At 52.9% G+C, this 54,132-nt stretch carries 67 protein-coding genes and 3 tRNA genes (1 of these 70 only partly in view); 25 read left to right on the top strand and 45 right to left on the bottom strand.

What is annotated here, in order from left to right:
• Positions 1–191 carry the final stretch of a tetrahydromethanopterin S-methyltransferase subunit H gene (mtrH, locus tag RJ53_RS07700; RefSeq protein WP_211531044.1) on the top strand. It extends 832 nt beyond the left edge of the window, so only the last 191 of its 1,023 coding nucleotides appear in the window; the start codon falls outside the window, past its left edge; it ends in the stop codon at positions 189–191.
• Positions 192–254: 63 nt separating this feature from the next.
• On the opposite strand, the gene RJ53_RS07695 is transcribed toward mtrH, so the two are convergent.
• Positions 255–1,556 carry a methyl-coenzyme M reductase glutamine C-methyltransferase gene (locus RJ53_RS07695; RefSeq protein ID WP_211531043.1) on the bottom strand — a complete coding sequence of 434 codons (1,302 nt, stop codon included), beginning with the start codon at positions 1,554–1,556 and terminating at the stop codon, positions 255–257.
• Positions 1,557–1,671: 115 nt separating this feature from the next.
• Here RJ53_RS07695 and RJ53_RS07690 point away from each other — a divergent pair, with 115 nt between their 5' ends.
• The 9 genes from RJ53_RS07690 (at position 1,672) to RJ53_RS07650 (ending at position 9,818) form a co-directional block, all read left to right on the top strand.
• Positions 1,672–1,860 carry a DUF5320 domain-containing protein gene (locus RJ53_RS07690; RefSeq protein ID WP_211531042.1) on the top strand — a complete coding sequence of 63 codons (189 nt, stop codon included), beginning with the start codon at positions 1,672–1,674 and terminating at the stop codon, positions 1,858–1,860.
• Positions 1,861–2,037: 177 nt separating this feature from the next.
• Positions 2,038–2,268: a DUF5320 domain-containing protein gene (locus tag RJ53_RS07685; protein ID WP_211531041.1), complete on the top strand. Its 231-nt coding sequence runs from the start codon at positions 2,038–2,040 to the stop codon at positions 2,266–2,268.
• Positions 2,265–2,966, top strand: coding sequence for a NifB/NifX family molybdenum-iron cluster-binding protein (locus RJ53_RS11695; protein ID WP_343221856.1), 702 nt, complete (start codon positions 2,265–2,267; stop codon positions 2,964–2,966). The genes RJ53_RS07685 and RJ53_RS11695 overlap by 4 nt, the downstream gene beginning before the upstream one ends.
• Positions 2,967–2,978: 12 nt before the next feature.
• Positions 2,979–3,830 carry a nucleotide-binding protein gene (locus RJ53_RS07675; RefSeq protein WP_211531040.1) on the top strand — a complete coding sequence of 284 codons (852 nt, stop codon included), beginning with the start codon at positions 2,979–2,981 and terminating at the stop codon, positions 3,828–3,830.
• Positions 3,827–4,687 carry an ATP-binding protein gene (locus RJ53_RS07670; protein WP_211531039.1) on the top strand — a complete coding sequence of 287 codons (861 nt, stop codon included), beginning with the start codon at positions 3,827–3,829 and terminating at the stop codon, positions 4,685–4,687. The genes RJ53_RS07675 and RJ53_RS07670 overlap by 4 nt, the downstream gene beginning before the upstream one ends.
• A 4-nt stretch (positions 4,688–4,691) precedes the next feature.
• On the top strand, positions 4,692–5,048 hold the full coding sequence (locus tag RJ53_RS07665; protein WP_211531038.1) for a DUF134 domain-containing protein: 357 nt from the start codon (positions 4,692–4,694) through the stop codon (positions 5,046–5,048).
• Between the two features lie 85 nt (positions 5,049–5,133).
• The gene (locus RJ53_RS07660; RefSeq protein ID WP_211531037.1) at positions 5,134–7,323 is read left to right on the top strand and encodes a tetratricopeptide repeat protein; all 2,190 of its coding nucleotides are present in this window, start codon (positions 5,134–5,136) and stop codon (positions 7,321–7,323) included.
• A gap of 40 nt (positions 7,324–7,363) precedes the next feature.
• The gene (locus RJ53_RS07655) at positions 7,364–9,412 is read left to right on the top strand and encodes an ABC transporter substrate-binding protein (RefSeq protein WP_211531036.1); all 2,049 of its coding nucleotides are present in this window, start codon (positions 7,364–7,366) and stop codon (positions 9,410–9,412) included.
• 61 nt (positions 9,413–9,473) lie between these two features.
• Positions 9,474–9,818, top strand: a complete 345-nt coding sequence (locus RJ53_RS07650) for a hypothetical protein (protein ID WP_211531035.1) — start codon at positions 9,474–9,476, stop codon at positions 9,816–9,818.
• Positions 9,819–9,822: 4 nt separating this feature from the next.
• Here RJ53_RS07650 and RJ53_RS07645 read toward each other — a convergent pair whose 3' ends face one another.
• The 29 genes from RJ53_RS07645 to RJ53_RS07505 form a co-directional block, all read right to left on the bottom strand.
• Complete coding sequence (locus tag RJ53_RS07645; protein WP_211531034.1) at positions 9,823–10,167, bottom strand: DUF2769 domain-containing protein; 345 nt, start codon at positions 10,165–10,167, stop codon at positions 9,823–9,825.
• Between the two features lie 65 nt (positions 10,168–10,232).
• On the bottom strand, positions 10,233–10,763 hold the full coding sequence (gene cmk / locus RJ53_RS07640; protein WP_211531033.1) for a (d)CMP kinase: 531 nt from the start codon (positions 10,761–10,763) through the stop codon (positions 10,233–10,235).
• Entirely contained in the window at positions 10,763–11,389 is a 627-nt protein-coding gene (locus tag RJ53_RS07635) for a DUF106 domain-containing protein (RefSeq protein WP_211531032.1), read from the bottom strand. Before RJ53_RS07635 ends, cmk begins: the two co-directional genes overlap by 1 nt.
• 14 nt (positions 11,390–11,403) lie before the next feature.
• Positions 11,404–11,976 carry an adenylate kinase gene (locus RJ53_RS07630; protein WP_211531031.1) on the bottom strand — a complete coding sequence of 191 codons (573 nt, stop codon included), beginning with the start codon at positions 11,974–11,976 and terminating at the stop codon, positions 11,404–11,406.
• Positions 11,977–11,984: 8 nt separating this feature from the next.
• Entirely contained in the window at positions 11,985–13,418 is a 1,434-nt protein-coding gene (secY, locus tag RJ53_RS07625; protein WP_211531030.1) for a preprotein translocase subunit SecY, read from the bottom strand.
• An 18-nt stretch (positions 13,419–13,436) separates the two neighbouring features.
• Positions 13,437–13,859 (bottom strand): uL15m family ribosomal protein, encoded by a 423-nt coding sequence (locus RJ53_RS07620; protein WP_211531029.1) that lies wholly within the window; start codon positions 13,857–13,859, stop codon positions 13,437–13,439.
• A 6-nt stretch (positions 13,860–13,865) separates the two neighbouring features.
• The gene (locus RJ53_RS07615; RefSeq protein ID WP_211531028.1) at positions 13,866–14,327 is read right to left on the bottom strand and encodes a 50S ribosomal protein L30; all 462 of its coding nucleotides are present in this window, start codon (positions 14,325–14,327) and stop codon (positions 13,866–13,868) included.
• The gene (locus tag RJ53_RS07610; RefSeq protein WP_211531027.1) at positions 14,327–14,947 is read right to left on the bottom strand and encodes a 30S ribosomal protein S5; all 621 of its coding nucleotides are present in this window, start codon (positions 14,945–14,947) and stop codon (positions 14,327–14,329) included. Before RJ53_RS07610 ends, RJ53_RS07615 begins: the two co-directional genes overlap by 1 nt.
• 1 nt (position 14,948) lies before the next feature.
• Positions 14,949–15,476, bottom strand: coding sequence for a 50S ribosomal protein L18 (locus RJ53_RS07605; RefSeq protein ID WP_211531026.1), 528 nt, complete (start codon positions 15,474–15,476; stop codon positions 14,949–14,951).
• Between the two features lies 1 nt (position 15,477).
• Positions 15,478–15,930 carry a 50S ribosomal protein L19e gene (locus tag RJ53_RS07600; RefSeq protein ID WP_211531025.1) on the bottom strand — a complete coding sequence of 151 codons (453 nt, stop codon included), beginning with the start codon at positions 15,928–15,930 and terminating at the stop codon, positions 15,478–15,480.
• Positions 15,923–16,342: a 50S ribosomal protein L32e gene (locus tag RJ53_RS07595; RefSeq protein WP_211531024.1), complete on the bottom strand. Its 420-nt coding sequence runs from the start codon at positions 16,340–16,342 to the stop codon at positions 15,923–15,925. Before RJ53_RS07595 ends, RJ53_RS07600 begins: the two co-directional genes overlap by 8 nt.
• A gap of 5 nt (positions 16,343–16,347) precedes the next feature.
• Complete coding sequence (rpl6p, locus tag RJ53_RS07590) at positions 16,348–16,875, bottom strand: 50S ribosomal protein L6 (RefSeq protein WP_211531023.1); 528 nt, start codon at positions 16,873–16,875, stop codon at positions 16,348–16,350.
• A gap of 12 nt (positions 16,876–16,887) precedes the next feature.
• Positions 16,888–17,280: a 30S ribosomal protein S8 gene (locus RJ53_RS07585; RefSeq protein WP_211531022.1), complete on the bottom strand. Its 393-nt coding sequence runs from the start codon at positions 17,278–17,280 to the stop codon at positions 16,888–16,890.
• Between the two features lie 11 nt (positions 17,281–17,291).
• On the bottom strand, positions 17,292–17,456 hold the full coding sequence (locus tag RJ53_RS07580; RefSeq protein ID WP_211531021.1) for a 30S ribosomal protein S14: 165 nt from the start codon (positions 17,454–17,456) through the stop codon (positions 17,292–17,294).
• On the bottom strand, positions 17,456–17,968 hold the full coding sequence (locus RJ53_RS07575) for a 50S ribosomal protein L5 (protein ID WP_211531020.1): 513 nt from the start codon (positions 17,966–17,968) through the stop codon (positions 17,456–17,458). The genes RJ53_RS07580 and RJ53_RS07575 overlap by 1 nt, the downstream gene beginning before the upstream one ends.
• A complete protein-coding gene (locus tag RJ53_RS07570; RefSeq protein ID WP_246496040.1) occupies positions 17,965–18,693 on the bottom strand; it encodes a 30S ribosomal protein S4e in 729 nt (242 codons plus the stop codon). Before RJ53_RS07570 ends, RJ53_RS07575 begins: the two co-directional genes overlap by 4 nt.
• Positions 18,693–19,058, bottom strand: coding sequence for a 50S ribosomal protein L24 (gene rplX, locus RJ53_RS07565; RefSeq protein ID WP_211531019.1), 366 nt, complete (start codon positions 19,056–19,058; stop codon positions 18,693–18,695). The genes RJ53_RS07570 and rplX overlap by 1 nt, the downstream gene beginning before the upstream one ends.
• An 8-nt stretch (positions 19,059–19,066) precedes the next feature.
• Positions 19,067–19,465, bottom strand: coding sequence for a 50S ribosomal protein L14 (locus RJ53_RS07560; RefSeq protein WP_211531018.1), 399 nt, complete (start codon positions 19,463–19,465; stop codon positions 19,067–19,069).
• A complete protein-coding gene (locus RJ53_RS07555; RefSeq protein WP_211531017.1) occupies positions 19,462–19,788 on the bottom strand; it encodes a 30S ribosomal protein S17 in 327 nt (108 codons plus the stop codon). Before RJ53_RS07555 ends, RJ53_RS07560 begins: the two co-directional genes overlap by 4 nt.
• Positions 19,789–19,798: 10 nt before the next feature.
• Positions 19,799–20,074 (bottom strand): ribonuclease P protein component 1, encoded by a 276-nt coding sequence (locus RJ53_RS07550; RefSeq protein WP_211531016.1) that lies wholly within the window; start codon positions 20,072–20,074, stop codon positions 19,799–19,801.
• Positions 20,071–20,274, bottom strand: coding sequence for a 50S ribosomal protein L29 (rpmC, locus tag RJ53_RS07545; protein WP_211531015.1), 204 nt, complete (start codon positions 20,272–20,274; stop codon positions 20,071–20,073). The genes RJ53_RS07550 and rpmC overlap by 4 nt, the downstream gene beginning before the upstream one ends.
• The gene (locus RJ53_RS07540) at positions 20,275–20,991 is read right to left on the bottom strand and encodes a 30S ribosomal protein S3 (protein WP_211531014.1); all 717 of its coding nucleotides are present in this window, start codon (positions 20,989–20,991) and stop codon (positions 20,275–20,277) included.
• Positions 20,991–21,458 (bottom strand): 50S ribosomal protein L22, encoded by a 468-nt coding sequence (locus RJ53_RS07535; protein ID WP_211531013.1) that lies wholly within the window; start codon positions 21,456–21,458, stop codon positions 20,991–20,993. Before RJ53_RS07535 ends, RJ53_RS07540 begins: the two co-directional genes overlap by 1 nt.
• A 5-nt stretch (positions 21,459–21,463) precedes the next feature.
• Positions 21,464–21,877, bottom strand: a complete 414-nt coding sequence (locus RJ53_RS07530) for a 30S ribosomal protein S19 (protein ID WP_211531012.1) — start codon at positions 21,875–21,877, stop codon at positions 21,464–21,466.
• An 8-nt stretch (positions 21,878–21,885) separates the two neighbouring features.
• On the bottom strand, positions 21,886–22,599 hold the full coding sequence (locus RJ53_RS07525) for a 50S ribosomal protein L2 (protein WP_211531011.1): 714 nt from the start codon (positions 22,597–22,599) through the stop codon (positions 21,886–21,888).
• 10 nt (positions 22,600–22,609) lie between these two features.
• Positions 22,610–22,858 carry a 50S ribosomal protein L23 gene (locus RJ53_RS07520; RefSeq protein WP_211531010.1) on the bottom strand — a complete coding sequence of 83 codons (249 nt, stop codon included), beginning with the start codon at positions 22,856–22,858 and terminating at the stop codon, positions 22,610–22,612.
• The gene (rpl4p, locus tag RJ53_RS07515) at positions 22,859–23,608 is read right to left on the bottom strand and encodes a 50S ribosomal protein L4 (RefSeq protein ID WP_211531009.1); all 750 of its coding nucleotides are present in this window, start codon (positions 23,606–23,608) and stop codon (positions 22,859–22,861) included.
• A gap of 7 nt (positions 23,609–23,615) precedes the next feature.
• Positions 23,616–24,629 (bottom strand): 50S ribosomal protein L3, encoded by a 1,014-nt coding sequence (locus tag RJ53_RS07510; protein WP_211531008.1) that lies wholly within the window; start codon positions 24,627–24,629, stop codon positions 23,616–23,618.
• Positions 24,630–25,157: 528 nt separating this feature from the next.
• A complete protein-coding gene (locus RJ53_RS07505) occupies positions 25,158–25,562 on the bottom strand; it encodes a Tfx family DNA-binding protein (RefSeq protein WP_211531007.1) in 405 nt (134 codons plus the stop codon).
• 144 nt (positions 25,563–25,706) lie between these two features.
• Between RJ53_RS07505 and RJ53_RS07500 the strand changes: the two genes are divergently transcribed.
• The 4 genes from RJ53_RS07500 (at position 25,707) to RJ53_RS07485 (ending at position 28,736) form a co-directional block, all read left to right on the top strand.
• Positions 25,707–26,549 carry a F420-dependent methylenetetrahydromethanopterin dehydrogenase gene (locus RJ53_RS07500; RefSeq protein ID WP_211531006.1) on the top strand — a complete coding sequence of 281 codons (843 nt, stop codon included), beginning with the start codon at positions 25,707–25,709 and terminating at the stop codon, positions 26,547–26,549.
• A gap of 75 nt (positions 26,550–26,624) precedes the next feature.
• Positions 26,625–26,996 (top strand): response regulator, encoded by a 372-nt coding sequence (locus RJ53_RS07495; protein ID WP_211531005.1) that lies wholly within the window; start codon positions 26,625–26,627, stop codon positions 26,994–26,996.
• Positions 26,993–27,604 carry a chemotaxis protein CheC gene (locus tag RJ53_RS07490; RefSeq protein WP_211531004.1) on the top strand — a complete coding sequence of 204 codons (612 nt, stop codon included), beginning with the start codon at positions 26,993–26,995 and terminating at the stop codon, positions 27,602–27,604. Before RJ53_RS07495 ends, RJ53_RS07490 begins: the two co-directional genes overlap by 4 nt.
• A gap of 13 nt (positions 27,605–27,617) precedes the next feature.
• Positions 27,618–28,736 carry an ATP-binding protein gene (locus RJ53_RS07485; protein WP_211531003.1) on the top strand — a complete coding sequence of 373 codons (1,119 nt, stop codon included), beginning with the start codon at positions 27,618–27,620 and terminating at the stop codon, positions 28,734–28,736.
• On the opposite strand, the gene RJ53_RS07480 is transcribed toward RJ53_RS07485, so the two are convergent.
• Together RJ53_RS07480 and RJ53_RS07475 are read right to left on the bottom strand one after the other, a co-directional pair.
• Positions 28,714–29,643, bottom strand: coding sequence for a galactose-1-phosphate uridylyltransferase (locus RJ53_RS07480; RefSeq protein ID WP_343221852.1), 930 nt, complete (start codon positions 29,641–29,643; stop codon positions 28,714–28,716). The genes RJ53_RS07485 and RJ53_RS07480 overlap by 23 nt on opposite strands.
• Positions 29,644–29,708: 65 nt before the next feature.
• Positions 29,709–30,695: a 5,10-methylenetetrahydromethanopterin reductase gene (locus tag RJ53_RS07475; protein WP_211531002.1), complete on the bottom strand. Its 987-nt coding sequence runs from the start codon at positions 30,693–30,695 to the stop codon at positions 29,709–29,711.
• A 233-nt stretch (positions 30,696–30,928) separates the two neighbouring features.
• On the opposite strand from RJ53_RS07475, the gene RJ53_RS07470 reads away from it, so the two are divergent.
• Positions 30,929–32,902, top strand: coding sequence for a tubulin/FtsZ family protein (locus tag RJ53_RS07470; protein ID WP_211531001.1), 1,974 nt, complete (start codon positions 30,929–30,931; stop codon positions 32,900–32,902).
• Positions 32,903–32,904: 2 nt separating this feature from the next.
• Here RJ53_RS07470 and RJ53_RS07465 read toward each other — a convergent pair whose 3' ends face one another.
• Positions 32,905–33,858 (bottom strand): DUF128 domain-containing protein, encoded by a 954-nt coding sequence (locus tag RJ53_RS07465; protein WP_211531000.1) that lies wholly within the window; start codon positions 33,856–33,858, stop codon positions 32,905–32,907.
• Positions 33,845–34,285 (bottom strand): dCTP deaminase, encoded by a 441-nt coding sequence (locus RJ53_RS07460; protein ID WP_211530999.1) that lies wholly within the window; start codon positions 34,283–34,285, stop codon positions 33,845–33,847. The genes RJ53_RS07465 and RJ53_RS07460 overlap by 14 nt, the downstream gene beginning before the upstream one ends.
• 94 nt (positions 34,286–34,379) lie before the next feature.
• Here RJ53_RS07460 and RJ53_RS07455 point away from each other — a divergent pair.
• Positions 34,380–34,451, top strand: a tRNA-Arg gene (locus tag RJ53_RS07455).
• A 2-nt stretch (positions 34,452–34,453) separates the two neighbouring features.
• Here the strand turns inward: RJ53_RS07455 and RJ53_RS07450 are convergent.
• The 5 genes from RJ53_RS07450 to RJ53_RS07430 all read right to left on the bottom strand — a co-directional run bounded on the left by RJ53_RS07450 (position 34,454) and on the right by RJ53_RS07430 (position 43,243).
• Positions 34,454–37,276 (bottom strand): VWA domain-containing protein, encoded by a 2,823-nt coding sequence (locus tag RJ53_RS07450; RefSeq protein ID WP_211530998.1) that lies wholly within the window; start codon positions 37,274–37,276, stop codon positions 34,454–34,456.
• A gap of 82 nt (positions 37,277–37,358) precedes the next feature.
• Positions 37,359–38,750, bottom strand: a complete 1,392-nt coding sequence (locus RJ53_RS07445; RefSeq protein WP_211530997.1) for a carboxypeptidase regulatory-like domain-containing protein — start codon at positions 38,748–38,750, stop codon at positions 37,359–37,361.
• A 27-nt stretch (positions 38,751–38,777) separates the two neighbouring features.
• A complete protein-coding gene (locus tag RJ53_RS07440; RefSeq protein ID WP_211530996.1) occupies positions 38,778–40,316 on the bottom strand; it encodes an AMP phosphorylase in 1,539 nt (512 codons plus the stop codon).
• 116 nt (positions 40,317–40,432) lie between these two features.
• Complete coding sequence (locus RJ53_RS07435; protein ID WP_211531065.1) at positions 40,433–40,603, bottom strand: hypothetical protein; 171 nt, start codon at positions 40,601–40,603, stop codon at positions 40,433–40,435.
• Between the two features lie 156 nt (positions 40,604–40,759).
• A complete protein-coding gene (locus RJ53_RS07430) occupies positions 40,760–43,243 on the bottom strand; it encodes an MEMAR_RS02690 family S-layer glycoprotein (RefSeq protein ID WP_246496039.1) in 2,484 nt (827 codons plus the stop codon).
• A 589-nt stretch (positions 43,244–43,832) separates the two neighbouring features.
• Here RJ53_RS07430 and RJ53_RS07425 point away from each other — a divergent pair.
• Together RJ53_RS07425 and RJ53_RS07420 are read left to right on the top strand one after the other, a co-directional pair.
• Entirely contained in the window at positions 43,833–44,558 is a 726-nt protein-coding gene (locus RJ53_RS07425; RefSeq protein WP_211530994.1) for a thymidylate synthase, read from the top strand.
• A gap of 223 nt (positions 44,559–44,781) precedes the next feature.
• Positions 44,782–44,854: transfer RNA gene (locus RJ53_RS07420), tRNA-Gln, on the top strand.
• 882 nt (positions 44,855–45,736) lie between these two features.
• Here the strand turns inward: RJ53_RS07420 and RJ53_RS07415 are convergent.
• On the bottom strand, positions 45,737–45,976 hold the full coding sequence (locus RJ53_RS07415) for a hypothetical protein (protein WP_211530993.1): 240 nt from the start codon (positions 45,974–45,976) through the stop codon (positions 45,737–45,739).
• A gap of 104 nt (positions 45,977–46,080) precedes the next feature.
• On the bottom strand, positions 46,081–46,797 hold the full coding sequence (locus RJ53_RS07410) for a DUF1614 domain-containing protein (RefSeq protein WP_211530992.1): 717 nt from the start codon (positions 46,795–46,797) through the stop codon (positions 46,081–46,083).
• Positions 46,798–47,090: 293 nt separating this feature from the next.
• Here RJ53_RS07410 and RJ53_RS07405 point away from each other — a divergent pair, with 293 nt between their 5' ends.
• Positions 47,091–47,429: a hypothetical protein gene (locus RJ53_RS07405; protein ID WP_211530991.1), complete on the top strand. Its 339-nt coding sequence runs from the start codon at positions 47,091–47,093 to the stop codon at positions 47,427–47,429.
• Positions 47,430–47,490: 61 nt separating this feature from the next.
• Here the strand turns inward: RJ53_RS07405 and RJ53_RS07400 are convergent, their stop codons facing one another.
• Entirely contained in the window at positions 47,491–47,736 is a 246-nt protein-coding gene (locus tag RJ53_RS07400) for a fibrillarin-like rRNA/tRNA 2'-O-methyltransferase (RefSeq protein WP_211530990.1), read from the bottom strand.
• Positions 47,737–47,771: 35 nt separating this feature from the next.
• Between RJ53_RS07400 and RJ53_RS07395 the strand changes: the two genes are divergently transcribed.
• The gene (locus tag RJ53_RS07395; RefSeq protein WP_211530989.1) at positions 47,772–47,942 is read left to right on the top strand and encodes a hypothetical protein; all 171 of its coding nucleotides are present in this window, start codon (positions 47,772–47,774) and stop codon (positions 47,940–47,942) included.
• A 10-nt stretch (positions 47,943–47,952) separates the two neighbouring features.
• On the opposite strand, the gene RJ53_RS07390 is transcribed toward RJ53_RS07395, so the two are convergent.
• Positions 47,953–48,570, bottom strand: coding sequence for a fibrillarin-like rRNA/tRNA 2'-O-methyltransferase (locus RJ53_RS07390; protein ID WP_211530988.1), 618 nt, complete (start codon positions 48,568–48,570; stop codon positions 47,953–47,955).
• Complete coding sequence (locus tag RJ53_RS07385; protein ID WP_211530987.1) at positions 48,567–49,427, bottom strand: NOP5/NOP56 family protein; 861 nt, start codon at positions 49,425–49,427, stop codon at positions 48,567–48,569. The genes RJ53_RS07390 and RJ53_RS07385 overlap by 4 nt, the downstream gene beginning before the upstream one ends.
• A gap of 56 nt (positions 49,428–49,483) precedes the next feature.
• Between RJ53_RS07385 and RJ53_RS07380 the strand changes: the two genes are divergently transcribed.
• Positions 49,484–50,407 (top strand): calcium/sodium antiporter, encoded by a 924-nt coding sequence (locus RJ53_RS07380; RefSeq protein ID WP_211530986.1) that lies wholly within the window; start codon positions 49,484–49,486, stop codon positions 50,405–50,407.
• Here RJ53_RS07380 and RJ53_RS07375 read toward each other — a convergent pair.
• Positions 50,404–51,621 (bottom strand): tripartite tricarboxylate transporter permease, encoded by a 1,218-nt coding sequence (locus RJ53_RS07375; RefSeq protein WP_211530985.1) that lies wholly within the window; start codon positions 51,619–51,621, stop codon positions 50,404–50,406. The genes RJ53_RS07380 and RJ53_RS07375 overlap by 4 nt on opposite strands.
• Before the next feature lie 62 nt (positions 51,622–51,683).
• Between RJ53_RS07375 and RJ53_RS07370 the strand changes: the two genes are divergently transcribed.
• The 4 genes from RJ53_RS07370 to RJ53_RS07355 all read left to right on the top strand — a co-directional run.
• Positions 51,684–52,370 carry a uroporphyrinogen-III synthase gene (locus RJ53_RS07370; protein WP_211530984.1) on the top strand — a complete coding sequence of 229 codons (687 nt, stop codon included), beginning with the start codon at positions 51,684–51,686 and terminating at the stop codon, positions 52,368–52,370.
• Complete coding sequence (locus RJ53_RS07365) at positions 52,367–53,260, top strand: RNA-guided pseudouridylation complex pseudouridine synthase subunit Cbf5 (RefSeq protein ID WP_211530983.1); 894 nt, start codon at positions 52,367–52,369, stop codon at positions 53,258–53,260. Before RJ53_RS07370 ends, RJ53_RS07365 begins: the two co-directional genes overlap by 4 nt.
• A 31-nt stretch (positions 53,261–53,291) precedes the next feature.
• Positions 53,292–53,375, top strand: a tRNA-Ser gene (locus RJ53_RS07360).
• Positions 53,376–53,691: 316 nt separating this feature from the next.
• The coding region (locus RJ53_RS07355) for a Fic/DOC family N-terminal domain-containing protein (RefSeq protein WP_281412434.1) at positions 53,692–54,132 on the top strand (441 nt) is incomplete at its 3' end.

The following is a 54,132-nucleotide window of genomic DNA, read 5'->3' as shown; positions in this document are numbered from 1 at the left end:
CCAGCCCTGACATCGGATGCAACATCCTTGCAATGGCGCTTGGTGCCGACCTGATTATGTTTGGTCCAATCGAGAACTGCGAAGGGATGGCAACCACAGCCGCATTCACCGACATCGTCCTCGCAGAGGCATGCCGTGAACTGGGCGGAGAAGTGCAGGATCCAAACCATCCTCTGCATAAACTCATCTAAAACCTTTTTTTTAATTCCATGCGTTTGTCTCAAAGCATGGAAAAAATGGTATACATAGTATTGCTAAGAATAGCGAAGGAGTACTTCGGTGCTCCTCAGGATATCCGATCCCTGTTTCCTGACCTCTTCAAGATACAGATTAAAGGTCCGATCGTCAGTCATGGTGAACCGTGGTTTATGGAGATCGGCATGGAGCATAAGATCAAATGCCCGTGCCTCTGCTTCAGAGAGACCAAGAGCCTGATATTCACCCGTATGAGGAACATACACAGGATTCTCTTCCTGAGGTATGGAGAGGACAAGATCTGCAAGTGGAGTGCCGGGAATCGGCTCTGCGACACTCACAAAGACATCATCAAGGGCAAGTTCCTCGATGAGATCCTTCGTCATCTGATAATCATCCGCGGTTTCTCCAGGATATCCAACAATAAAACTGCCTGCCACCTTCAACCCATGCATACGGCATCGTTTCACCGCCTCCCGCACCTGATCAACCGTTGCGCCTTTGCGCATCTTCTTCAGTATACCCTCACTCCCGGATTCTATTCCAAAGAAGACCCAGCCGATGGTATAATCCCGTATTGCATCCAGCACCTCGTCAGTGATACAGTCTACCCGTATATCAGGAGATGAGAGGTTTTTTGGTCCCATAACCCCTGCTATACCCTGGAGAAGCTGAATAAATGCAGGAACATTCATTCTGCCATACTGTGATGCAAAGAGCGATCCCGTTCCACCCGATATCGAGATACGATGTACACCTGCATCCTTAAATGCCCGAACCTCGGTGAGGATATCCTCAATACTCCTGCTGCGGACCTCCTGTCCAAAATATCTGGGCACCTGGCAGAACCCACACCCCCCAACACAGCCACGGTGCGTCTCGATATAGACATTTGCACCTCTGATATTCTGATCCCCAATATCAGGCGGTATGAGAGGAAGAGGGCGCGTCATGGGAGATGGAGGAGATGAGCCGGTAACGATCATCTCTCCCTCCTTCATATACGCAATTCCCGGAATATCCGGAGAGGGACCCTCCAAAACCAACCGGGAGATGGTAATTTCACCCTCACCGACGACAACAGCATCGGGAGACAGTTCACCAAGCACCATGGACGGGTCTGCTGATACCGGGCCTCCGACATAACATCTGCCGCCCCGTTCCTTCTGGAACCGGATCGCCTTTTTTATGCGAGTATCAAGAAGATGCTGGGTCGAATAGAGTGACAAAATCAGGATATCGGCATCTGTATCCTCGATTACACGCGATATGGAGGTATCATACCCCTCTTGCTCAAGTACTCCGCCGATCACCATAGCGCCATAGGTGACGATATCCGGAGAGATGACCTTGATCCTCATAGTATGGGATTGGTTGATTGGACAAAGACATAAACAATCGGGTTGTGCGTACGATCCAAACCTTTTTAGTATTTTGCGCATATGAGTACTTATTACCTGAACAGAGGTGATTGATATGCCAGGATTAGATGGAAGAGGCCCCCTTGGAATGGGACCGATGACCGGGCGGAGAATGGGGCGCTGCGTCTCCCCATCTTCAAATGCACAGAGTGAACAGATCGTCTATGGCCTTGGAAGAGGCGGAATCCCTCGCGGACGTGGTAGAGGATTAGGAAGAGGATGGGTGCAACGGCGCCTCCTGTAAACTGACCATACCAGGCAATGACAACCAGTTCGAGTTGTCATGCCTCCTCCTTTCCCCTCTTCATTCGAACACGTTTCAAAGGATAGCAAGATGAATATAAATACTTCTGGAACATTAACAAGATTTAAGTATTTATACACATATGAGTACTTATTACCAGAAGAACAGGTGATACAAATGCCAGGATTAAATGGAAGAGGTCCCCTTGGAATGGGACCCATGACCGGACGGAGAATGGGACGCTGCGTCTCCCCGTCTTCAGATGCACAGAGTGCAGCACAGAGTGAACAGATCATCTATGGCCTTGGAAGAGGCGGCCTGCCATGCGGATGTGGCAGAGGATTTGGCGGAGGAAGAATGCGGGGTCGGTTCGTTCAGATCAATACCCAAAATGAGGTGCAAGAGTGAAGATCGCAATAGCAATGGATGGTACACGGGTTTCAGCCCACTTTGGGCATTGTGAAAAGTATGCCATATTCAATGCCAACGATGGTACGATCAGCAGGGGTGAGGATCTTGACAGCCCTGGCCATGAACCAGGGAAACTTCCACGCTTCCTTGCTGAACAGAATGTAGAGCTGATTATTGCCGGAGGAATGGGTCCCCGCGCCATAGATCTCTTCTGCCAGAATGGGATCGAGGTCATACTCGGTGCCTCAGGGGACGTTGATGCCGTAGCAGAGGCATATATCCGTGGGGATCTCACTACGGGTGAGAGTACCTGCCATCACGGGCCTGAAGATGAATGCAGCCATGATGAGAAGGAGGGAACGGTCCTCTGCATCACAGCGCAGGCACCGGGTATCGATGCACCCTTTGAAGAGCGGTTCGGACGTGCTCCATACTTCATCTTCCTTGATCTGAAGACAGCGGATGTTGAATCGGTAGCGAATCCTTTTGCTGATGCATCAGGTGGTGTTGGTCCACGAGCAGTTTCCCTGGTTGTGGAAAAAGGAGCGCAATATCTTATCACCGGACAGATGGGGGGGAATGCAGCAGAGGCACTGGCGGCAAGCGGTGTGAAGGCATACTCCTACCGGGGTGGCGGTACCGTCACCGATGCAGTTAAGGCGTACCTTGCAGGAAACCTGCCTTCATTATCCTGATAACCGGGTCTTATGAAGATAGTGATTGCAAGCGGAAAAGGTGGAACAGGCAAGAGTACCGTCGTTGCAAACCTCGCGTATGCACTCATGGAGACGAGGGATGTTGTCCTGGTGGATTGCGATGTGGAGGAACCAAATCTTCATCTCTTTTATCCGGCCCCCTCACACGACCTTCCCGTCACCGTTGCTGTTCCCGACATTGATCTCACACGATGCACGTTCTGTGGAGAATGTGGAGCATTCTGCCGGTATGGTGCACTAACCATCCTGAAGGATCGCCATCTCTTCCTTCCGGAGCTCTGCCATTCATGCGGCGGCTGCAGACTGGTCTGTCCGATTGGTGCTATCCATGATCTGAGACGAAAGATAGGGATAATACAATGCAGAGCACCAGCTCCGACGCTTACCCTGATCACCGGAGTCCTGCAGGAAGGGGAGGTTATGGCCCCGCCAGTTATAAAAATGGCAAAACGTTTTGCAGAAGGCCATCCTCTCATCCTGTATGATGCCTCACCAGGAATTGCATGTCCCGTCATTGAGACTCTTGATGGAGCCGACTTCTGCCTCTTTGTAACCGAATCAACGCCATTTGGACTGCATGATCTTACGCTGGCAGTGAGTGTTGCTGAGGAACTCGGCATTCCTGCCGGTGTTGTGATCAACCGAAGTGATGGAGAAGACGAAGAGATCACCAGCTTCTGTGCGGATCATTCCATCCCGATACTGATGACAATCCCATTTGACCGTCAGATTGCGGCTGTCCAGAATGCTGGCAATCTTATAGCAAGAGATCTCCCTGAGTGGAAACAGCACTTTGCCGAACTCTTCCAGAAGATTGTATCATACATGGAGGAGAAACAATGATTCGGATCGCGGTTATCAGCGGTAAGGGGGGAACCGGCAAGACGATGGTTACCTCTGCCCTTGCAGATACGAATACCAGCCGACAGGTACTTGCAGACTGTGATGTGGATGCGGCAAACCTTGAGCTGATGCTATCACCGACACAACTCACAAAAGAGCCGTTTCATGGCCTTGATGTCGCACGAATAGATCCGGAAATCTGTGTTTCGTGCGGTATATGCAGCAACAATTGTGCATTTGATGCAATCAGTATCAAGGAGGGACTTTTCTCCGTCTCCCCCATCCATTGTGAGGGATGCGGCCTCTGTGCACATCTCTGCCCTGAGGGTGCTGTTGTGATGGAGCGTCGAATCTGCGGAGAGATCTATACCTCAACAACAGAGTGTGGACCTCTTGTGCATGCCCGTCTCTTTCCCGGTTCGGGTACATCAGGTCTCCTTGTCCATGAAGTGAAGAAACGTGCGCTGACGATAGATCCATCAGCAGAGATACTCCTTGTCGACGGACCACCCGGAACTGGCTGCCCACTCATCTCCACGATCAGCGGGATGCATGCGGTACTCATAGTGACAGAACCAAGTGTCTCTGCACTCCATGACCTGAAACGCGTGGTGACCGTCTGTCGCAGATTTGATCCTCGTATCCTCATCATGATCAACCGGTTTGATCTGCTTGAGGAGATCACAAATGAGATAGAAGTCTATGCTGCAGAAGAAGGGATCCCAATCGTTGGCAGGATTCCATTTGATCCAGCCGTTGTTCAGGCAGTAAGAAAAGGCATTCCCGTCACTCAAATGGATAGTCCTGCATCAAAAGCCTTATCTACAGCCTGGGAAAGGATCAGAACAGAACTGTGATGTAATGAACGAAGACGAGAGAGGGTACTGCCGGAAACGGAGGGGGAGGCCACGTGTATGCCGCACGTTCAGCGACAGCAATGTCTACAGGTGTTATGCACCTGTATGCAATCCGGAGAGTGAAGGAGGGGATCCGATAACCATTCTTCCAGAAGAGATTGAGGTATTGCGACTTGTTGATCTCCTTGATCATAACCAGGAAGAGGCAGCCGGGATCATAGGAGTGTCAAGAAAGACCCTCTGGCGAGACCTTCATGAGGCCAGACGAAAGGTGGCCGAGGCGCTTGTCTATGGCAGGACGATCCGTATATCCGGGTGTTTACGAAGAGATGATGACGACTGCCCCCGGAATAACCTCTGATCATTTGATCGACCCCCGGGGTTCATCCATCTCCACTTTTTCGATGAAGAGAGTATCTAATAACAGAGACAACCTATTCTGATCTATGAGTCCTGCGGGTCAGATACGAGAGATTCTACAGGATCGCTCCGAAATGCTTGAGACGATCCAATCCCTTTCATCTGAAGATACGAAAGAGTACTTCATCGACACAATTATCCAGGCATTCTTCCTCAGGAGAATCGAGACAGACCCGGCATTTCGTTGGAGTATCTGCCTGACAATCGCTTCTGACGAAGAGGGATCAGCACTGATCCGGAACGCAATCGGAGCCCTCGTTTCAATGACCCGCGAAGAAGGGCATTGGTGGACGGCGCACCCGATCACTGCATCAGACAACATCTGCACCCTCTTCTCTGAAGCCACGGGCAGCTCCCCACAACACTGGCAGGCGAAGAAGAGAGGGATACTCTATACAGAGATGGCATATCCGACTGCCTTCATGACCTCCCCCCCGGAGCGGCCGTCCCTGGTGCATCCGATGGACCGGACAATCTTTGGTCTGGTAGCGGATACATCAGATCTCCTGAATCAACTCGATGAGGGGGATGAAGGTATATCAAACCTCCTCAGACAGACGATCACGGAGATCGCCTGTGACTGGTTCTGCCATCATACACGGGAAGATGCCATCACTATTCTGAACCGCCGGTATCCGGAGGGGGGGTGGGAGTCACTTCTCAGCCGCTGGTTTGCATTCGAGGAATCTGCAGATACCTGTATCAGAGCAGGAAGATACGCTGTTGCAACCCACCTCATCGGAGCCGCCCGTGCAATCTATGCCCATGCCCTCATTCGGACTGAGGATCCCGCCATCAGACAGATCTGCTATCGTGAGATGGGTCTCATCTCCCGAAATCTCGGAGATGCTGAGAGGGCGGCAGCGGAGTTTCATTCAGCACTTGAAGCAGCTCATGCAGTACAGGGAGGCGGATCTCCTCCGATCCTCGATGAGCTCATCTACCTCTGTGAGGCTACTGACCGACTCGGCCTCTCGGAAGAAGGGGATACATACTACCAGCGCATGATCAGGATTGCAGAAAGTCTTGACGGAGAAGTAAAGAACCGGATCTATACACAGATCGCAACCTCATGCCGACGTTCACGGCGATTTGATCGAGAGTATATGGTTCTCGAAGAGCTTATCACAGATCCCGATATAGACGATGCGATCATGACACGCCTTGGTGTCATGAACCAGGCGATGCGATCCGATGGAACCCTCGATACCGAACGCCTCTCATCCCTTGAAGATAGTGCAGAGGGGGATTATACACTCATCCGTGGCATTCTCGCATTCGGAGCGTTCCAGTTTGCCGATGCCGTGATATGGTTTAAACGATCCTCTTTCATCAGGCCGACCCCAGATTCGAGGCTCTGGTACGCACGTGCTGCCTGGTATGGAGAGCAAACCCCACTCAATGATGATCTGCAGAAGGATGATCTCCTTGAGACCCGCCTCATTTGGAGACTATCGGAGACAAAAAATATCCGGGAGGCATCACGACTCCTTCTTGAAGGCGATTACGGGGATGAGGCGTATGACGGGCTTCTCATACTCCTTGAAGCGATGAAAGAAGAAGGACTGATGGCATGGCGTATCGGGATGACGGATCTCGTCGTGCATGCTCCAATCCCTCCGGCAAGAAAGACAAACCTGCTCTGGATCATCGGAAAGATACTTGCCGAATGTGGATCAAAGGATGGTCTTTCCATCTATCGCAAGGCTCTGAAGCTGACAACCGACAAAGATGCACGATCAAAGATCTTCTCAGATATCGGGTACTGGTATGAAGCTCTGGGAGATTACGTCCATGCCGCTGATGCGTACCGTCAGGCGATCACAATGCATCCGGCATTTCCCGGTGGCTGGTATGGGTATGCACGGGCGCTTGCAAAGAAGGGCGAGTATGATGCTGCCCTGAATGCGATTGATGAGGCAGTCCGGTACGCACCTGGGAGAGGAGATCTCCATCTCTTTCATGATGCCCTCATCCGGCGAAAGGAAGCAGATCATCTCCCTGCAGATCTGAGAGAACAGATCAATGAGATCGACCGCCACCTCTTTCTTCAGGGTCAGGAGATTCCGGGATCTCTCCTGAGGAGATATGCGGATATACACGGAAGAACTGAGAGGATCATAGATGATGACCTGCCGAAGATGGTACCTCTCCGTGAAGCCCTTGATATCCGCAGCCGCATACTTATGACGTTTGGCAACAATCAGGATGCCTGAGAAGTATGGTGACCCTTCCATATAGTAAAATGGCAGGGCGATGAGAGAAGTTATCTTCTTCATCATCGCCGCTCTCGTCCTCTTCATCGTCCTGAGTATCACCGGGCTGCCATTTGGTCTTGACCCCGGCTCACCTGACGATGCTGTACCTGTGGCAGGTGATCATGCAGTCCTTGTCCTCCTCCCACTGACCGGACCGGATGCTTCTATCGGAGAAGCCCAGGAATATGGGATCCGCAAGGTTCCCCCGATGAGTAACAATTCGGTTACCCTCTTCATCGAAGACACGCGGGGAGATGATGAGAGGGCCTTACAGATTCTGATGGAGTACCTTGATACCAGAGATATCCACGGTATTATCGTTTCAGGAAATGAGGTGCGGGATGCCCTTGTGCCCCAGTCTGAAGCATTGCAGATTCCAATGCTGGCCATTCATGCCCCTGTCAGGAGAGACGATCAGAGCCCGGGAAGATACCAGATCAGCTTCACACCACCGATTGAAGAGGAGATAGAATACCTTCTCCCGTTTCTGAAGGACTATCACGATATTGCAGTCATCTATCCTGCAACCGAAGATGGAGAAGAAAATGCGGCACACATACAGAACCGTATCCCGATTGTGCGGATGATTGCATATCATCCGGAGGATGAGGATTTCAGCGAACTTATCCGGCCCCTCCAGGCGATGCAACCTGAGATCTTCATCATCTATGGCGACAGGGAGGTACCGGCAATCGTCTCTGCGATCAGGAGCCGGGGTGCAAACCCGGTCATTCTCGTCTGGGAGGAGGGAGGGATCGCACTTCGGGAGGATAACCGGGATCTCGCTGAGGGAATCTTTATTCTCGTACCGAAGGGAGGAGATCTGATCCTCTCCCCTGATGAGGAAGAGGGCAGAATACTGCCGGAGAGTCTCGTCTTTGAGGCATATGACGCAACATGGACACTTACACGGCGAATATCCGGTTGTGGAGGAGATCCCAGCTGTGTCGCCGGATGGTTCTGGAAGAGATCCTATACCGGAGCTCTCGGAAACGTCACCTTCAATGAGAGGAGGGAGGCGGGCTATTCATTTGAGATACGGCAGATACGGCTCGGTGAAGCAGAAACAACCAGGACGATCAGAGCACCTCCACATCTCCTGACCATCCGGGTAGAGAGCGGGAGTGCGGATGACTGGTTCATGGCAGATGTACAGAGGGGAGTGGATACCGCACTCTCTATCATCAATCAGGAGCACACATCTTCATTTCCTCTCGCGGCAGGGAGCGGTATTCCCACACTCTTCGATGCACAAGTTGCTGTCATATTTGATCAGCCCGGAGATGATCAGGTACCGATCGGAAAGATGAAGATCACGCCGGACGGAAAGACATCAATCGGCGATGGAGCATCGGATCCAGCTCTTGAGATCGGTCTTGATGAAGAGGAGTATCTCAACCGGTGCTTTGATATCCTTGATACCAACAGGGAGGAGAAAGCGATACGACTCATCTTTCCGGCAGAACAGGAGGACATGATGAACCATATTCAGGAGGCCGCTGAGGGACGCGGGTACATGGTCAGCACCATTGCCATCTATCATGACACCGGGAATATCGGGGATGCAGTCGCCTCAATACTCACGATGCCCAGGGACGAACCTCTCTTCCTCTCCGCACGAACCCCTGACGAAGGGCTCCTGATCATGAGAGATCTCTATGAGAGTGGATCTCTCCCCGAAACAATCATCACCATCGGTGATGCATGGAAGTCAGATGCCTTTATCCGTCCGTCACTCGCCTTCTCTGACGGAATCCTTGCCGGTGCAGTCTATACACGGGAATATGTTGGTTCGTCGATTGCGATTCGGGATATCAACTCTCTCCTGGTCAGGCAGAGCGGCAGAGAGCTAAACGATCTCTCTGCCCGTGCATTCACCGGGGTGATGCTCATCGCAGATGCTGCAAACCGATCCGGAAGTACCGACGCTGCCGCAATCAGATCCGCCCTCACGGCCCGGCAGATGACGGTGGAGTACGGTGCCCTCTATAAAGAGGGGACAATAGTTGTTGTGATGAGGAACGGGGTATACCGCCGTTATACCTGAACATCCTTATTGAACCATGATGGCAGATCCCCTGATATGGGAGAAAGGGCAATAGATCTTTATGGCACGTGAGTTGACACCTTTTGATATCGGAATCCTCAGAAAGCTCGCCCCGGAGTGTGAGGATCTCATCTGTGGAGGGGCACGGACCGAATACCGGTCGATCCTCCCCCCGGTTGCAAACCATTACTCCCGTGATGAACAGGATTTTGCCGAACGCATCTCACTTCTCACCGATGATGAGCTCGAATACCTCATCGGGTTAATGGAGGACGAGAGCGAGGGGGTCGGGTGCCTCTCACCCCTCTTCTTCTCTGTCTTTCTTGATCTCGTCACAACCCGGCTCTCAAAAAGGGTCAGCCAGAAGGTTCTCTCAATCTATGAGAACTCCGAAGGCTGCGGATAAAGGTTCAGTATACCATATCACGCATCTCAAGGACGGAGAGTATTCTCTGCTGCTGCTCTGTTCCCCTGGTACAGAAGAAGGTCTTCTGAAACCCGACATCAAGGTAGACAGGGCACCTGGTGCAGATGCACCCCTTCTCCTCATCGATGATACAGTCATCCCGGCTCTCTCCGATGGTACAGAAAGCACGGTCGCCTGCACGTTCAGCACACTCCCGGTATGTCGGGCATGACGGACAATGGCAGTGTTCCTTTCTTGTGAGAATAACACCAGCCCGCTCAGCTGTGCTGAGGATGAGCGGGTGATCGGTTACGAGAGCAGCAAATCGTTCAAATCTGTCGATATCCATACATGTATCCCCAGTTCTATGGAGGGTAAATTATAATAAAAAAGTATCGTGAGAGAGAACCGGGTTTACCGGTGGAGAAGTTCCTTGATCGCGGTCACAACAATGGTAACGAGCGGACCACGTCCAAAGGTTTCAGAACTGATGACGATATCATACCATGAGAGATCAGAGATATCAATCCCATAATATGTCATATAACGATGGGCTTCTGAGCGCTCCCGTTCGATGGTGACGGCTTTTGCAGTCTCACCATCCTGGATATCCCGATCCGCAATTCTCCTCGCCCGACATTCAGGGCCTGCTATCAGCCAGATCCGGAGATCGGCGTTATCGACCATCCTCCCGGCAAGCCGCCCCTCAATGATGATATCATCAGACTGCTGGCCAATCTCCTTCTGCCGTTCATCTATCAGGCGGTCGATAGAGCTGTCATCTTCAGCAATCCTGCCAAAGGAGGCGAGATCAAGTCCCCGCTCACGGGCAAGATCGCGGAATACCTCGCCGGCTGAAACGTATCGGTATCCGAATTCTTCGGCGAGTGCCTTCCCAAGCGAGGTAGTACCACTTCCGGGAAGTCCGCTGATCGTGATCCGCATCAGATGCCCCCGATATTGAGGGCTTTTCTGATCACCTGGCTGACGGTGAGTGAGCAGATCATATACCAGAGAATCCATGCAGGGATGATCCAGACTGCCATATCATTTAATGCAATGATCCCTTTGAACGGGAAGACGATGGCTGTCTGCATGGAGAGGGCTGTTGACATCTCCATCTCATGGAGACGGTGGAGAAGCCAGAAGAAGATTGGGACGGTCAGAAGGATGATATATGCCATCGGCTTGAACTGCTGCTGGCTCATTGCAAGTTGCTCCTGCATCATTGCATCGCGTTTCGCCTCAAGCTTCTTGACGGCCTTTTCATCATCTGAGAGCTGTGCTTCCCGGAACTTCACCTGGAAATCTTTCATCCTCGCCTGTACTTCCTGCATCTTCTCATAATCGATGGTGTACTTCTGTATCAGTGACGCGTACAGACCGGTCATAGCTGAGAGGAAGAGGATGACGGCGAAGAATGGAACCCCGAAAGTATCGGAGAGAGGTCCGATGAAGAGATCGATCGTCTCGGCAATACTATTACGAACTCCCTCGACCGCATATGCAAGCATCAGGCCAAATGCCAGAATGAAGGCGATATACGTTCCATACTTCTTCAGGGTCTGCATATTCCGGCTCCCAATTAACGGAGTACCTCGGCGAGGGCCTTGACACCCTCCTCAAGGAGATGATCGGCGTTAACTACCAGGGATACCGTACACCCGGTCAGCATTGCATATGATGCAGCGAAGGCACGGTTCATCTGCTGATGCTCACGGATTGAACCCGCCCCCTCCATATCCCTGACACGGGTAGCATCAGAGAGCCGGCGAAGGAGGATCTGATCATCATCAGTCTCGACAAGAACGATAGTATCAGGCATCAGGGCAGTGAGAACCCATTCGGGGAGACCGGCAAGATATCCTGCCGGGGTCTTTACAGATGCGTGGGTATCGATGATGATATTGCCGTCAATCGCCGCCATCTTCTCTGCGGCAAGTTTCTGGAGACGTTTTTGTTCTCTTCTATCAAGCCTCCGCATCTGATCGCGATCCTCTACCAGGCCTTCGCCCTGTGCAACCTCGAACATGAATGATCCGAAGTTTATACTCTGATACTCTATCCCCTCTGCTTTGAGGGTCTCGAGAGTCTGGGTGATCACCGTTGTCTTTCCGACACCCGGGACACCTGTGATGATGATCTTTTTTCCTGCCATTACTTCATTCACTCCTTTCCAAAGAATGTACGCATAAACGGATACATCTCCATGATCTGTTCGCTTGCGATCTGTTCATAGAGACGGTAGACGATACTGACCGCCAGGAGGAGACCTGTACCACCAACTGCGCCAATGACACCAAAGAGGTTTGCAACAACCGAGAGGATACCAACGAAGACACCACCAATGACAGTGACCCGTGGGATGTACCGGTCAAGATACCGCTCAAGAACTGCGGGGCTCCTACGATATCCAGGGATGTGCATTCCACTGTTCTGTATCTGACGTGCGACATGGCTTGAGTCAAGGCCTGCGGTCTTCACCCAGAAGAGAGCGAAGATCGCTCCACCGACGACCATAACGATGGTATCGATTCCAAGACGCAATAAGATCTCCCATGGCGCATGGCCGAGATCACTCATCCACCACATCCAGTCCTCCGGGCTGTTGATGGGTGCCAGATAATACATGATACCATCCAGCGGCTGAAGGCCGTCGAACCGCCCGAAGATAGTGATCCCCATACTTGAGAGGAACATCCCAAACATCTGGATGTTCGCCTGAAGGACACGGACAAGGATCATCGGCAGAACACTTGCATAGATGAGTTTTACCGGGAACCGTGCCCGTGATCCCCTGACATTTGCATGGGCAAGAGGGATCTCAATCCTGGTCGACTCAACATAGACGATCACAAAGAAGATGATAACCGTTGTGATGAGGGCGATGACATTTGGTGTAAAGTACTGAAGGAAGTTGCCGCCATCCAGCAGGATCGCAAAGAGACGGGGGAAGAAACCGATAGGATACTGGTCAGTAACCGGGGTCCAGTTCAAAAACCCGTTCATGATACCTAGTGACACACTCGCGACGATGAAGAGACCAACGCCCGAGCCGACACCCCACTTCGTCACAACCTCGTCCATCAGGAAGATCAGCACACCCCCAATACAGATCTGGAGAAAGATCAGGAGTGATACCGCAAAGAGAGAACCTCCAAAGAGCGTCGCTGCAATGACCGGATCCGGCTGTAGAAAACCACCAACAAGGTTTGGAGCTGCATTAAGGATGATCATCACAAAGATGAGCATCTTCTGCAGGCCCATGTACATAACCTGTCCACGTGCATCAGAAGTGTCAAGCGGGATGAGATCAGCACCTTTGAGGAGCTGGAGGACGATAGAAGCGGTCACAATCGGACCTATCCCGAGATGGACGATAGATCCGCTCTCTCCTGCAAGGAGTGCACGATAGAACTGGAAGATATCCATCGAGTCCGGTGCAAGTCCAAAGACAGGTATGTTTGTCAGAACAAAATATAATAACAGAATAGCAACGGTCCACAATAGCTTGTTTTTAAAGTGGACATGCCCCTCCGGGGCCTTCACTGATGGCATCTTTGCCAGCAGAGGCTCCATTCGATCCAGCAGCTCACCCATAGGTCACCAAAAAAATTATCAGAGGGCCAGTGCCTGGCCACCGAGCTCTTCGATCTTTACTTTTGCACGTTCAGAGAAGGTCATTGCGGTAAGGTTGATCTTATGATGAACCCTGCCACCTCCAAGCACCTTCTCAATGCCGATATCCCTGGCATCAAGAATAATGGTACCTTCCTCTTCACGGGCAATCCCCTGCAGAACAAGCATGGGGACCATCTGATCAATCTCGCCGATATCAAGTACCGAGACCTCGGATGAGGTCGGATTGACAAAACCATGCTTTCCTTCACGCTTGCCAAGAAGATGGAAGCGGGTGAAGTTGTGGTCGCGCCATCCAGCGGCTCCACGACCACCACGGTTTCCTGCACCACGACGGTTCTTATGTGTACCGCCGCCACAGGTCCGTGAACCACGGTATTTCGATCGCTTATTGACTGGCATTACACCTCACCTCATCTTATACAGGAGAGAATTGATCTCCTTACCATAATAACCGAGCGCTCCGCCCTGGTTAAAGGTCCGCTTGATGGTCTTATATCCCTTTCTTGGGGGGTGCATCCTGAGAACCGGCTTCAGCTCAGGGATATCCCTGAGTTTAACCTCCCCATTTGCGAGCGCCTCTGCAAGTTCTCCAACAGATCCGTATGTTGAGGCATCCTTCAGATACTCATCGGTGAGAGGCTTATTTCCAGTCAGCCTTCCCCGGGTCCTGAGAATCGTCTCAAGTGTCTCTGCATCCACTTCGCCATATGCAACGAAGTCCTTTACCTTGCGGATCATACCGAGGTATTCCGGAGTCTCCGGAACGAAGACGCAATGGTTGATGTGATGGAGACGGAGCATCTTGAGTGTCTCCTTAATCTCATGGCGGGTTTTGACGGTACCACGTACCTGCACGACTGCGTACATCAGTGCCGCCCTCCTCCAATACGAACCATATTTGTCTGCTTCAGGGCCTCATAGGTTGCCTTTGCATAGTTTAAGGTTGTCCGGGTATTTCCTTTGGTCATTACCCAGACATCCCGGATACCGGCGAGATCAAGAACTTTCTTCCCGATCTCACCAGTAACAAGACCGATACCTTTTGGTGCGGGTCTGAGGGTCACCCGGACACTGCCTGCCTTTCCTTCAACAAGCATTGGTGTCGAGTGCGGATTTCCACAGCCGCATTCCCAGCTGCCACATCCTCTTCGTACTTTGATAATGTTCAGTTTGGCATTGGCGATCGCCTTTAAGATCGCTGCGCCGACCTGAACATCCTTGCCCTGACCATAGCCGATATATCCATCACGGTTTCCAACGACAACGACTGCCCGGAACTTGATCCTTCTGCCGGAGTCGGTCATCCTCTGCATCATATCGATGGAGAGAACCTCATCACTGAGGTCGGGGAGGAAGGCATCAATGATACCTGCCTCTTTGATCGGGCGGCCGCTTGAGAGCACCTCTTCAAGGGATGAGAACTCCCCTGCTGCGACTGCTCGTCCAAGGCCGGTGGCAGGGACCCATTCTACACGTTCATATGCCATGTTACTCAAGCTCCTTCATAATGGCGTCTGCCACCTCTTCCACATTACCAACAAGTCCGCCAGCCTTCTCCGGGGCATATGCGGCGATATGTGTGCCTTTTACCCGATCATCGTCAGGGAGGATATCCTCACCGTGTGGGATGTCAAAGCCGGCTTCAACAGCACCTTTCAGTGCTGCAAAGACCCGGGCTCCCTTTGTTGCCCGGTTCAGGCCAATATCAAGGATTCCACCTTCATACCCTGCATTCTGGGCACGAACCGCACAGAGCATCCCTGTCAGGTATGCCGCAGGGGTGTTGCCGGGGTATCCGGTGTATCCGAATTTTTTCAGTTCATTGCTGGTTGCCTGGACAATTGTCCTGTCCCCGGTCATCTCAGCGGTTACGAGCTGAACGATGATCTGGCGGGAGGTCTTCCTGACCACAAGCCTTGGCCTTCTGGAGATGATAAGGCGAAGACGCTGGTAGTAATCTGTCCTGCCCTCCTTCCTTCGCCGGAAGGGGACGAAATATCGTGCACCTGTCGCCATATCAGTTCACCTTTCCAATCTGCTGTTCAACATTCTGCTTTAAGTGAGAGACGCTCCGGAACTGTCCACCTGCAGCCCGGCGATAGAATCTCCGGTACACTGAGGCATCGATGACACCGGTCTCGCGCATCTCGCGGAGGGTTGCACGGAGGGCCCGAATCCTCTGGATCCATACCCTCTTGGACGGGGTTCGTGCACCCTGTGCACCCTTTCTCCGACCATGACCTTTGCAATGGCCATAGGAGCGCTTTGCGATTCTCAGACGGGCGCGTCCACGGCTGACACCCTTCTTCTGGTGTGCCTTGATTGCCCCCTCGTCGATGAGCCCACGGATATCCTCACGTGAGACTGCAGACTCAATATCGCCGAGCTGTTCGGGATCAAACCAGACCCGGTTCTCTCCACATTTGAGCACTGCTGCTGCAATACGCTTCTGCGTGCTGAGATCACTCATCGTCGGTCACCTCATCGCCTGTTGTGGTCTCTTCGACGGCAACTGCGACCTGATTGAGGACTTTAAATCCTGCCTCAAGAGCCTGTGCCTGAATAACCATCCGCTTCTTCATACCGACTGTTCCACCAATCCGAATCGCTGTGGCCCTGGGGTCAAGGGATGCGAGTACCGATGGAGTCTGTACCAGGGTTTCAGGTAACCCACATGGGTGATACCCTCTGACAGCAACCGGCCCAGCGAATCCCGGTGCCGGGATGCGGCCCTTTGCTTTATATTGCTTTCGCTGTTTACTCTGACCACCACGGGGTCTCCGCCAGACATCCTTCAGCTTTGCCTTTGCCTGAAGACACTGGCGTTTGAATGAGCCCCTCTTTGCGGTGCGATCAGAAATCAGCTTCTTGATACCAACCATCTGGATCACGCCTTCATTATTCTGTATATGCCGTCCTGGAAGACACGGGGATCACGCTTTCTGATCTTTGTCGCCTTCTCGATGTTGGCAGCGGTATTACCCACCTTTTCCTTGTCGATACCACTCACAAAGACCTCGTCAGATCCGACCTTCACCGTGACACCATCAAGTATCTTTGCGGTACGGGTCATCTTCTCACCCAGGAAGTTGCCGATCTCGAGAACTCCTGGTGTGAGCTTGAGCTGAATCGGGAAGTGGCTGTACACCACTTTCATCTGGAGCTCATATCCCTCAGTGACGCCTCTGCACATATTGCGGATATGAGAAGCATAGGTCCCGACCATGGCAAGAACCGACTTCCTTCCTGATGTCGTTTTGATCTGAACGGAAGCTTCCTCAATTGTAACGACGATCCCGGGATAGAACATAGTACGCCGAAGTTCGCCCTTTGGCCCCTTCACGACGATCATATCCCCTTCCTTTGAGATGGTGACACCTGAGGGAATCACAACATTAACACTACTGTGTACCATTGTCAACGCACCTCAGTAGACGTATCCGACGAGCTGCCCGCCGATTCCAGCCTTTCGGGCCTGTTCATGAGCCATGACACCCTGAGAGGTGGTAAGCATCAGAATGCCAAACCCTTTGGCCGGAAGGTACCGTGTCTCCCATGATTCCATGTCTTCCGTCTTTACTGAGAACCGGGGTGAGATAGCTCCACATTTATTGATACGACCGGAAAGCTGGATCTTGAACTGTCCGCCTCTGCCATCATCAATATACTCAAACCCTGCGATGTACCCATTCTCCTGCATGATGCCGAGCATTGCACCAAAGAGCCTGGATGCTGGTTCTACTGTCACCTCAAGCCTGCCCGCATCTCCGGCATTTTTGATGGCGCTCATCGCATCGGCAATTACATTCTGTTGTGTCATAATCCGGCCACCTAGTTCATCTTCTTAAAGCCCATCGTAGGTGCCCACTCGCGGAAGCACTGCCGGCAGAACATGATATGATAACGGCGGACAAGCCCCTGCTTGCGGCCGCACATCCTGCATTCGTTGCTCCCGTAGGAAGCTTTCTTCTGAGGGGTCTTTCCCTGTGCTGCCATTATTCAACCACCTCGACGTTGAAGCGCTCTTTCATAAACGAAACAGCCTCATCTTTCCTGACATGCTGTTTTGTCGGGAGCTTCTTCTTCTGTGCTGACCGGCGTGCGATCCTGACGCCTTTCTTCTCGATGACAACGTTGATGTCCATCCCATAGATACCGATCTGCGGATCATAGGACTGGCCGGGGTAGTCGGTATGTTCTTCGACTCCAAAACCGAAATTCCCGTTCTGATCAAACTGTTGCGATGAGATCTTCTTCTCGATGATAGCAAGAGAGGTCTCAAGGAATGACTCGGCTGCTGCTCCCCTGAGGGTGAGCTTACACCCCATGACCTGACCTTTTCGGAGACCGAATGCCGGGACAGTACGTCTGGCGATGGTTCGGACAGGCTTTGCCCCGCCACAGATTTCCGTCATCAGGGTCTCTCCCTTAATGAGCTTATCTCCGCTCTCACCAACACTCATATGGACGACAATCTTATCGACGTAGAGCTCTTCCATCCCGGTCATACAGTAATCCCCCAGATATCAAGGGCTGGCTCTTCCTTTCCTACCATGAAGATGTACGGCTCGATCGTCTCAAAGACCTCGCCTGTCTGAACCTCTTCAAGGCTGACACGGTTTGGAACACTGCCTGGAACCGGAATCACGGAACGAATCCGTGCAACCCTGCCGGAGTGCTGTCCACCAACGATCATCGCAACGTTTCCGACGGCGAAGGGGAAGTGATCACGGATCTCAAAGCGTGGCTGGCCATCGACACCAAGTGTCAGGATAACCGAGTCCTTTGGTCGGTATGTGTTCTCCCCAATAAGGTTGGCTCCATAGAGGAGATTTAACTGGATTTTGCCACCTGGCAGAACGGTCTTGTTATTGATCTTACAGAGCCGCACCTGTGCTGCATCTCCACTGATCTCAGAGGAGGCAAATCTGCCGCTCTTGTCAAGGAGCATAATATAGTGCTTTCCAAGACGCGGGAAGGAGATGGTGTCAAAAACACCAAGACCGATATGTGGATCGGTGCAGACAGAACCGTTCACAATGACCTGACGGTCATGGAGGATCTGTTTGATCTCCTTCATATTCCTGGCAAAGCCCATCTGATCCCGCATCCAGACTGCAATCGGGAGTGCACCTGCGTTGTGCGGACCGGGTGCCGGGGCTGTCACATATTTGCTGACTTTTCGTCCGATGCCCCATGATGCCGGCGCAACTATTCTCTTTACGTGTGCCATTATTCCTTCACCCCGATACGCTCTGCGCGTTTCTCATCATTCAGATTCAGCTTGGTGATCATCACGTTGGAAGGATCAACCGGCCGAGCAACCTCTGTTCCATCTGCCTTCTTGACAGAGACACCATGGACCTGAATCGTCATACGCTTCAGATCGACACCATCGACAACACCTGTTGAGCCGGCATGTTCTCCCCTGAGAACTTTTACCGTATCTCCGGTTACCACTCTGACGCGCCTGTGGCTGTGCTTCTCACGTAGTTCAGGTGAGAGCATCGCATGGAGGAACGAGCCCCGGACATGAATCGGTGCATTGTACCGGATCTTCCTCTGTTTTCTTGGCTGACTGCTTGCAATTCGCACCATAGGACACCTCAGATGATGATCGTCGCCATGGACGCGATCTTCGGATAGCGCGCCGCTACTTCACGGGCTACCGGGCCTTTGATCTCTGTCCCACGGGGGTCGCCACTCTCGTTGACGAGTACCATTGCATTCTCTTCAAATGATACACGGAGACCGTTTGGTCTTCTGAACTCTTTCTTCTGCCGTACTACAACTGCCTTGACGAGCTTCTTGCGCATGTCGGGGGTGCCTTTCTTGACCGAGACGGTAGCGAGATCACCAAGACCGAGTTTCGGCTGGCGCCTCCGCACACCATGATACCGGTCAACCGAGACGATCTCGACGACACGCGCACCGGTGTTATCCGCACAGATCATACGTGATCCTGTCTGAAGTGCGCGGGGAATCTTTGATCCCAGGGCCCTCATGCGGATTTCACCTCAACAACGACGAAATGCGTCGTTTTATTCAGGGGTCTGCACTCCGCTACCCGAACCTCGTCACCAACCTTCACATGAAGGCAGGCAGGAAGGTGGGCATGGAGTTTGGAGGAGCGCTTCTCGTACCGGTCGTACTTCTTAATGAAGTGCAGATACTCACGCTGAACCACAACAGTCCCTTTCATCTTCTCGCTCACGACTTTGCCGGTAATCACCTGGCCGCGCACCGGCAAAGTGCCATGAAACGGGCAATCATCTTCGTTGCACTCATATTCAGGAGGTGCAACATTTAACCCAATGTTTCGTGCCATTAACAACCCTCTATTGTCTGATGCGCATGGTGATCCGCTTCTCAGGCCGACCGATGACGGTCGACCCGATGAGCTCCACCTGCACCCTGTCCGGGAGGGTAACCCGGAATATACTATGTTTCTTCGGAACATGCTTTAATCCAGCGGGTGTGTGGATGATGATCATGTTCTTCGTCTCATCGACGATGAGACCGGAGATACCCTTCTGGGCAGGATTACTAGCATGGACGACCAGAACGTTCAGGCCGACAAATTCATGACGGAGAACGTTTCCGGGCGTGATCATACACGTTTTCTCTTGTTCTGCTCGGTTAATATCCGGGCGATGGTCCTTCGGAGTTCGCGGATCTGACCTGGATTATCCGGTGCACCGCCAGCACTGACCTTGCCATACTGCTGGATCAGTTCTGTCCGAAGTTTGCTCTCCTGTTCAACCAGTTCCACGTCAGAGAACTGGGCAACTTCACGCGCACGAAAGATTGCCATTCAGAGTTCCTCCCTCTCATATTTGTCTTCAGGTGAGGAGATGGTTGAAAGTTCGCGATCGATATCGTCACCGATATCGCTGACTTCTTCCACAACAACATCCTGCTGCCGGGCTTCTACCTTTGGTGGGACGATCTCAAACTGGTCAGGGAGCTGTGCGCCCGGGGGAATGATCCTGACCTGAACACCAATTGTACCAAGTTTCTTGATCGCAACTGCATATCCGGTCTCGACCAGACTGACAGCAGGCTCTCCTGCGTGTTTGATATATCCTTCAACGAACTTCTGCACACGGGATCGTGAGCCGGTCAGTTTCCCTGACATAACAACTTCACACCCGAGGGCACCCGAGTCCATGACACGGCGGATAACACTCGATCCTGCCTTTCTGAAGTACCAGCCACGCTCAAGGGCATTTGCAAGCCGCTCTGCGAGGATCTGTGCATTGAGGTTTGGATTGGCAACCTGCTGAACCTCAACCTGCGGGGATTCGATCCCGTATTCGGTTGCAAGATCGGTAGTGATCTGCCGGACGAGTTTGCCACCCTTCCCGATGACAATACCGGGCTTCTCAGCAAAGATCGTCACCTGGGTGCCGATCGGAGTCCTGAAGATATCCATTCCTCCGTATCCGGCTCTCTTCAGCTCTTTTGTCAGGAACGCCTCAACACGAACCTTCCGGACGCCTTCCTCGACGAACTTCTTTTCTGCTGACATTATTCTTCGACCTCCCTTGCGATGACTTCGATCGTGACACTCTCACGGGCCTTCGGGGTTGCACGCCCCATTGCACGGGGGAAGATGGCTTTCATGGCCCTTCCCCGTTTTGCCGCGGAATGGACGATCTCGAGGTTGTCAGGTGCAAGTCCGGCATACTCGGCGTTCTTCTTCAGTGAGTTGAGGAGACGGATGTACTCCTGTGATGCCTTTACCGGGAAACGGCCCTGGCAGACAACGCCACTGAGGCTCTTCTGATGAGCGACATTTCTCTTAAAGCGCCGGAATGGGATGGCTTTCTTCTTTGCCACGACATCCTGTAAGTAGGCGATCGCGGCATCGACGTTTTTGTTCCTGATGAAACTGGCGATCTCGATGGCGTGTTTTGGGGAGCAGTGAAGCTCGTTTGCCTTGGCACGCACGACGTTGTCGCCTTCTACCTTCATACTATATCCTGTTCGTGCCATGGAGATCACTTCAGTGGAACGTATTTACTTGACCGGGTTGCACCGATACCGGCACTTCCGTGAGAGATTCTCCTCCGGGTCAGGGCAAACTCACCAAGATAGTGGAAGACTCCTTCGACCGGGATCTCAACATTCTGGAATTCTTTTCCGGTGTAGATCTCGATATTTCTTCCGACCATCTCCGGGAGGATGATCATTGACCGGCTGTGGGTTCTGATCTTCTCATCGCCGGAGTGGACCTTCTCAAGGAGATTCTGCTCATCGCGTGTCAGTCCCCGCTGCATCTTTCTTCGTGCACGGGACGGCATGATCGGGAGGAGATCATCGATTGACATCTCCTGAAGAGCGCCAATGGTATATCCATGGTAGGTAAACTCCTCACGCCGCCTCGGCATTCTCTTAACCTGTTTCTTTGCCATAGCTCAGATCACCTCTTACATCCTGTTCTTCGGGCGGCTACATGGCCGACCTTTCTACCAGGCGATGTCCCACGTGAGACCGTCTTTGGTCTGCCGGGATGCTGATGTCCACCGCCACCGAACGGGTGATCGATGACGTTCATCGCAACACCACGGACACGTGGCCACCGTGTTGCCTGTGAACTGACTTTGTGGAAGACCTTTCCTGCCTTCACAAATGGCTTCTCCCCACGCCCGCCGCCGGCAACGAGGCCGATGGTAGCACGGCACTGGTCATTAAACCATTTTGCTGAACCACTCGGCATTCTGACACCGACTCTGCCCTCGGATTTCCCGATGACGAGTGCCTGGACACCGCTTGACCTGACGAACTTTCCACCGTCATTTGGCCGTGCCTCAATGTTACAGACTGCTGTTCCTGTCGGGATATCCCGCAGAAGGAGTGTGTTTCCATTTCGTATAGACGCCTCCGGGCCCCATTCGACGACATCGTCAAGACCCATACCTTCAGTGACGAGAAGATATGTCTTCTCACCGCTCTCGAGCCTGACAAGGGCGATCGGTGTGTGGCGTGCAGGGTCATGTTCGATGCCGATGATCGTTCCCCGGACGGTCAGATCGCTCCTGCCTGCATGGCGGAGTGCTGCTTTGTACTTGTGGGAAGGTGCCCTGTACGTTGGACCACCTTTACCGCGCGCCTGACTGCTGATTCTATGTCCCATCTCAACTCACCTACACGATGCCAAGGCGGCTTAATATCTCTTCAGCGGCTTTGTCATCTTCAAAGCTCACGATAGCCTTCTTGGTTCCTTTGCTTGTCATCAGGGTTCGGACCTCGGAGACGGTTTTTCCGAAGGTCTTCTCGATCTCACGGCGAATGGTCTCCTTGTTCGCTTCTTTCCGGACGATGAACATGAGCTTGTTCTCACGTTCCAGTGTCGCCATGGCTTTCTCAGTAACGGATGGATGATGTAGAACCATTCATTTCACCTCATGGAGTTGCTGCAATGCCGACTCTGTCCAGAGGGTGAGCCGTCCTGCATGGGTCCCGGGAGCAAGGTGTTCTGCATTCAGTTCACCGACGGTGACCGAATCGACACCCGGAAGGTTTACCGCAGCACGGAGAGGGTTCGTCGATGTGACGATGAGTACACTCTTCTTCTGCTTGTACCCTCTTCCACGAAGCTTTCCACGACCTGGCTTTCTGTTTTTGCTCAGTTTCGACCGGGTCACATCGCCCATGATACCGAATGCCTCAAGAACTGAGATGACCTCGGTTGTTCTGGAGAGGTTCTCAAAGGCATCTTCAACAACACAGATGACTTCGTCACCAAAGACATGCCCCCGTCCCCTGACGAGATCAGCGGATGTCGTTGCTGCAATAGCTGAGCGGATAGCGAGAATCTTTTCTTTCTTATTGATCTTCTCGACAAGGATCTTTGCTGTCACCGGCGGGTGGCATGCACGACCGCCACGGGCCTGTGGAACACGGGCAGCGCGGGATCCGTTTCTGATACGCGGAAGCTGGGCTGCACCCCTTCCTGATCCCCAGCTTGCCGCGGATGTCCGCATCCCTGCAAGGGGATCTGTGCCGTGTGGCTGATACCGGGTGCTCTGCAGTGCCAGAACCGCACGCTTGATAACATCAGGGCGGTATGGCGTGTCAAAGACTGCCGGAAGGTCAATCTCCTTTACGGGCGAGCCGTCAAGTGATTTTACTGCTGCTTTCATCTCTGGTTCACCCCTGTTTGCTTTCCAGACTGACGTATTCGACAGTCGGAACGCGTACCTCATGCTCTCCCTGACGGATGGCCGGACGGATACGGATGATACGCTTCACTGGTCCGGGGATCGATCCCTTAATCAGGAGATAGTTGTTCCTGACAAGACCATAGTGGAGGAAACCGCCTTCGGGATTGATCTCTTCGCCATTCCCGCCGATCTTGATGATCCGCTTGTTATATTCGGTTCTCTGCTGGTATCCCATCTGACCGACGTTTGGCACCTGCCAGCGGACATGGTGGGGAGTCCATGGACCGAGGGTACCGATATGGCGCTTCTTCTTTCCACGGGAGTGTTTTCGCTTTCTGATGCTGATACCCCAACGCTTGACTGCACCCTGGGTTCCCTTCCCTGTGGTGACAGCGGTGATATCGGCGTATGCTCCTTCCTGCATGATGGAGGCAAAGTCTACCTCTTTCCCAAGGAGTTCCTGTGCATAGGCGAACCGCTCAGCGGCAGTGCCACCGGCAATACGGATCTCCATCAGATCAGGGACCTTCTTTGGGATACCTGTGACAACCTCGGGGGTTGTGTGCATCAGAAGCATGAATTCTACGACAGAGTCTGCTGCAACTGCATCGTTGATCGCCTGCAGTGCGGCCTGACGGTCATGATTCTTTGGCATCGTGATCCTGTGGGAGAGGTTCTCATTGAGAGACTCTGCCCAGACTTCTGTCATCGGGTGTTTCCCATAGGTATCCTTGCGGTACGCGCGGATGGCGGCAACCTTCATCGCTGGAATCTCGACGACCGTCACGGGGATCATAATATCCTTCCCTTCACTTGGGCTGGATTTATGATCGTCAACCATGATGACATGGGTCATGCCAACTTTATATCCTGCAAACCCCTGCAAAACCGGTTTTCCAGTGTATTTCGGCCAGGATTTGTACTTTGGAACTTCGCTTCGAGCACGTGTCCGTGGGCTGAATGCGAGTGAACCTGAACGTGGCCTGTGAATCTTCGGCATGTATTCTTCAATCCTTCAAGTCTTTCTATCAAGGGCATATGCCCATTCTGCACCGTCTAATCGACCTATACGGAAGATTATACGGGATACTGTGGTCGGAACACCAATTCTCTGAGGCAGTCTGCAAATGATACCGGTATCTGCTGAAGATGCGCATCTCCGATCCAGAGATGGCATACCCCCTCGTCTTCCGATCTCTCCTGCACCCAAATCGGGCTTACCAGTCTCATATAAGAGTTCCTGACCCGGACGCGCTTTCTGTGTAATCAGAAAGTGGGCTCGTTTTCACGTTCGCCCGGCGCGTTCAATCAGACCTGCAATGGTCATCTCGTCTGCGATACCGCAGAACTCACCAGCCTGCACCACAATTGGTAGCAGGGTGATGCTCTCTTCACCCGGTGTGATCGAGGCAGTATGCCTTTCACTCCTGTGAAAGCCTGATTCGGCTTCCTATACTATTGAAGGGAAGAGATTATAAACGTACTGTCAAAAAAGAAGAGGTGCGAATCACAGGTTATTGTTCCGGGATTATTCAAAGAAAAGATCTCCTTTCCCATTTATATAAACATGGATGGTGTCGTGGATGTGCCGGGCATGTATCTTCTCAGGATTCTGTGTCCTGACCCTGTTCATGAGCGTGACCGAGTCATATCTGACTTTGATCCCGATCTTCTCTGCCTCCTGATATATGGTATGAACTGCCTTGAAGAGATCAGCATCGGCATCAAGTGTGCAGAGCACCTCTGCATCAAGAGTATTTACAAAATCAAGAGTCTCCCGAGCCCTTCGAATATTCTCCATCGCAGATTTTTCGATGGTGCAGACATTTGCTTTTGAGGTACTGATCTCATCTGCAATCTGTTGTTGCGTCAGGCCCTGCTTCCTATATCTGAGGACCTCTTTCTGCCGCTCCGTAAGAAGACCATCTTTCATTAATGTACTATATTTTCCCCATTCATTTAAACAACTTACGTTAACAGCACAGGAACGGAAGGCAGAAGAGAAATATTTCAAAATGTTTATATGCCTTTTTATCAAAAGAGAAGTGTTCTCAAATTTTTGAGAGGTGTAATATCAATGGTAGTAAAAGTAGGCATAGCAAAACTCGGCAACATCGCCTCCGGTGTCATGGCCGAGCTTCTCCTCGACGAGCGTGCAGACCGTGAAGACATGGAAAGCTTCATGGCAACCTCCGGAACGAAGATGCAGACCGAGGATATCGAGCGCGTCGTCTCCAACATGAAGGCATGGGGCCCCGACTTCTGCATTGTCGTCTCACCAAACGGTATCCTTCCAGGACCAACCAGTGCCCGTGAGGATCTTGCAAAGGCAGGCATCCCTGTTGTTGTCATCACCGATGACATCACTTCAAAGAAGGATAAGTTCGATGAGCTGAAGGCAAGCAACTTCGGCTACATCATCATGAAGGCAGACTCCATGATTGGTGCCCGCCGTGAGTTCCTTGACCCTGTCGAGATGGCTGACTTCAATGGCAACCTCATTAAGGTCCTCGCACTCACCGGCGCATTCACCAAACTCCAGGTGGCACTTGATGAGGTCATCGACCAGGTAAAGGCAGGCAAGAAGGGAGCGGACCTCGTCCTTCCAAAGATCGTCATGACCGCCGACAAGGCAGTCGACGGCGAATTTGTCAACCCCTACTCACTTGCAAAAGCACGTGCAGCATACGAGATTGCACAGGGAGTTGCCGCAGTTACCGTTAAGGGCTGTTTCATGACGAAGGAATGGGAGAAATACATCCCAATCATCACCTCAGCACACGAAATGATGCGCCATGCCGCACTCCTCTGTGAAGAGGCACGTGAGCTCGAGAAGGCCGGCGACAGCGTTCTCCGCAAGCCCCACAAGAAAGACGGCGTCCTCGTCTCCAAGACGAAGCTGATCAGCAAGCCGGAATAAAACCAATCATCTCTTTTTTATCATTCGTCATCAGTATTATCTGAGAGATTGCTCCTATCTCTACTGGTGATCCAGATGACGACCATTCTCATCATTGATGACTCTTCGTTTCAGCGGACGATCATCAGAAAAACCCTCACGAGTGAGGGGTACAGATGTATCGAGGCAGATAACGGGCGTGTCGCCCTTGGCCTTATTGCAGAGGAGCAGCCGGATATCATCATCGTTGATCTCCTGATGCCCGATATGGACGGGATAGAGTTTCTCACTGCAATCAGGGAGAAAAAGATATCCATACCTGTCATCGTCCTGACATCAGATATTCAGGATGCAACACGAGAGAAATGCATTCAGCTTGGTGCATCGTCATTCCTGAACAAGCCGACACGGGCAGATGAGCTGATACCCGCGATACGGCTGCTGCTCCCGCCCGGAGAGGGAGAATGAATCTCAATAAAAACGAGCTCGATGCACTCAGGGAACTGGTCAACATCGGTGTCGGGAAGGCAGCAGGGATTCTATCTGAGATGACCGGATCCAAAATCGATCTCTCGATACCGGTCATTCATCTCATCAGCGGAGATCAGTATCAGGAGATAGAGGCTGTGCTTGGGGGTGAGCGGTATTCGGCAGTACGTCTCGGTTTTGAAGGAGCCTTCACAGGAACAGCATTTTCCATATTTCCGGCAAAAAGTGCAGATATCCTTATTGCCGCAATCACCGGTGATGAACCGGACCATTGCGGATCGCTCACACATTTCCACTCGATTCATGCTGAGACCCTGATGGAGGTAGGAAATATCCTTATCAACGGAGTAATGGGCTCGATTACAAACATTCTTGGTACCAGGCTTATCTATACCCTCCCTTCATATAGCGAGCAGGCGGTGGCACGACTCATCGAAGAAGCGGGCAGTGATCAACGTGAGAATGTCATCGTCGCCCAGACGCGAATGTTCATACAAAACCTCAACATCGAAGGAAAGATCCTCCTGATCATGGGTGGAGAATCTCTTGACATCCTGATTAAAAAGATACAGGAGATACAGGATTGAGAGGAGGCAGTGTATGAGCATCTCAGAGTTCGTTCGTTCGATCATGCTGTTTGCAGATCTCTGCCCGGTGGGGATCTGTATCATCGATGAGAAAAAGAAGATCCACCTCTGGAACAGAATGCTCGCCAGATGGAGCGGGCGGAGCGGAGAAGAGATGAATGGCGAGCATCTTGATCGCATCTATCCTCACCTGAATGCACCATCATACCGGCATCGGATTGAACAGGTTCTTGACGGGGGGCCACCTGCAATCTTCTCATCCCAGCTCCATGCTCCCTTCTTCCCCTGTCCACTCCCGGATGGCAGGGTGCGGTTGCAACATACCTCGGTGATCAGGCAGGACAAGTCCGATGGTGTCCTTGCGATCATCATCATTGAGGATATCACTGAGTTAGGATATGAGATCGAGAGGGCCCGTTCGATGCGTGATCAGGCACTCGAGGAGGTCGAGGAGAGAAGAAAGGTGGAGAAGGCACTCCTCTTCACGAACCGCAAGTTAAACCTCCTCTCAGGGATTACCCGGCATGATATCCTCAATGAGGTGACAGTACTTCTTGGAAATGCCACCTTCCTGGAAGAGATGCTCCCCGCGGGAACCGATGAGAAGAAATATATCAATACGATAATCCGTTCAACAAAGCGGATCCAGAACCAGATTAGTTTCACCAGCGATTATGAGGGGCTCGGCGGGGAGGAGCCCGGCTGGTTTGAGATCAGGGATGTTGCCCGGAAGGCGTTTTCGCTGATCCGTCCGGGGAACATCACCCTGGATATTCAGGAAGGTTGTTTCCAGATCTTTGCCGATCCCATGCTTGAGAAGGTATTCTTCAACCTCTTTGAAAATGCAATGAGACACGGAGGAGGAGTTACAACAATAACCATCAGGTATGATACCGGGCCGGACGAGTCGATGATATCTGTCGCCGATGATGGCGTCGGCATCCCGGCAAGCCTCAGGAATACCCTCTTTGAAAAGGGAGTCGGAAATAATACCGGTCTTGGCCTCTTCCTCTCAAGGGAGATCCTTCTGATCACCGGCATCTCTATCGAAGAGGCGGGCGGGGAAGGAGAGGGCGCCCGCTTTCTGATCCATGTACCAAACGAAATGGTCAGAAGAGAGAAACGCCTTTGATCTCCTCGGGTATCGTCATCACGATCGGTTCACGATGTATCCGCTCCATGAATGCCGAGTCGCTGATCGAATCGGGATTTGGATTTATCCGGGCAATAAGAGTGCAGAAAGCATGCATACCATCACCATCTGATCTATTTTTTCCACAAAGAATTCCCATATTAAAGGCAACTGAACCGAAGGAGCGGAACAGCCGGATGATGCTGAGGATGCCATCTGCAAGTTCATCTGCGTGAGGAGGGAGATCAGAAAGCTCCCGGAACGGGAGGAGTCCGCGAATCTCGCACTCGCCGATCGGAACAGGATTAGCATACCAGAAGATCTCATCTCCGAACAGGTGCCGGGGACCCCCCTCTTCAGCCTCCCGGATCATTTTCCAGTAATCGCCGGACGGAGATCGTGCCGAGGCATCAAGGTAAAACCTGCAGAGAGAGGTCGGAAAAGAGTCGGCAACTCCCTGAAGATGGGGATGCAGGAGGCTTGCACCGGCAGAAGGAAGAAAGTTCCAGTTGATGGACGGGTAACCGGGATAGTGCTCAAGTGAGGATGCAGATGCGATGAGGGCGTCAGAGAGTTGGTTCCGGGTAAAACCCTCAACCATATGGGCCCTTGTGATCACCGTCACGGTATGGCGATCTGCAAAGGGGTAGAGATTTGGGAAGGTGACACTCTCGCCACGGGTAATCCAGTCGCCATCGCAAAACGGCTCTGTCCTGGTAAAGATCCGTGATCGGCAGAACGGGCAGTCCGGGACCTCATCCTGGTACAGAAGGGATGCTGAAACCGGATTGATCGCCCGGATTCCACGAACAGGGCTTATCCTGCATGAGATACCAGTCGCATCCTCTCTCCGATAGAGTATCATCGACCCCTTGGATCGGATCACGTTCTGTGAGAAGTAGGCCACGATAGAAGATAGAGGTGATTATATAGAAAAATCTGCCGAAAAAAAGAAGAGGGTTGTTTTCGCGCCTATACGACGTACTTGCCAAGGAGACGGATGGAGTTGACCATATCTGGACCGAGTGGGGATCCGAAGATGATCTGGGTGACACCGGATTTGGTCAGGTCCTCGCACTTCTGTTTGACGATGTCCGGGGTACCTGCAATAGTGAAGGCATCGATCTCACCATCACCGACGAGACCGCCGACGGTCTTGAAATCGAACCGGGAAAGTGCTTCTTTGATCTTTGCAACGTTGTTCAGGTCAAGTCCGTGGCGCTCAAGGAGTGATGGTGGTGAACCTGCTGCGATGAATGCTGCAACGATCTTTGCTGCGTTGCGCGCCTTCTTCTCGTTCATGTCGATGGACATTGCGGTGTAGGCACCGATATCGAATCCCTTCTTTCCAACTTTCTCATTGGCGGCCTTCAGGATCGGGATGGCGACATCGAAGTCCTTGGGGTTTGATGCGTTGATGAGTGCGCCGTCTCCGACTGTTCCTGCGAGCTCAAGGACCTTTGGACCCTGTGCACCGATGTAGATCGGGATACCCTTCTTACCGGGGAGCTGGACACCGGTGAGTTTTGCACCATCATAGTCGAAGAACTCAAGACCCTGCTTCTTGACCTCTTCACCGGCGCAAAGGGCTTTGATCTGAGTTACAGCCTCAGCAAGTCGTGCAACTGGCTTTGCGGGGTCGATTGCAAGCTTCGGGAGGGTTGACAGGTCACCTGGACCAATGCCCATAATTGCCCGTCCGTCGGAGATCTCATTTAAGGTGCAGATGAACGATGCCATTGCCGCGGGGGTGTCGGTAAAGGCGTTCATGATACCGGGACCAACCTTCAGTTCGGTTGTTGCTGCCGCAATGGCTCCAAGGATTGGATAGCAGTGGCGGTTGTTGTAGTGGTTGGTGATCCAGGCATAGTCAATATCTTTCGTCTCTGCCAGTTTGCAGTAGTTTACAACCTGCTTGACAGAGAGGTTTCCAGGCACAAATTCAATTCCATAGCTCAAGGTAATTCACCTTAATGTGTAATTACTCACACATACTTATAAAAATTATCATTTGACCTTGATATACATCCCTTCGATCAGGGAGATGGAACAAAGAGGAGGGAATTACAGCCAAAGAAAGGAATAAACTGATTTAGTTCGGACTGAAAAGATTTATGTCAGCGGGTTAATATCAAAGTACGATTGCGGTGTAAACAAAGAGATCTGTTACTACTACTGATCGGACAAAAACCATGAAAGCACTTATCATCGGACTGGGGGGGGCAGGATCACGAATCGCAGATGTACTTGCTGATCACGATCGGAGAAGCGGGACTCATAGTATCGAAGCGATTGCAATAGATACGGATTATGAGAGCATCAATAAACTCCGTACTATCCCTCATACGCAACGGATCGTCCTTCCATCCCTTCAGGAGAGTGTTCCGGGAGCTGAGAGTGAAATCCTTGACATCGCCGAGGTAGTTGGTCATATCCAGCGATGCAACACCATCGAGATCGATGCTATTATTATCTGTACCGGTCTTGGCGGGCGGCTCGCACATTCCGCCCCGTTGATCGTTGAGAAGGTAAGAAATTCCTTCTTTGAGCCAATATTTGCGATTCTCACCCTTCCTCTCCGGAGTGAAGGAAAAAAGGTTGCTGCCCGGGCAGCCGACCAGATCGAGGTTATCGAGGGTGTCGTCGACGGATGCATCCTCTTTGATAACGAGACATGGTACAAGAAGATTGCAACCGAGATGCTCCGTCTTGAGCGGACAACAGATGACCAGCACGCAGGCGATGCTGAAGAAGACATACCAGAAGATAAGATTGATGGTATCACCCTGAATCCCCGTGATCGGAATAATATTCTTAATGAGCGGCTGGCACGACGTTTTGGTCTTCTTCTCCGCGCGGGTGAGTTTGTTGAAAATGGAAACCCTGTTGCTGAAGTGGTCCTTGATGCTGGCGAAGTGCTCAATACTTTAAAAGGAATGGGGATGATCGCCATCGGGTACGCAACCGAGCTTATTCCCCGTGATAATCTTGGATTCCTCAGGCGGTTTAGAAAAGGATATAACGCCTATGAAGACGGGCATAAGCGGGCAGCCCGTATCGTTGAGCTCTCCAAACGTGCGATATATCAGGAGATATCAGTACCCTGTGATCTAACCAGTGCAACGAAGGCACTCGTCCTGATTGCCGGTCCAAGTGACGAAATATCGATGAAGGGATTTCAGAATGTCCGCAAGTGGGTGGATCGAAGTATATCCGGGCTTGAGATGCGTGCAGGCGATTACCCGGTCATCTCCACAAAATACGTGGGCGTCATCATCGTGCTTGCCGGCATTAAAAACATACCCAGAATTCATGAGATCAAAGAGATGCGAAGCATCTATATCGAAGAGGAGAAGGGGGAGAGAGAGCGGCGGGAAGAATTATCAAAGGAGAAGGAAGCACTTGAACGAAAGGCACGGGAGAGGGCTGAGAGGGCGGCACTCCTTCATCACGACGAGGAGGAAGAGGAAGAGCCGCCTGTCCAGGAGTGGATCCGAGAGCCGGCCATGGAGACACCTCCACCCTATCAGCCGGTAGCAGGGCAACAGCAGTACTCCATGCCGGATGATGACCCTACAAACCGGGTTTCAGAACCAGAGAGACATACAGAGACGATTCCTGACGAGATCCATCTTCCGGACCGGGGGGGTGGAGGCGACCGAAGAATGATCACCCTCCCCCGGCGGCAGGCGAGCGAGGTCGCCGATATTTCCCGTCAGGAGCGGATCGCCGGCCCGATATCACCAAAGGACCAGACGATGGATGCAGGTTCTGTCCGCATGAAGGATCTCCCGACCGAAAAGGGTCGAAACGAGATTGCGTCCTTCTCATTAAGCCCGATGGTGCAGGCCCGGGACGGATCCTTTGACGCAAAAGCAATCGCGTTAAAATCACACTTTTCCAGGCCACGGGATGCCTCGATTGAAGGAAAGGATATGTTCTCGATTAAAAACCAGACCTCACAGCCTCGCGACGATATACTGATGGGGAAGGGATCATCAGCCTCCCGGAGCAGACAACCTGATGATTCGGCATACTTTGGCAAATCCGGTTCAATTCAGATGAAAGATGAGTCAAAACCCCGTCAGGAAGAGACGGAAGTGAAGAAGAAGCCGACTCCTCCGATCAGGGATGAGGAAGAAGACGGCGGGATCACCTGGATCTAAGTTCAGAGAAGACGTGATATCGGGATGGTACCTGCACCAATCTCGGTCTTCATTCTGATCCCACATTCTGTTACACGTGCGATCAGATTCATGCCACTATAACTGATGATCGAGGACTGATAGGGATCACCCGGTATTCCAAGAATACCTGATCCGATGGCAGCAGGAATATGAAATCCATTTGATTGCAACTGCATCATCAGCACCGTTGCCTCAGGCACTGCAACTGTGGGAATATTTCTGACATTTGCAAGGACAACCCCTCGTTTTGTCCGGCAATACTCTCCAATCGAGGTCATCTGCGCAGATATGAAGAGCTGAAGAGGATCGACGGTCGATCCCTTGTAGCCAATGAGATGTGTGAAGCCTTCAGCCACAGTCTTATTGACACTGAGGCATCCACCATAGGCCATCCTGACTGGTATTCCATGATGTTGAAGGACGCCATCCATCGTGATACTGCAGAGGGTCAGAAGGCCGGTATGACCTTTGGGTATTCTGGGATCGGTGTCGATGAAGGTGTAGGTTCCAAAGAAACCAAGTTTCTCTGCGATCACTTCATTACAGGCGTTTGATACCATATCCAGATACTCATCCTTAACATATGAGAGATTATACGCGACATCGCCGGTACAGGTCTCAGGGTTGAGGCTGCTCCGGAAAGCAAGCCGCTCCAGTTTTGAGATGACAAAGCCGATCCGGTCCCCGACGAGTGCGCTCTCCGTCTCTGCAATTCCAAGGCTCGTCAGGATTCGACCACGATTACCGACCTTCCGGGTAAACCCCATCTCATCAAGATTCTGGAGATAATACTGGACTGCGCGATCGGATAGGACGAATCCCTGCTCGGCCATCAGCTCGGAGAGGTGCTTGGCACCCATCGGATCCGGCGATTCCCGAAGAATCCTGAGTATCTCGAGACATTTTCGTTCGGTCCCCGGATCAGTCTCTCGCATGAACAACTCCTCTGCTGTCCTGGTACCTGCCATTATAGAGATCCCCGCCACCAGTCACCTCATGAAGGATCATCTGGACAAGCCGCGTATGTGGCGCGAGAAGAATATCCTCAGTTCCCATATTTGTGCAACAGAGCGTCAACTGCCCCCGAAAGCCGGGATCAACATACCCTGCACCCAGAAGGAGGCCCCTCCTTCCATATGATGAGCGTCCTCTGAGGGTGGCAGCGATGTCTGAGGGCAACTCAACCCATTCGAGTGTTGGAACGAGTGTACACTGACCCCTGATAAGAAGGGTCTCCTCAGAGATCCTGAGATCATACGAGGCAGGCTGAAGGCAGGCATCATCAAATGGCGTGATGACCAGATCCCCTCTCCCACTATCTTCTCCAAGCCGGCTGCGGATCACTCCCGCTGATAGCACCATCACCTATTATATCAGCAGGGAGGAGGTTAAGAATGTCGGATGATCCAGGATCGGCATCTAAATAGTTTCATAACATATGGTATAATCGCATTCTGGATCCATGGGGTAGAGGATATCCTCTTGGGCTTCGAACCCAAGGACCCGGGTTCGATTCCCGGTGGATCCGTTTCACTCGATTTTTATGTATGCCTGGCCTGAGGCAGCACCAACCGGCACGGCGATCTCGGCCCTGTCATCCGGCGAACCAGGCGCGGATGCATCAATTCTGATGAGACAGATGCCATTCATTCCCTCCACATCAAGGGTGATACTTCGTGCGGATCCATCCCGTGTATCAGCAAGTTCCCATTGATATGGTCCGGTAAACCCGAAGGTGGCATGAATCATCGGATCAACAACGGTACACCAGATCTGCTGCGTGACCTCGCCCGATCCCCCATATTCAAGATCCCATTCAACAGGGAGGGTCGTGCTTATATGGCCTGATCCCGTGGATCTGAGATTTATTATGGCAAGTGGGAGATCCTGCAATTGAATCTCTCCAATCTGAGGAAGTGCGTTGATATATGTCGTCTGGAGCGGTTGCCCATCCTCAGGAGCATCTTCAAAGGTTACCACTGAGCTGGGATCGAAGATATCGATTGTTCCCTCCTCCAGGACACGGAGCTGGTACCGTGCCTCCCATCTCTGACCGAGATGAATTGTGCCGATATCAAAGAAGAGACTGTTTGCAGGGGCGTTCTCTACAGGAGGCGTTATCCCGTTCCAGTCATCGATCTGATCAATCAGGGTCGTTGTGACGGTCCCATTATGATACCGGTTCGTAATCACTGTCTGTGGGATATAGTCAAAGACATCGCCACCAGGATGATCGGCCTGGTTGACTTTGACATTCTCATGAGAGAGCTGCATTGTGGTGTTGACACCGGCTTCATGGGAGAGCTCCTCGGCGATCTCAAGGTAGGCGTCCATCAGCTCCACATAATTAGCTGCATTGAACGCCCTGCCACCTGTGGCTTCAGAAAAGTTTACAGATGTCTGGTATGTGTCTGAAGTCTCCTGTGCAGCCAGCATAACCGCGTAGATCCGGACATCCTGTTCAAGCGCATAGACACGGAGATTATCAAAATGATATTCATCACCAAGATGGTTGCCTTTTGGGTTCCAGCTGTTCATATCCCCAAGCAGGATAACAGCCTTTACCACCCCCGGCCTGCTGTTATACTCCAGATGGTGGATTGCCTGATAACAGCCTGCCCGCATCAGACTTCCCCTTCCACCTGCAGATAAACCGTCAATTGCCTCATGTATCAGGCTTTTATCCGCAGTGAGTTCTTCTTCGAGGGTGATGGTGTTGGCGGATGAAAAGATCCCGACACGATTCCCGGCAATATCGAGGATCAGATCAGTAAACTCTTTTGTGACAGACTGTGCCGCACTCATCCGGTCAGGATCTATGTCACCGGCACTCATACTACCGGAGGCATCAATCACCTGAACAACATCCACTTTGCTGCCGGACTGGAGGAACCAGCCATCCCCGGAGATCTGGATTGTGACGTTGATGGTTTCATTCACCCTGACCGTCTCGGGTTCGATCATGGTGCTGATACTAAGGAAGGGATAATTTTTCCAGGTGATGGCGATATCATCTTCCTGTTCATTCCATTGTGCATGGATGGTAGCGGTTCCGGTTGCCCTGGGGTTAAAAGATTCGTTGGTCCAGTCCTGGGTAAAGTCGCCGGGGTAGAGATGAGCGATGGCAAAGCCATATTCATTGGTCACCGAATTGATGATCGAGAGTTCCGGATCCTGGCTGAACCCGTCTGTTGCACCTGGAAGGATCGTAAAGGTCACTTCTTCTCCAGCAACAGGATGACCACGTTTGTCGATGACTTTTGCCCTGATATCCGCCCTGGCATCGGGATTCGCATCACGGCTTGCTATCATCTGGGGATTTGCAGTCAGGAGCATTTCAACCGGCTCACTGTTATGGAAGGTCAGAGTGATGGTATTGTTGAACGCCGGGTTTTCCACCGGAGAACAGGTGATCTCAAATGTCCCTATTGTTGAGAGAGGTCCATAGGTCAGTGCGATCTCACCAAGTGCGCTGGTTGTGAACGTATCTTCCTGTATGCCTGCCGGGCCGGTCACATGGTAGTTGATCTGTTGTGCACCGGCAGGATTCGCATATTCATCAGAGAAATAATACCTGATGGTAAATCTGGTCTCCCCGTCTGCAGGTGCTGTTCCGGTGACCGGAGAGACGACATAACTCACATCATGTGGTATTCCGTTTGCGATCGCAACAATGCTAAACCATTCGGCCACGATAGTTTCTGGTGAAGGATCGATAGATATGATATGATCACCCGGATAGGTATCGAGAGCGAGCTCTGTGCTGATGAAGCCTTCCGGCCCGACGGGGAGGGTGATAGTTCTGTTCCCTGTTGCGGTAAACGCTGATCCCTCGCCTGCAGAGCTTGCGGTCAGGGTGACGGATTCGCTGATGCGGCGATCATCGACAGGGTTGCCGTATTCATCGCGGAGGGTGAGGGATAGCAGAACAGTTGTTCCTACCGTTGCCTCACGGGGATACGTGAGATTGGCGATGGCTTTGGGAACACCATGATCAATCATCTGGACTATAGTAGTTTCTATGGGATCAGATCCGGCAGAGACCCGGATGACGGCATCGCCACTGATGGTTGCCGGAGTGAACCGGACGGTTGCCTTCCCTTCACCATTGGTCGAGGTGGAGGCAGCACTGAGTGTTCCCATTGCGGGATCATCAAGGGAGAAGGTGACCGGAATAGCGGGGAGTGGCGAGGTTTCGTTGCTGACGGTTGCGGTGATTGTTGCATACCCGGCCGACCCTGCAATGAGCCACTCTGTATCTGATTGAAGGAAGACGGTATCCGGAGTGACCGATGCCAGAGCAGGTGCTGCTATGATCAGCAGAAGGATGAGCGCAACGAGGCGTAGACCCATACGATATACTACTTGCTCCAGGTATTTATTAATTGTGTTTTTTAAAAATTGATTTTAATAGGTTTGATTATCTTTTCAATACCTACCAACCTCCCTTTCGCCGACCTGAGGATGTACTTCCCGATCTCCCCTTTCGCTTTCTGACAAGGATTATCCCGGCGAGAATGACGATCACGATGAGCACTACGCCGACAACGAGAAGGGGAAGGTTGAGACCAGGTTCAAGGGTAACAGTGAACGATTCGGGCGGGGTTCCGGCCGGGATACTGATCGTCGTCTCTGTCTGATGGTACCCGTCTTTTGTCACCGTCAGGAGGTATTCCCTCCCAGGTGTGAGAGAGAGGATTAATGAGCCATCTGCACCTGTCATTCCACCTGTCCCACCATTGACGGCGATCACTGCATCACTGATGATGGTGTGTGAAGGGTCTTCAACCACCACCCGGGCCGGCACAGCGGTATACCTGAGATTGATGATGAAGTCGAGGGAATCTTCAGAGACGGTGATCTCCTCGCTGTAGTCTGCAAATCCGCTCTTTCGGATCTCAAGGAGGTAGGTACCGGCAGCGAGACGGTTTAAGGACGCCCTGCCGTACACATCAGTCTTCCTGAGGAGGAGACCATCAAGGAAGATATCCGCACCCTCAACTGTCCGAAGATCCGGGTCGAAGACCGAGACGAAGGGAGAGTGGTATGCAGTCTGTAAGGTGATCGTGAGGACCTGCTGATCACCTGAGATATATTGTCTCGTTGAATATGTCTGATATTCGGGTTTCCTCACCGTTATGTCATACTGGTTGCCCTGCCTGAGATAATCGAGAAATGTTCCATCAGCATTTGTCACGCCACGGACGGCATTATCGATACTGATCTCCGCACCGCTGATCGGCTGGCCGGTCTCTGCATCTGTAATCCTGAAGGCAAACTGATCCGATCGGAGCATCCTCTCCCTGATCGGCTCGGTCTGCTCTGTAAACTGAACACTCCTCTGAACATCACGATAGTTGAGGGCGGATATAAAGATCTGGTATGTTTCACCCGGGTTCAGCGTAAAGACGGCTCTCCCGTCAGATGAGGTTTCACCTGTCTTCTCCTGATCAGGGCCGACAATCCGTACTATAGCGTTTCGGAGCGGGGCAACGTTCTCATCATACACTTCGACGGTCAGGATGGCAGTTGAGCGCGCGAGGGAGACGGTCACCGCAGTCTGTGATGAGGAGATGGTTGCTGTTTTCGTCTCATACCCGCTCTTACTTACCCGGAGGTTGAAACTCGAAGATTCGGAATGAATATATGCAAAGGTGCCTGCTGAACCGGTCGTTCCAATATATGAACCCCCGACATAGAGATCTGCACCGGAGAGGAGATTCCCCTGTGTATCTTCAACGGTGATCTGCAGGGTTACAACACCCTGTGCCGTCGCTGCCAGAGCCATAAGCAGGAGGAGAGCCAGGATGAACCGAAGAGAACTCATATACAGGTAATGAACCATTCAATGCTATTAGTGCATCGGTGTACGCCAGTAATTGCCCGGCACCCGGTCGATGAGCATCCCTTCCACCACAACCGGCATGAGACGGCGACCTTCTTCAAGTGCCTTCTGAAGCCGCCAGCTGCGATCGGCATGGATGGTGAAGATGGGATCACCCTTTTTGACATGCTGGCCCTGCTTCTTATGCAGGTGGATGCCGGCCCCATGATCATGAGGGGCACCTGCGGCTCTGGCTATGGTGATTAAGGCGCGATTGTTCATCTCGACGACATATCCCGTCTCCGGTGCGTTCACCGTGAATGAGTGATCTCCGGGCGGGAGATCCTCAGCGGTGACGGCCGGGTCGCCGCCCTGCACCTCGATGATCTTCTGCATCATGGCATCGGCCTTCCCGGAGGTGAGAAGATCAAGTGCTGATGCGGTTCCTTCACCTGCCTGGACTTTCCCTGCCATCTCAAGGGCGATACCGGCGATGACAGCACTCTTCTGAATGAGGGAGTCCGGTCCTTCTTCTCCTTTGAGGATCCGCAGGGCCTCTGCCACCTCAAGGTTTACTCCGATTGACCGGCCGATCGGCGCTTCGCCGTAGGTGAGGGCACACTCAACCCGCATTCCCAACCGGTCGCCAAGTTCCATGAAATCGCGAGCGAGCTTACGCCCTTCCTCAACGGTTGTTACCTTGGCATAACGGCCGACCGGAATATCGATGACGACGAGATCGGCACCGACAGCAAACTTCTTCGCCATCACCGAGGCGAGCATCTGGCCATGCGGGTCGATCTTGAGGGGATATTCGTAGAGGATGATCTTGTCGTCCGCAGGTGCGATATTGGTTGCACCCCCCCAGACGATGGCGCCGCCGACCTTCTCGGTCATCGACTGGAGTTCTTCTGCTGAGAAAGCGACCGGAGCGATAGCTTCCATCAGGTCAGCTGTCCCGCCCGCCCCGGTGATCGCCCGTGAGCTGGTCTTCGGACATTTCAGCCCGGCGGCGACGATAATCGGAACGACGAGGAGGGTGATCTTGTTTCCGGGGACACCGCCTATCGAGTGTTTATCGACGATCGGGTGCGAGGCAAACGAGAGCTTCTCCCCGGTGTTCACCGCAGACCGGGTGAGATACTCGATCTCATCCATATCAAGGCCGTTGATATAGGTACCAACGAGATAGGCACTGATCTCTCCGGGCGAGAGGGTATCATCAACGATCTCACGGATGATCGTCTGGGTCTCTTCCATCGTGAGTTTTCCTTTGTCCATCTTCTTCTTGATGAAGTCGATGGATGCGGGGCGGCCGACTGCACGGATCTCAATTGCTTCGCCGCCCTCCAGTTGCAGCCGCCGGTTCGTCACCTGGTACACCCCGGCAGTACCCTGCTGGAGCATGGTTGCCGTCGTTGTCACAAATGCCTGTGCAACCGTCTTCTTCTCTTCATTGATCAGCTCGACGCGATCCCCATCAAGGACGCCGATGGTACGGGCATCATCCCGGTTGAGAAGGACACCGCGGTATTCGATATCAAGTACTTTGCCAGTAAGACGAACCATGCATACTACCCCCGGTTATTCCGGTGTGATACAGGATCTCGTCCTTTGCAGGGATAATGGTTGCCGGGTTTGTTCGGGAGGAGGGGATTTGAATTCAGCGGCAGGAGCGTACCTGATCAGAAGAGCTCCACTAACTCTTCCGTCTCCTGAATACGCCTGATATCCTCAACAAGTTGTTGTTTCTTTTCTTTCTCGACCATCTCCCCCGTGCATTCGGAGAGAGGTGTCACAGGAGTGCGAATAATGGGGAGATTCCCATTGGCGATACGATTCTTCCTGTCATGCATGATTGATGCTCCATCTGGTCTAAAAGACGATATCCTTTCTGGATGAGCATCGGAGTTTGCCGGAACCCGGACAGGTGCAACCCGTCTCATGAGCTGAATAAACGATTCCACTCTGAAAACGTTCTGAAAAGAAAAGAAAAAGGTTAGTTAGTGGGTTTAGTTCCTGCGAAGAACGAGGAACGCTACCGCACCAAGACCTGCAATTGCAATCAGTGCACCAAATCCTGGAGTCTCTGGGGCCTCAGGTGGCTGGGTTGCCGGTGGTGTTGTCACTGGTGGTGTGGTTACAGGTGGTGTTGTGACCGGTGGCTGGGTAACCGGGGCACCCTCAAGGACGTTGAAGGTGGTGGTTGACGAAGCATCGGCCTCAATTGATTCGACAGTGACGATGTACTCGTCAGGTGTGAATCCTGTTGCGTCGACTTCGAATGACCAGGTGTTGTAGCCTGCGTCACCCTGCACAACCTTGACAGTTCCGGATGCGCCAGAGAATTCTGCGCTGACGGTCTTGTCAGTTGGCTGGAAGGCTGAAGAGGTCACTTCAACGAGGAGGTCATTGTCAACACCAAGGTTGGTGGTTCCGGAGATGGTGAAGGTCGATCCGACAAACTTGTCAGCGATCGAGTCGATCCGGATCCATGGCTCTTCAACGAGGAAGGTCAGCTTGGTGTAGGTGTCATCGACATTCGGGTTGTTCATGAGCTGAATGAGCGCTTCTGCGGCGTCAGATCCCTGAAGACGTCCAGGTCCAAGAACCGGGAAGTAGTCGGTGGATGCGATACCCACAGCTGGCACAATACCGAGCATGTTTGCAAAGGTAGTTCCACCAACGACGGTCTCAACAACATCGAAGCGGTTGTTGCCCATCGGGTGCTGAACAACGACGAAGTACTGGCCTGAAGCCATGCCCTGTGTTGCAGCGCCTGTCAGTTCATATTCGAAGCTTGCATCATCTTCGACGGTCTGGGTGGCACGTGCATAGAAGTTGCGTCCGAGAACCCAGATAGCGACACCCGGTGATGGGTTGCCTTCAGCGTTTCCACGGACATAGAGGCTGTCTCCCTTTGCAACAGCAGCCTGGGAGGCGGTTGCAGAGACGAAGCCCTTGCGGACAACAACAGAGACTGTTGCGTATTTGACGTTTGCAAGGTTGTTGCGGTCTCTTGGGTCAGCGACTGCATAGATGGTGTAGGTACCGGCATCGAGTGGAGCGCCGGAGGTATCCCACTTGTACTCCCATGTGTCGTCGCCACGGACGGTCCGCTCAACGAAGGTTGCAGCATTGGTGTCAATAACTGCGAGTGATGGATCAGTAAGCCGTGCACCATTGTTTGCAAGGTTCGGGCCGGTGATGAAGAGGTAGACGTTGCTTGAGTCGGTGTTGACACCAGAGAAGGTGACTTCCTCACCGATGTAGTAGCTCCGGTCACCTGAGGCGGTGATGGTAACGTCACCCTTCTCGACACGGACCTTTACTTCATCGTAGTCGCCAGAAGGACCTGGTGCAACATAGCGGTCTGTCCGGATGGTGAAGCTCTGATCTTTGGTGTTCTGGTCGGTTGAGAAACCAACGGTCCTCTTTCCTGAGGAAGCTGTTGAAACCATTGCATAGAACTGCGAACCAACTGCAAGACCACCGGGAACATCTGCTCCAACGGTTTGGGCTGCAGCGAAGGTGTAAAGACCTGCATTACGACCTGCAGAACCTACGCCTGCATCAAGTGCAACACCCTGCTGACCGGCTTTAATTGCCGGAACGTCAGCTGCGGCGAGGCTTGAGGTTCCCTTTACCCAGAGGACATAGTCTGTGCTTGGGCGGGCCTCGATTGTGATTGCAAAGTCAGTGTTCCGGACGACGGTGTCTTTGTTCGAGGTGATGATAAGATCATCATCTGCGATGGTGACCGAGTAGGTCTTTGAGACGGTCTTGCCGGTGACATCATAGTTGTCATTCATGCCATTTGCATTACAGTCGACCTTATAGGTGTAGGTACCGCGTGAGTACGGAGCTGCTGCTGTGTCCCAGACAGTTGCACCGGCAGCCACAGCGAATGGGTTGGTGTTGACATCTGTGTTACCACCAGTAGCTGTCAGATCGAAGGTGGTTGCAACACCAGCAACATCACCAACAAGGCTGGTATAGACGTTGCCATTTGGATCGGTGACGCGGATACGGGTTGGAGCTGCGGATGGTGCACCACGGTTTGCAAATGCATCGAGGTTCGATGTGATCCTGAAGTTCAGGAGATCGCCACGAATGACTGTTGCATCATTGACACTTGTGGTTCCACGGCGGAGCTGCACATCAATTGCGGGGTCTGCAACAAGAATTGCTGCATTAGCACCAACCGCAACTGGCATTGTATACCATGAACCTTCTTCCATAGATGGATCTACATAGAAGTTCAGGGGGTTAGCAACGCTCACGGTTCTTGACGGAGCATCAGTTCCCGGGGTTGACCCTGGTGCATACCATGCAAGGGTACCTGCGACAGGTATTCCAGCAGAGATATCGATCCCTTCCTCACCACGGAAGACAGTCTCACCGGCAGGAACGACAGTTATTGCCGCTGCGGGGAGAATTGCAATCATGGCGAGTGCAAGGAGCGAGATTACTGCGATTGTTAATCTCTTAGTCATTAAATCATTTCCTCCTTTGTTCATTATGAACAGTCATTACCTTACATACCAGATTTCGGGCTTCGACATATGCCGAATTCCGATTCACCGGTCTGCATACTCCGATCAACGGAATATGCTTCCATATTAGTGGAGGACTTAATATATCCTTTGTGGTCGAGGGTGTGTCCAGTCCGAGGCAGGATATGCCAGAGGGCTGACAGGGGACGAAAACGGATCAAATCCGATATGGAGGGGAGGGAGGGAGAGCCTCCCAAATCAGAATACGGGAGATCAGATCAGACCAATGAAATCTGAAAAAATTCCATTAGCGCTTAAACAACATTCTTCATAGCACCGACACCATACAACTTATCATCCATAAGCCCTGGGACCTGTCCCTGTTCCTGATAAGTAAGCGTAGCATAGCGCGGTAGAACACAGACATCGATCGAAATCAGAACAGAATCAGAAAGATACCGAACCCTCAGAAGGAAGGCAGACCGCTCGAAAGTACCAGTCATCCGGGGTACCTTAATTCCTTCATGGTTAGCGCCAGCCTCTGTTTTTCCTTAATACTATTAACCCCCCATCAGCCATTACTATAATCATGAAGATCATCCGTGCCGCAACACTCGCCCGTGGCCATGAACTCGTCGTCGCCCACATCCTTGAGAAGGGGCGGGGTCGGCGGACCGAGAACGGGGAGGAGACGCTTGAGACCGACGAGGTCACGATCAGGGTTGAGGACCCGCTCGCCCTGCCGATGGCGAGTGCCGCCTCCCGGTTCCGGCAGGCCTTCCTCGACTGCTATGCAGAGGATCTCATCTCCGGATCCGATTCAGTCTTTGAGTACGATTATCACTCCCGGCTCTTCGACTGGGGGCAGGGGAACGTCGTTGAAGGGGTGGCGGTGCATGCCGACCAGATCGCCTATATCGTCAGGAAGCTGACCGAAGAGCCGGCCACCCGGAGGGCGGTCGCCGTCACCTGGAACCCGCCGGTCGATGAGGAGCTTGACGACTGCCCCTGCCTCCAGCTGATCCAGTGTGTCCAGCGGGACGGGCTGCTGGATATGAAGGTCGTCTTCCGGTCAAATGATATGCTCTCGGCGGCAGGGGCAAATATGTATGCACTCGCCCGCCTCCAGGAGCATATCGCAGGGCGGGCAGGCCTCCCGGTCGGTGCCTACACCCACATCTCGCTCGTTCCACACATCTATTACCGCCGCGACATCGCAGACATCCCCCCCTTCTGCGGGGAAGGAAAATTGATCCGTCCGCAGGCGGAGGTATGCAAAGCATGCAGGGGATGCGGCCGGGCAGAGCAGGTGTAGCAAACCCGGAGACTGGCAGTGTGCTGAGCAGCGGGCCAGGTTGAACGGCGGATCGGCGGTGGAAGGATGGCCGACATATATCCTGAGAAGGAACATAGGAAATCCTGCCGGGCATCGGCGGGATCTGCGAGGAACCCCTCCCGGATGGCCGGTGATGCAGGGGTTAGCCGGTGATAATCCGTCAGGTTCATAAAGCATCAGGAATAACATAGTATGGCACAATAGTCCGGTAGTGTAGGGGTCAATCATGGGGGATTCTGGTTCCCCCGACAGCAGTTCGAATCTGCTCCGGACTACTCTCTCTTTTGGTACTTCTCTTCTGCGGAGGGTGAAGTATCAGCTTTTCCATTGTTCCTGGGCAGGGTCAGCCATCGTGGATCCTGTTTCGGATCTTCCAATAAACCGTATGTGAGTTTATACAAACGGGGATGCAGAGGATAGATGGAGAAAGGGATAGCCTCAGACTGACCGGAATAATAGCTCACATACGGGTTTCTCAGAATATCCCGACAGGCTTTATATCTGAACACAGTGCGCCTTTCTTCAATCCCCGGATACAAAGGATCAGGAACAATTACTAAGACTGCCTGCTCTCAATGATATACCATGGCATCTGACAGCTCCAGGACAACCCTATCAATAAGCCGCGGGACCCGGATGAAAATCTCCCGGTTACGACGGCGTAGCCAGACACATGATCCCCTCACTTCTGAAATGGCAGATCAGGCACTCCGGATACCCGAAGACAACGAAAACTGGGATGTTGAGAACATACTGAATCATTTGAAAACAGTTGATAAGCGGGGCAGATATCACTCAATTGGCGAGGTCTTTCCCGATGTATGAGATTGTATTTCTGTGATGAAGAACTGAAATACATTTCAACTATTACAAAAAGCGAGCACCTGTTAATGATCACGATAGGCATTTCGCCTATGAGCCAGCTTCACTGCCAATATCACACATTGATCATGACTGATTGACAAAATCACCCGATATACGCCAACCCTGAGAGAATATAATGGAGAATCGGTCAGACGTTTCACAAACAATTCCGGCCTTTCCTCTTCTGAAAGGTCTTCAAGAGCCCCCACTATTCGCCGAACATCCGTTGCAGACACTTTATTAATAGCCTTTTGAGCTTTTTTCGAATAACGAAGAGTAAAAATCACACTGAATCACTCAAGCCCCAGATCACGCTTCAGTTCCTCATGTGTAACATACTCACCTCTTTCGATCTCTTCGAGAGATTCCCGGATCTCGGCAATCTCCTCATCTGTAAGAGGTTCAGTATCCTCCACCACTTCAAGAAGACGGTGAATAACCAGACGATAGGGTTCTTTTGGATAGCGACGGAATTTATCGAGCTTCGTTTTATCAGATCGTGAGATCTCTATGGTGGTCATCCCTTGCGTCATAATAATCTATAAGAGCCCATAATACATTAAGGTTGCACATAACAACTTGTAATAACGAAGATAGAAAAACCAAATTCATCAAGCAGTAATCTCTTGAAAATCCCTCACGCCAGAAACGCCGCGATGATCCCTGCGAGGAAGATCCCGTCAAACGTCCCCGCACCACCGATCGAGACGACCGGGGCACCAAGCCCCCCCATCTTGTTCAGGTTGAGGAGATCGGCACCGATGAGGGTCCCGAGGGTGCCGCTCACATACGCGATCACCACCGAGCCCATCCCACTGCCGCCGAGCAGGATTCCGCAGACGAGGGCGGCAATCGGGGGGATGAAGAACGGTGTGCTGATCCCGACCCCAGGTATGGGACGGGCAACCCGGTTCGTCAGGATGGCGACCGCGAGGACCCCCACCCCGGCAAGAGCGAGACGAAGAAGGTCGCCCTCAATCACCACGGTATGGAAGAGGAGGTACATGGATATCAGGACCGGAATAATGGCGCCGCCGACATTTACCGCAATACGTGTCGTCTTCGCCGGCGGCTGGACCCGGTACATCCCCTCATAGAGCGAAGGGGCAAACTGGCCCCTCGGCGGCTGCGGGGGTGCGGGTGCCTCCTCCCGGAGGGTGGTCACCGGGATATTCACCAGGCTCCCGGCAAGAATCAGGATGATCAGGGCGATCGCCTGGAGCCAGGTGAACCCGAGGTTCGTGAGGGCACCCCCGATCAGCCCGAGGAAGAGGAGGGGCAGGAGGATGATCACCGCAACGATGAGGATGATCACCATCAGGATTGAGAACGGATTGAAGATGTATCGCTGCATACAGACCACATACAGTCGTGCAGGAGATAAACAGCAGGAACCAGAATCCTGCCACTCCGCAGAATATATCATCTTTACGTGGAGCGATTATAAGATGATACCGATACTACCTCTGAATGACCCGGAGATCTCTCTTTCTTCATGCTTGTCATCTCCTTGCATTCGACCTCCTGGCTGGTTCCTTCCCCGTTGATTTATTCCCTGATGACCCTATGGAGATCTTCATTCTGATCAAAACCAGTGAATACGGCAAAAGATAGAAATATATAATTATAAAATATCAATATCCGATTATGACCAATATCCTTGAACCGTCACTTGTTCTGACTCCCGCACGAGCAGACATTACAAGTGGCGATACACACGTCTGGCTGATCCGGTACAACCCGGATAGCGGTCCCGATGCCGTTAAAACGATTGTCATTGATTTCGGGGATGGAACGCTGCCAGAGACGCATGAGACCACCGAAGGCCAGGACTCTGTCGAGATCCCGCACCGTTACGAGTATGTCCGGCCACCACGAGGAAAATACACCGGAAAGACCTTCTTCCCGACGTTAACAGCCACCGGGGCCCGTGGCGGGAAGAAGACGATCACCAGGGCCGCCTCAGTAACTGTAGCATCAAAATAACACCAATTCTTTAACATTCTCCAGAGATTGCCAACAAGAGGTGCAAATATCATCCCGGTAATCACCGGGATGAGGCATCATGCTCACACACAATCGCCGCATGATCATGATGATACGGCTCAAGCCAGCAGCTCGTCACCACCCGTAATTCCGAATCGATAAACCGTTCGATCGTCTCTGCAAAGACCGCCTCCGGTGTCTGCCTGATATCGACCGACCGGGTCTTCAGCATCAGGAACGCAGTACCCCCGGCCTTCAGAAACGGTATATGCCTGATATGAGAGGGGCAGAAGAGACGGAGAGCCATTATGATTGGAAAGATACAGAGATACTCCAGATAGTATGAAAACCCTCATCGAAGTACACAGGGAAGGAAAATTCTACGTGGCTATTGATCTTCTTACGCATGTTGCTGATCAGGGCCTGACTGAGGAGGAGGCAGTACACAACCTGAAAAAAGGGCTTACTGAGCATCTTCAGCTCAAAAGAGCCCTCATCAGCCAAAAGGAATAAATGCGGCCACCTACGACATCCCCGCCGGATCAACACCACACACGATCGCCGCATGATCATGATGATACGGCTCAAGCCAGCAGCTCGTCACCACCCGGAGCCCGGAATCGGTGAGCCTTGTTATCGTCTCTGCAAAGACCGCCTCCGGCGTCTGCCTGATATCAACCGACCGTGTCTTCAGCATCAGGATCGCAGTACCCCCGGCCTTCAGAAACGGTATATGCTTGATGAGGATACCGGCCTGGTCAGGCTGTGCCACATCCTGGTACAGGAGATCCACCATCTCAACAAATGGTGCATACCGGTCAGGCCGGGTCGCATCGCCTGCGATCGGGACAATATTCTTCCGCTTCTCAGAGACGGCAAGGAGATCCCGGAGCGGACGGGGTGCAAACTCGACGGCATAGACAACATCGACATAGTCGGCGACATGGGAGACGGTGGTGCCATTTGCCGCCCCGAGATAGAGGACCCGCATATCCGCGGTGAGATCGATCGTTGGATCGAGCATGCTGAGTGCAGAGAGTTTCGAGCGGTAGGGATCCCAGACCCGGTATCCCTGTGCCATCCGCTCATTATAGACCCCGCCCGGTCCGGGGGAGACGAGGTTGCCATCGATCCGGATCATTGGGCACCTCCGGATGCGGCATCGATCCGTTCCTGGGCATCAGCAATGAAGTCGGGATCGAGCGACCCGCGATAGAAGTCGATCCGTGCGGCGATCGCCAGCTTTCCGGCAAGAATCCGGGCAACCTGCCCCCGGACCTCCCGCGGGGCATTATGCACCCGCCGGTGCTGGAAGATGAGACCATGCTTGGGCGATGGCGACCCCTGCCGGATATGCGAGAAGAGGGCCGCCTCGGCACCGAGGACCTGGACAGAACTGCCGGGCATCCGGGAAAGGGGGGTCAACCCTCCGGCACGGGCCATGATCCTGGCCGCAACAAGCCCGCCGACAAGCTCGCTCATATTCGGAATGACACTCCCGGCACGCCGTGAAACCTCGGTGGCGAGCCGTTTGCGTGCCTCCCCAAGCTCCTCGATCTCACGGGCAACCCCGCGAAGGGGAGGCGATCTGCTCTTTGTGATCCTCGGGAGAATACGCCTGCCAGCCCCTTTTCTACTCTTCGATGAGAAGGATGGATCAGTCACCTGGTACCATTCGACAAGCCGTTCGGTCAGGAGGTTGATCACCTCATCCATCTGATCGAGCATCCGGACCATCTGGAGGAGTTCGGCATCCTTCTCCTGGGCAGCATCTGCGATCACCTCGCGGGCATGGAGGATCGTCACCTCACGAAGCTGTCTGATATACTCCCTTCTGTCAGAGAAGATGCCACAGCCTTCAATCAGCTCTTCTGTCAGAGGGTGAAATACCCGCATATCTGTAACGAGTGATCGCACCCTCGCCAGCAGCTCCGGCGCCCCGCCGTCTGCAGGCCGGCAGACCCCGGTGCCATCGATGCTTCCAAACCAGTACTCCATCGTAGATGAGTGTATCACCTCAGAACCTATATATCCGGCGACCAGATCATCCTGTGATGTTCATCGAAGTGGCCCTCTTCATTGTCGGCATGATCCTCCTCATCAAGGGTGCAGATCTCTTCGTCGGTGGAGGGAGAGGGCTTGCATCCCGTTTTTCGATATCCCCTGCGCTTATCGGGTTTACCGTCGTGGCATTCGGCACATCACTCCCTGAATTTGTGGTCAGCGCGAATGCCGCGCTCACCGGAAGCCCCGGCATTGCAACAGGCAATATCATCGGGAGCAATATCGCAAACATTGCCCTCGTCCTCGCCATCTGCGGGATCCTCAACCCGGCGATCCTCAATCCCCGTGATCCCAAAAACAGCGGAATCGGGAAGCAGACAGGCCTGATGCTTGGCGGAACCGCCCTCTTCTGTATCCTCGCATGGTCTGGAACCCTCTCAATGGGATCAGGGATCATCCTGCTCATCGGGTTTATTCTCATCCTCCGATCGCTCTGGGATGGGCGGGAGACAGGGGAAGAGATCCAAACAAGGAGAGGATACCTCGACTATATCCTGACTGGGGGCGGTATTGCCGCCGTCATCATCGGCGCCCATCTCGTCGTCACATCAGCAATCGGGATTGCGGTTGCCCTCGAGATCCCCGCCTTCATCATCGGCATGACCATCGTCGCCGTCGGGACATCGCTCCCCGAGCTTGCCACCTCGATCGTCGCCATCACAAAAGGGCAGGGCGGGATCTCGGTCGGGAACCTCCTCGGGAGCAATATCTTCAACCTCCTCTTTGTGATGGGGATCATCGCGATCATCACCCCCATCCCTCTTGACGAGAGGGGCGATCTCCTGATGATGGCACTCTTTTCCCTTGCGGCAGTTCCGATCACCATGGCAGGAGAGAAGCTCACCCGCCCCATCTCCGTGGCCGTTCTCATCGGATATTTTGTCTATATCAGCCATCTCACCGGTATTTTTTAGAAGAGAGGAACTCCAAGGATCGACCAGATCATGATCGGGACCATGATCGCCCCCATGCAGAAGACCCGCTGCACCGAGACGAGGGGCGGCACCATCCCGATGGCTGTTGCCAGAAGAAGAACAAGGAGGCCAAACGGCCCGGTGACAACAGCTGTCAGGAGGACGAGGAAGATGATGACGGAGAGGTTCAGCCGCCTGACATTGACCCTGACAAGATAGCGGGAACCTTTTGATGCAAGGATCGTCAGCGGATAGGCGATGACTGCGGCGATAGCTCCTGCAGAGACGAGAGTGAGGACCGGGGGGAGCATTTCCGTCGCCACAGCAGCCATCGCCCCGTTTCTGGCACGCGAGAGGGCATAGAGGGCGGCGATCCCGAGGAAGGCATTGGCGGTATTCGCCGCGGAGGTCGCAAGGATATATCCCCGCCCCTGCCGGGTATAGGAGATAAAGGAAGCAAGGACGGCGTTGGCGGTTGCATTCGAGAAGCCCGGCATCCACCCGACGATGGCACCGGCAACCGTTCCCGCACAGGCGGATCCGGCAATCTCCCTGCGGTTCATCCTTATCTCTGTAAATCGTTGTTCGGGAATTGTCCCTTCGGCACCTTTCAGCAGGATCGGCAGGCCGAAGAGGCCGGTGAGGAGGGGGAGGAGAAGCGGGCTTCCGCCGGGGAGGACCTGCCAGGAGAGGTGGGAGTATGCCATCGTGAAGGATCCAAGCACCCCGGAGACGGCAAGGATGGCCGCCGCCCATTCAGGAGCTTCAGACCGGATAACCAGCAGTCCGGCGACAGCGAGGAGGAGGAGGCCGATCCACCAGTCGAGATACGGCTGAAACGGGGGGAGGAGGTAAAAGAAGAGGGGGAAGAGGACGAGCCCAAATCCCGCCCCGGCAGCAGATCCGAGGGCTGCGATCCTGACAGCCTCCTCACCGAGCCCCTTCATGCAGAGATCATGGGCAGGGAGGACCGCGATGGCGGTATCGGGATCCGGAACCCCGAGGAAGGTGGAGGGGACGGCATCAAGAAATGTGTGTGTCACAAGTGTCGCCGTCACCGCCGCGGCAAAGACGGACGGGCCAAAGAGGATCAGGAGAGCCGGATGAACTCCAAGGAGGATCCCTGCCATGGTATTTGCATGAATACCGGGGGTACATCCGCTGATCGTTCCAAGCAGCACCCCGATGCATGCCCCGATGAGGATACCCTCCATATAATTAAGAGATTAACCCGGAGAGGACAAGAATATCATCCATCCGCTCCTACAGATAGATAATGATCATCGCGGTGACACGGCTTCCGGAGAAGGCGGGCAGAGACGAGGCAACCTGTGAACAATACGGCCACAGCTGCCGGATCGTCTCTCCCCTCCGTTCAGATGTCTATGATACCCAGGTGCAGGCCTTTGTACTGGAGGCGAACCGTGGCGCCTTCGACTGTATCTTCTTCACAAGCGCGCTTCCCGCTGAGCTGATCGCTCCACTCCTCAGGACTGAGGCACGGGTTGTTGCCATCGGCCCCCAGACGGCACGGGTTCTGGAGGATGGCGGGATCTCCGCTGAGACACTCCCCACCTTCTATTCACGTGACTTCGTCCCGTATCTCGGCGACTGGATTGATGGGAAGGCGATCGGCATTCCACGTGCGGACGTCCCCAATCCCGGGCTGATCCGGGCGATAGAGGATGCAGGCGGAATTGCCTATGAATACCGGTGTTATGGGCTGATTCAGACAAACAACCCACTCGATCTCGAAGGGGCTGACGCGATCCTCTTCACCAGTGCAAACTCCTTCACCATGGCAAACTGGGACCGAAAAGAAGGTATCCTGCCAATTGCTATCGGGGATATCACCGCAGATGCAATGCGGAAGGGAGGCGTTGAGCCCGCCGTCATCGGGGATGGATCGATGACCGGCACCCTTGAAGCCCTGAATACCTATCTCAGGGAGAGGCGATCATGACCACCGAACTCTCCGGTATCGTCGTCATCGACAAGCCGCCGGGTCCGACGAGCCATGAGGTGGCCGCCTGGGTCCGCGATATTCTCGGTGTCCGGACCGGGCAGGGGGGCACACTCGATCCGATGGTCTCCGGTGTCCTGATCGTGATGCTCGGCCGGGGCGTGAAGATCGCAGAGCACCTCCTTGCCCATGAGAAGGAGTATATCTGCGTGCTCGAACTCCACGGAGATGTGCCACGGGAGAAGATCGAAGAGACGGTCGCTGAATTCCAGGGGAGGATTTACCAGCGACCTCCACGCCGGAGTGCGGTGAAACGGGCACTCCGCATCCGGACGATCTATGCAATCGAGGTCCTTGATGTCGAGGGGAGGCTTGTTCTCCTCAGGGTCCGGTGCGAAGCAGGCACCTATATCAGGAGCCTCTGTGTCCATATCGGCCTTGCACTCGGGGTTCGGGGGCAGATGGCGGAGCTGCGCCGGACCTCGTCCGGTGGGTTCACCGAGGCGGACGCCCATACCCTCCACGAACTTGCCGATGCAAAGGCTCGTGCAGATGAGGGCGACCCCGAAGCACTCGGGAAGATGATCCTCCCGCTGGAACGGGCAGTCGGCGAGATCCCGAGGATCGTCCTGCGCGATACCGCCGTTGATGCAGTCTGCAGGGGAGCACAGCTCGCCGGTGCCGGTATTCTCTCATGCGGTACATTCGCCAAAGGCGAGACGGTCGCATTCATGACAGAAGCGGGCGAGATCGTCGGCCTTGGAACCGCACGTGTCGGATCAGATCGGTGTAAACCCGGAAAGCATGGCATCGTTGCACGCCCGAAATCGAACCTGATGGATCCCGGCAGGTATCCCCGTGGCTGGACGAAGAAGAGCAGAGTTAAGTAATAGCCCGGACAATTAGTTTACTGCATCTTTTGCTGAGGTAGTCTAGCGGGAAGGCGCGAGGCTGGAAACCTCGTGAGGCATTTGTCTCTCGGGAGTTCAAATCTCCCCCTCAGCGTTTTGAAATCACTTTTCTGTACAACCTGATCATTCATCCATTATTCATTCTATGGCAGGAAGATACCTGATGGAATAATCAGCGAGGCATTACCCATTATTTACTATCCCCTTTCTAAGTCAGATATACTGTTTCTCTAACTCAAGGTATGATACCTTAGGAGAGGAGGGGTTCTGCTACGTCAAGTTAGATTGACTTACATGGCTTTGTGGCATGTAAGTCACGTCTGGTTGCGTTAGAGAGAGGTGTAGTCGTCTAAGTCAACATAGGTTGACTTACAAGACACTTTATAGTATTACACATTGAAATACCACATATGGGAAAATATTCCGATAATCGGGCAGGGGTTTTCGTCCGCCAGAAAGGCGGATATGAAGCCTTTATCCCCCACCCTTTACCCCCAGGGGATCTGGTTTTCGATGAGGGGCTTCTCTATCTGTTATCGAAAGCCGATGGAGCTCTGGCCCGCCTTGACGGAGTCACCCAGGTACTCCCAAACCCCGATCTCTTCGTGGCGATGTACATCAAGAAAGAGGCATTGTTAAGTTCTCAGATCGAGGGGACGCAGGCATCACTTCAGGGAGTTCTTGAATTCGAAGCCCATATGCGTCCAAAAGACGACATCAACGAGATACAGGAAGTATTGAATTACATCAAAGCACTTCATCATGGTATAGAGAAACTGGAGTTCTCGCCACTCACTCTGAATCTGATTAATGAGATTCATCGCTTTTTAATTCACGATCTAACAGGCAGG

This window comes from Methanocalculus chunghsingensis (assembly GCF_018132105.1).
GTDB classification, from domain to species: domain Archaea; phylum Halobacteriota; class Methanomicrobia; order Methanomicrobiales; family Methanocorpusculaceae; genus Methanocalculus; species Methanocalculus chunghsingensis.
The sequence above is the reverse complement of the archived record's forward strand: the minus strand, read 5'-3'. Positions and strand labels throughout refer to the sequence as shown.

Excerpts from the sequence above, each read along its gene's own strand:
- RJ53_RS07695 (WP_211531043.1), bottom strand. The coding sequence starts at position 1,556 with ATGAGGATCAAGGTCATCTCTCCGGATATCGTCACCTATGGCGCTATG.
- RJ53_RS07690 (WP_211531042.1), top strand. The coding sequence starts at position 1,672 with ATGCCAGGATTAGATGGAAGAGGCCCCCTTGGAATGGGACCGATGACC.
- RJ53_RS07685 (WP_211531041.1), top strand. The coding sequence starts at position 2,038 with ATGCCAGGATTAAATGGAAGAGGTCCCCTTGGAATGGGACCCATGACC.
- RJ53_RS07675 (WP_211531040.1), top strand. The coding sequence starts at position 2,979 with ATGAAGATAGTGATTGCAAGCGGAAAAGGTGGAACAGGCAAGAGTACC.
- RJ53_RS07670 (WP_211531039.1), top strand. The coding sequence starts at position 3,827 with ATGATTCGGATCGCGGTTATCAGCGGTAAGGGGGGAACCGGCAAGACG.
- RJ53_RS07665 (WP_211531038.1), top strand. The coding sequence starts at position 4,692 with ATGAACGAAGACGAGAGAGGGTACTGCCGGAAACGGAGGGGGAGGCCA.
- RJ53_RS07660 (WP_211531037.1), top strand. The coding sequence starts at position 5,134 with ATGAGTCCTGCGGGTCAGATACGAGAGATTCTACAGGATCGCTCCGAA.
- RJ53_RS07655 (WP_211531036.1), top strand. The coding sequence starts at position 7,364 with ATGAGAGAAGTTATCTTCTTCATCATCGCCGCTCTCGTCCTCTTCATC.
- RJ53_RS07650 (WP_211531035.1), top strand. The coding sequence starts at position 9,474 with ATGGCACGTGAGTTGACACCTTTTGATATCGGAATCCTCAGAAAGCTC.
- RJ53_RS07645 (WP_211531034.1), bottom strand. The coding sequence starts at position 10,167 with ATGGATATCGACAGATTTGAACGATTTGCTGCTCTCGTAACCGATCAC.
- cmk (WP_211531033.1), bottom strand. The coding sequence starts at position 10,763 with ATGCGGATCACGATCAGCGGACTTCCCGGAAGTGGTACTACCTCGCTT.
- RJ53_RS07635 (WP_211531032.1), bottom strand. The coding sequence starts at position 11,389 with ATGCAGACCCTGAAGAAGTATGGAACGTATATCGCCTTCATTCTGGCA.
- RJ53_RS07630 (WP_211531031.1), bottom strand. The coding sequence starts at position 11,976 with ATGGCAGGAAAAAAGATCATCATCACAGGTGTCCCGGGTGTCGGAAAG.
- secY (WP_211531030.1), bottom strand. The coding sequence starts at position 13,418 with ATGGGTGAGCTGCTGGATCGAATGGAGCCTCTGCTGGCAAAGATGCCA.
- RJ53_RS07620 (WP_211531029.1), bottom strand. The coding sequence starts at position 13,859 with ATGCCAGTCAATAAGCGATCGAAATACCGTGGTTCACGGACCTGTGGC.
- RJ53_RS07615 (WP_211531028.1), bottom strand. The coding sequence starts at position 14,327 with ATGTACGCAGTCGTGCAGGTACGTGGTACCGTCAAAACCCGCCATGAG.
- RJ53_RS07610 (WP_211531027.1), bottom strand. The coding sequence starts at position 14,947 with ATGGCATATGAACGTGTAGAATGGGTCCCTGCCACCGGCCTTGGACGA.
- RJ53_RS07605 (WP_211531026.1), bottom strand. The coding sequence starts at position 15,476 with ATGGCGACAGGTGCACGATATTTCGTCCCCTTCCGGCGAAGGAAGGAG.
- RJ53_RS07600 (WP_211531025.1), bottom strand. The coding sequence starts at position 15,930 with ATGAGTGATCTCAGCACGCAGAAGCGTATTGCAGCAGCAGTGCTCAAA.
- RJ53_RS07595 (WP_211531024.1), bottom strand. The coding sequence starts at position 16,342 with ATGGTTGGTATCAAGAAGCTGATTTCTGATCGCACCGCAAAGAGGGGC.
- rpl6p (WP_211531023.1), bottom strand. The coding sequence starts at position 16,875 with ATGGTACACAGTAGTGTTAATGTTGTGATTCCCTCAGGTGTCACCATC.
- RJ53_RS07585 (WP_211531022.1), bottom strand. The coding sequence starts at position 17,280 with ATGACACAACAGAATGTAATTGCCGATGCGATGAGCGCCATCAAAAAT.
- RJ53_RS07580 (WP_211531021.1), bottom strand. The coding sequence starts at position 17,456 with ATGGCAGCACAGGGAAAGACCCCTCAGAAGAAAGCTTCCTACGGGAGC.
- RJ53_RS07575 (WP_211531020.1), bottom strand. The coding sequence starts at position 17,968 with ATGACCGGGATGGAAGAGCTCTACGTCGATAAGATTGTCGTCCATATG.
- RJ53_RS07570 (WP_246496040.1), bottom strand. The coding sequence starts at position 18,693 with ATGGCACACGTAAAGAGAATAGTTGCGCCGGCATCATGGGGCATCGGA.
- rplX (WP_211531019.1), bottom strand. The coding sequence starts at position 19,058 with ATGGTGCGAATTGCAAGCAGTCAGCCAAGAAAACAGAGGAAGATCCGG.
- RJ53_RS07560 (WP_211531018.1), bottom strand. The coding sequence starts at position 19,465 with ATGAGGGCCCTGGGATCAAAGATTCCCCGCGCACTTCAGACAGGATCA.
- RJ53_RS07555 (WP_211531017.1), bottom strand. The coding sequence starts at position 19,788 with ATGGCACGAAACATTGGGTTAAATGTTGCACCTCCTGAATATGAGTGC.
- RJ53_RS07550 (WP_211531016.1), bottom strand. The coding sequence starts at position 20,074 with ATGATCACGCCCGGAAACGTTCTCCGTCATGAATTTGTCGGCCTGAAC.
- rpmC (WP_211531015.1), bottom strand. The coding sequence starts at position 20,274 with ATGGCAATCTTTCGTGCGCGTGAAGTTGCCCAGTTCTCTGACGTGGAA.
- RJ53_RS07540 (WP_211531014.1), bottom strand. The coding sequence starts at position 20,991 with ATGTCAGCAGAAAAGAAGTTCGTCGAGGAAGGCGTCCGGAAGGTTCGT.
- RJ53_RS07535 (WP_211531013.1), bottom strand. The coding sequence starts at position 21,458 with ATGGCACGAACAGGATATAGTATGAAGGTAGAAGGCGACAACGTCGTG.
- RJ53_RS07530 (WP_211531012.1), bottom strand. The coding sequence starts at position 21,877 with ATGGCAAAGAAACAGGTTAAGAGAATGCCGAGGCGGCGTGAGGAGTTT.
- RJ53_RS07525 (WP_211531011.1), bottom strand. The coding sequence starts at position 22,599 with ATGGGACATAGAATCAGCAGTCAGGCGCGCGGTAAAGGTGGTCCAACG.
- RJ53_RS07520 (WP_211531010.1), bottom strand. The coding sequence starts at position 22,858 with ATGGTTCTACATCATCCATCCGTTACTGAGAAAGCCATGGCGACACTG.
- rpl4p (WP_211531009.1), bottom strand. The coding sequence starts at position 23,608 with ATGAAAGCAGCAGTAAAATCACTTGACGGCTCGCCCGTAAAGGAGATT.
- RJ53_RS07510 (WP_211531008.1), bottom strand. The coding sequence starts at position 24,629 with ATGCCGAAGATTCACAGGCCACGTTCAGGTTCACTCGCATTCAGCCCA.
- RJ53_RS07505 (WP_211531007.1), bottom strand. The coding sequence starts at position 25,562 with ATGAAAGATGGTCTTCTTACGGAGCGGCAGAAAGAGGTCCTCAGATAT.
- RJ53_RS07500 (WP_211531006.1), top strand. The coding sequence starts at position 25,707 with ATGGTAGTAAAAGTAGGCATAGCAAAACTCGGCAACATCGCCTCCGGT.
- RJ53_RS07495 (WP_211531005.1), top strand. The coding sequence starts at position 26,625 with ATGACGACCATTCTCATCATTGATGACTCTTCGTTTCAGCGGACGATC.
- RJ53_RS07490 (WP_211531004.1), top strand. The coding sequence starts at position 26,993 with ATGAATCTCAATAAAAACGAGCTCGATGCACTCAGGGAACTGGTCAAC.
- RJ53_RS07485 (WP_211531003.1), top strand. The coding sequence starts at position 27,618 with ATGAGCATCTCAGAGTTCGTTCGTTCGATCATGCTGTTTGCAGATCTC.
- RJ53_RS07470 (WP_211531001.1), top strand. The coding sequence starts at position 30,929 with ATGAAAGCACTTATCATCGGACTGGGGGGGGCAGGATCACGAATCGCA.
- RJ53_RS07465 (WP_211531000.1), bottom strand. The coding sequence starts at position 33,858 with ATGCGAGAGACTGATCCGGGGACCGAACGAAAATGTCTCGAGATACTC.
- RJ53_RS07460 (WP_211530999.1), bottom strand. The coding sequence starts at position 34,285 with ATGGTGCTATCAGCGGGAGTGATCCGCAGCCGGCTTGGAGAAGATAGT.
- RJ53_RS07450 (WP_211530998.1), bottom strand. The coding sequence starts at position 37,276 with ATGGGTCTACGCCTCGTTGCGCTCATCCTTCTGCTGATCATAGCAGCA.
- RJ53_RS07445 (WP_211530997.1), bottom strand. The coding sequence starts at position 38,750 with ATGAGTTCTCTTCGGTTCATCCTGGCTCTCCTCCTGCTTATGGCTCTG.
- RJ53_RS07440 (WP_211530996.1), bottom strand. The coding sequence starts at position 40,316 with ATGGTTCGTCTTACTGGCAAAGTACTTGATATCGAATACCGCGGTGTC.
- RJ53_RS07435 (WP_211531065.1), bottom strand. The coding sequence starts at position 40,603 with ATGCATGACAGGAAGAATCGTATCGCCAATGGGAATCTCCCCATTATT.
- RJ53_RS07430 (WP_246496039.1), bottom strand. The coding sequence starts at position 43,243 with ATGACTAAGAGATTAACAATCGCAGTAATCTCGCTCCTTGCACTCGCC.
- RJ53_RS07425 (WP_211530994.1), top strand. The coding sequence starts at position 43,833 with ATGAAGATCATCCGTGCCGCAACACTCGCCCGTGGCCATGAACTCGTC.
- RJ53_RS07415 (WP_211530993.1), bottom strand. The coding sequence starts at position 45,976 with ATGACGCAAGGGATGACCACCATAGAGATCTCACGATCTGATAAAACG.
- RJ53_RS07410 (WP_211530992.1), bottom strand. The coding sequence starts at position 46,797 with ATGCAGCGATACATCTTCAATCCGTTCTCAATCCTGATGGTGATCATC.
- RJ53_RS07405 (WP_211530991.1), top strand. The coding sequence starts at position 47,091 with ATGACCAATATCCTTGAACCGTCACTTGTTCTGACTCCCGCACGAGCA.
- RJ53_RS07400 (WP_211530990.1), bottom strand. The coding sequence starts at position 47,736 with ATGGCTCTCCGTCTCTTCTGCCCCTCTCATATCAGGCATATACCGTTT.
- RJ53_RS07395 (WP_211530989.1), top strand. The coding sequence starts at position 47,772 with ATGAAAACCCTCATCGAAGTACACAGGGAAGGAAAATTCTACGTGGCT.
- RJ53_RS07390 (WP_211530988.1), bottom strand. The coding sequence starts at position 48,570 with ATGATCCGGATCGATGGCAACCTCGTCTCCCCCGGACCGGGCGGGGTC.
- RJ53_RS07385 (WP_211530987.1), bottom strand. The coding sequence starts at position 49,427 with ATGGAGTACTGGTTTGGAAGCATCGATGGCACCGGGGTCTGCCGGCCT.
- RJ53_RS07380 (WP_211530986.1), top strand. The coding sequence starts at position 49,484 with ATGTTCATCGAAGTGGCCCTCTTCATTGTCGGCATGATCCTCCTCATC.
- RJ53_RS07375 (WP_211530985.1), bottom strand. The coding sequence starts at position 51,621 with ATGGAGGGTATCCTCATCGGGGCATGCATCGGGGTGCTGCTTGGAACG.
- RJ53_RS07370 (WP_211530984.1), top strand. The coding sequence starts at position 51,684 with ATGATCATCGCGGTGACACGGCTTCCGGAGAAGGCGGGCAGAGACGAG.
- RJ53_RS07365 (WP_211530983.1), top strand. The coding sequence starts at position 52,367 with ATGACCACCGAACTCTCCGGTATCGTCGTCATCGACAAGCCGCCGGGT.